The sequence below is a fragment of the Rhodococcus sp. As11 genome (assembly GCF_048957735.1).
GTDB lineage: Bacteria > Actinomycetota > Actinomycetes > Mycobacteriales > Mycobacteriaceae > Rhodococcus > Rhodococcus gordoniae.
Map to the genome: position 1 here is coordinate 55,965 of NZ_JARDJE010000009.1, position 56,235 is coordinate 112,199.

Sequence of the window (56,235 nt, forward strand, 5' to 3'; positions counted from 1 at the left end):
ATTGTGGGCGTGGGGAACTGTGCCTCCTCCCTGGTCCAGGGCGTCGAGTACTACAAGGATGCGGACGCCGAGACCACCGTCCCCGGTCTGATGCACGTCGAATTCGGTCGCTACCACGTGCGCGACGTCAAGTTCGTCGCCGCGTTCGATGTGGACGCCAAGAAGGTCGGCTTCGACCTGTCCGAGGCGATCCTCGCGAGCGAGAACAACACCATCAAGATCGCAGACGTGCCGCCGCTCGGCGTGCCCGTCCAGCGCGGCCACACGCTCGACGGTATCGGCAAGTACTACTCCGAGACCATCGAGCTCTCCGACGCCGAGCCCGTCGACGTGGTCAAGGCACTGAAGGACGCCGAGGTCGACGTTCTCGTCTCCTACCTCCCCGTGGGTTCCGAAGAGGCCGACAAGTTCTACGCGCAGTGCGCCATCGACGCCGGTGTCGCCTTCGTCAACGCCCTCCCCGTGTTCATCGCCTCCGATCCCGAGTGGGCGCAGAAGTTCACCGACGCCGGTGTCCCGATCGTCGGCGACGACATCAAGTCGCAGGTCGGCGCCACCATCACCCACCGCGTGATGGCGAAGCTCTTCGAGGACCGCGGTGTCGTGCTCGACCGCACGTACCAGCTCAACGTCGGCGGCAACATGGACTTCAAGAACATGCTCGAGCGTGAGCGTCTCGAGTCCAAGAAGGTCTCCAAGACCCAGGCCGTCACCTCGAACCTCAACGGCCCGCTGGCCGGCAAGGTCCACGACCGCGACGTGCACATCGGTCCCTCCGACTACGTGCAGTGGCTCGACGACCGCAAGTGGGCGTACGTCCGCCTCGAGGGTCGCGCCTTCGGCGATGCCCCGCTCAACCTCGAGTACAAGCTCGAGGTGTGGGACTCCCCGAACTCCGCCGGCATCATCATCGACGCCATCCGCGCGGCGAAGATCGCCAAGGACCGCGGCATCGGTGGCCCGATCCTCCCGGCTTCGGCCTACCTGATGAAGTCCCCGCCGGTCCAGATGGCCGACGACACGGCACGCGCCGAGCTCGAGGCGTTCATCATCGGAGCCGACGCGTAGAGCCGCTCTCCGGAGCGATTTCCGACGAAGGCCGCATCCTTTCGGGATGCGGCCTTCGTCGTTGTCGCTCTGCGGGTTCCGACCCCGTCTACGCCATCTTCCGGATCACCGACAGCGGCAGCACCTTCATGGCGTAACCGAGCGGAATCCACGGCCATCCCGGCACATACGCCTTGGCAGGCTCCTTTTCGATCGCAGCAGCCAGTGCGCGACAACCTGTTTCGGTGTCGACGATGAACGGGACCTTTTTCACCTTCTCGTTGATCTCCGACCGGATGTATCCGGGGAAGATCGTGCTCACCGAGATATCGGTGTCGGCGAGATCGGCACGCATCCCCTCACCGAGAGAGTCGACGGCGGCCTTCGACGCGGCATAGGTCGTCAGGTTGCGCGGCATGCCGCGGAGCGCACTCATCGACGAGATCAGCACGACGTGGCCGCGCCCGCGGGGGCGCATGAGTTCGAGCGCCGCTTCACTCTGCGCGAGCGCACCGAGGAAGTTGGTGTTCGCAGTCTGGGCATTGGCACGGAAGTAACCGGTGCCCAGGGGCTGCCCCTTGCCGAGACCGGCATTGACGATCACCCGGTCGAGACCGCCGAGCTCGTCGTCGAACTCACGGAAGACGGTGAACACGTCGTCGTGCCGGTTCACGTCGAGGGCGCGCACGCTCACGGTGATGCCCGGGTGCGCGGCGAGCAGTTCGTCCCGCAACTCCTCGAGCCGTTCGACGCGACGGGCGGCGAGCGCGAGATTCCTTCCACGCGCCGCGAACTCACGCGCCATACCGGCACCGAGCCCGGAACTCGCACCGGTGATGAGGATGTTCCGTCGCTGCGGGCGGCTCATCGGTTCTCCTTCTCGTATCGATCGATCAATGCACTGCAACGGGATTCGAGGTAGCCGACCACGATCCAGAAGTCCTCGAAGGCCGGATTGGTGGTGTGGCCGTGGTGGTAGCGGTAGTAGATCTGCTGGGCGATCACGGCGAGGCGGAACAGTCCGAACACCTCGTAGAATCCCCAGCCGTCCACCGGTAATCCGGTTCGCTCGGAATAATATTCGACGATCTCCTGCCGGGTGAGCATGCCGGGCAGGTCGGACGGTTGCCGCTTCGTGAGCAGCAGCATGTCGTCGTCGTCCGCCTGCACCCAGTAGGCGAGCGACGATCCGAGATCCATCAGGGGGTCGCCGATGGTGGCCAGTTCCCAGTCGAGCACCGCGACCGGCTTCAGCGGGTCGTTCTCGTCGAGAACGATGTTGTCGAGGCGGAAGTCGCCGTGGATCACGGTCTGTGCGACGTCCTCGGGTTGCCGCGCCGCCAACCACGCGGTGACACGGGCGAAGTCGGGGACGTTGTCGGTGCGGGCCTTGGTGTAGCGCGACGTCCAGCCCGCGACCTGCCGTGCGACGTAGCCGGAACCGCGACCCAGTTCGGACAGTCCTGCGGACTCCGGATCGATGCCGTGCAGTTCGACGAGCAGGTCGACGATGCGCAGGCACAATGTGCGGGTGTCCGCCTCGGTGAGGTCGAGGTCGGTGGGCGGATTCGTCCGCAGGATGGTGCCGGGAACCCGGTCCATGACGTAGAAGTCGCTGCCGAGCACACCGCGATCGGTGCACAGGCCGACCATGGTGGGAACGTACGGGTAGACCGGTGCGAGCATCGACTGGATGCGGTACTCGCGTGCCATGTCGTGCCCCGACGACGGCTTCGCCCCCGCCGGCGGGCGACGCAGCACGAGATCGCGGTCCGGATACCGCAGCAGATAGGTGAGATTGGATGCGCCGCCGGAGAACTGGCGGACCTCCGGGACCCCTCGGATACCGGCGTTCTCGTCGAGCCAGGCGGCGACCGCGTCGACGTCGAAGGCGTCCTCGTCGCGAACGGTGCGGGCGTTGTCGGGAAGTGCGGTCATCGTCGGAATCTCCCGTCTCACGCGTACTTGCCGAGTTCGAACCGGGCGACGAGCCCCTGGTGCACCTCGTCGGGCCCGTCCGCCAGCCGCAGTGCGCGTGCCGCCGTCCATGCACCGGCGAGGGGGAAGTCGTCGGAGAGCCCACCGCCGCCGTGGATCTGGATGGCGAAGTCGGCGATCTGCTGGGTCACGCGCGGTGCGACCACCTTGATCTCGGAGACCGCCGAGCGTGCCCCGGCGAGTCCCTGTGTGTCGAGCAGCCATGCCGCGTGCAGGACGAGCAGACGCAGCTGGTTGATCGCGATGCGCGCGTCGGCGATCCGTTCCCGGTTGCCGCCGAGATCGATGATCGGCTTGCCGAAGGCGGTGCGTTCGAGACCGCGACGGCACGCGAGCTCGAGAGTGCGCTCGGCGAGCCCGACGAGGCGCATGCAGTGGTGGATGCGTCCCGGTCCGAGGCGTCCCTGCGCGATCTCGAATCCCCTTCCGGGTCCCGCGATGACGGCGTCGAGCGGCAGGCGCACGTCGGAGAAGGACACCTCGCCGTGGCCGCTGGGCTCGTCGAAGAAGCCCATCGTCGGGAGCATGCGCTCGACCTCGACGCCCGGCGTGTCGATGGGCACGAGCACCATCGAATGTCTTTGGTACTTGTGGGCTTCCGGATCGGTCAGGCCCATGAAGATGAGCACCTTGCAGTCGGGGTGGCCGATGCCGGTGCTCCACCATTTGCGGCCGTCGAGGACGATCTCGTCGCCGTCGACCACGGCGGTCGCGGCCATGTTGGTGGCGTCCGACGAGGCGACCCCGGGTTCGGTCATGCAGAAAGCCGAGCGGATCTCGCCGTCGAGCAGGGGCCGCAGCCACTGCTCCTTCTGCGCGGCGCTGCCGTAGTGATAGAGCACCTCCATGTTACCGGTGTCGGGCGCGTCGCAGTTGAACACCGCGGAGACGAACGGCGAGCGGCCCATCTCCTCGGCGAGCGGGGCGTAGTCGACGTTCGACAATCCGGCACCGAGTTCGGCGTCGGGAAGGAAGAGGTTCCACAGCCCCTCGGCGCGGGCCTTGCGCTGCAGCTCGCGGAATTCGGGGGAGACGGCCCACCTCTCGGCGGCGTCGATGTCGCGTCGTCCTTCACCCGCCGTGCGTCGCGCGGCCCGCAGTTGCTGCTCGACAGGCGTGACCTCGCCTGCGATGAACGCCCGCAGACGTTCGAGATAGTCGCGACTGCGCTCGGACTGTGCGAAATCCATCGGGTGCCTTCCGTCGAGTCGACCGGGAACTGCCCGGCCGGGCGGCCTTAACTGAGCGATGCTCAGTTAGGCTATCGGTGTGAGCACCCCGCGACAAGAGGCATCCACAGGCCGGCGTCGTCTGCCGCCGGAGGAACGTCGCCGGCAACTCGTCGCCATCGGACTGCAGGAACTGTCGACCCGGCCCATCCACGCCCTGTCCATCGACCGCGTCGCCGAGATCGCCGGTATCTCCCGCGGCCTGCTGTTCCGTTATTTCCCCACCAAGCAGGACTTCTACGTCGCGGTCGTCGGCGCCGCGTCACGCCGGTTGCTCCGCGCCGCGGATCCCGACCCGGACGAGCAGGATCCGCTCCGGGCCGTAGTGCACCCGTTCGTCTCGTTCATCGACCGCCACGGCGACAACTATCAGGCCTTCTTCCACAGCGGCGTCGGATCCGACCCCCAGATCCGCGATATCCACGACTCTATGCGCGACACCATGGTCGGGCGAGTCGTCGCGGCGCTGGGCTGCGACGACACCCGCGTGACCCGAATGCGGCTGCGGGCCTGGTGGGCACTCGTGGAGTCGCTGGCGATCGACCGGTTCCGCGACGGGACGCCGAGCATCGACGAGGTCGTCGACTATTCGGCCGCCCTGCTGCCGACGGTGCTGACGGGGCCGTAGTCCCCGGCCGGCTCGTCGACGACGAAGGGGTGGAGTACATGTCTACAAGCCGGGGATCTGGATCGTGACGCCGGGGAACACCTCGATCTGCGAGGGCACCGGAACGGGGAGATCGACCGGCGGTGCGGGAATCGTGATCGGCGGCAGGTTCGACAGGTCGGGCAGCCTGAAGGTCGGCGGCGGGGGGGTGCTGGTCTCGATACCGGCGTCCTTGGGGACACCCGCCTGTCCACCGATGGGCGCCGGCCACGGGAAGCTCTCGACCGGCGTGCCCTCGAGGGCGCCGTCCATCGTTCCCTTCCAGATGTCCGAGGGCAGACCGGAGCCGTAGATCGACCCACCCCAGCTGTTGGTGATCGGCCCGGCGTCGGGTGTGCCCATCCACACGGCCGTCGACAGCGACGGGGTGTACCCGACCATCCAGGCATCCTTGTTCAGGCCGGTGTCGCCGAGCTGCGTGGTACCGGTCTTCGCCGCCGACGGCCGGCCACCGGCGAGCGCGTGCCCGCGCGAATACGCGGCGATCGGCATCATGGCCTGGGTCGTGTTGTCGGCGACCGCGGCGTCGAGGCGCTGCTCGCCGGGTGACGCCGGTCGATCGAGGAGCACGACCCCGTCGGCCGTCACGACCTTCTGCACGAAGTACGGCTCGTGGAAGACACCGGACGCGGCGATCGTCGCGTAGGCCGACGCCATGTCGATCACCCGCGCCTGGTACTGACCGAGAACGATGCCGCCCTCCGGGGAACCGCCGTTCTCGCTCAGCGTCTGCCCCTCGACGCCGGGGATCGTCAGGGGGATTCCCGCGGCGTGCGCGGCGTCGGCGATCTTCTGGGGACCGTTCGACATGGACATCATGAGCCGGTAGAAGCTCGTGTTCAGCGACCGCTTGAGCGCCTCGGCGATCGTGCACCGCCCGCACGACTCGCCTTCGACGTTGCCGATGCGGACAGTGCCGACCGTCAGCGGCGAGCTGTCGAAGCGCGCGTTCAGGCCGATCCCGTCGTCGAGCGCGGCGAGCAGGCCGAACACCTTGAACGCCGACCCGGTCTGGACGGGCGCCTGCGCGAAGTCGAAGCCGGCGCCGTCCTCACCGCCGTAGTAGGCGCGCACGGCCCCCGAGCGGGGGTCCACCGAGACCACCGCGGTGCGCAATTCGCCGGGTTCCCCCGACAGCGTGGACCGGGCGGAGTCGATCGCCGCCTGCTGTGCCCTCGGGTCGATCGTGGTGGTGATCCGCAGACCCTCGGTGTTGAGGGTCTGTTCACTGATCCCCGCCGCGGACAGCTCGCGCAACACCTGCGTGCGGATGTGGCCTTCCGGCCCCGTCGCCTCCGTGGCCAGCACGAGGGTGTTCGACGGCACCGTCGGGGGGAACACCTGGGCCGACCTCTCCGACGGGTCGAGGACGTCCATGTCGACCATGCCGTCGAGTACGTAGTTCCAGCGCTCTTCGATCGCCGGCAGGTTGTACTCGGGATCGAGCGAGGACGGTGTCCGGATCACCCCGGCCAGGACGGCACCCTCGGAGACCGACAGCTCCTCGACGGGCTTGCCGAAGTACGCCTGGGACGCCGCGCCGATGCCGTAGGCACCCCGGCCGAAGTAGATGGTGTTGAGGTACGCCTCGAGGATCTCGTCCTTCGACCACTGCCGCGCCATCTTGGTGGAGATGACGAGTTCGCGCATCTTGCGTTCGAGCGTGCGGTCGGCGCCGACGAGCACGTTCTTGACGTACTGCTGGGTGATCGTGGAACCACCACCGGCGGTGTCCTTGCCCATGACGTTGTCGCGGGCCGCACGAGCGAAACCGGTGATCGAGAAGCCGGGGTTGCTGTAGAAGTTGCGGTCCTCCGCCGACAGCACGGCGTTGCGGACGTGCTCGGGGATCTGCGCGATCCCGACCTCGAGACGGTTGCCCTCCGGCGGGACCACCCGGGTGATCTCGGTGGCGTCGTCGGCCGCGTAGACCCGCGCGAGCTGGTTCGTCTTCATGTCCGACGGGGTCGGCACGTCCGCCGAGTAGTACGCGGTGGCGAAGACGCCGAGCGGTACGAGCACGGCGAGAACGAACGCGACGAGTACGGCGTAGCGGACGATGTGTCCCCTGCTCTTCTTCGCTGCGGCCGCAGCGGCACGCGAGGAGGTAGACCTCTTGGGGCTCGTCACTCGTTCCACCTTCTCCGTACCGGACATCCGAGCGGGAGGGTCTCCCGCCCACCGTATGGTACGGAAACGACCGAGGGACACCTCCGGACCACCGTTCCGGTGCTTCTCACGCCACGTGCGTGGTCATCCCGATCGGCGCCACGCGCGGAACGCGAGCCCCCACATCACGACGAATGCGAGCAGCACGAGAGACGGCACGACACCGGGTTGCGGCGACGTCAGCTCGGCGACTGCGGCGATCACGGCCATCGCCGTGAACACCGTGAGGAGGCCGAGGAGCATCTCGAGTCGGTTCCGGCGCGGAACCTTCCTCACGACTTGACGCCACCCGCGGTCAGGCCCGAGATGATGCGCCGCTGGAAGATCAGCACCATCACCACGAGCGGCACCATGACGAGGGTGCCACCGGCCATGATCGATGCATACGGGGTGACGTACGGATCGGTGCCGGTGAATCGTGCCATCGCGACCGTCACCGGGGCCGTGCTCTCGTTCGACAGCTGCGACATCAGCAGATACTCGTTGACGGTCGCGATGAAGGCGAGGATCGCTGTGGTGAACAGGGCGGGGGCGGCGAGCGGCAGCATGACCAGACGGAACGCCTGCCCCCGCGTCGCACCGTCCATGCGGGCGGCCTCCTCGAGTTCCCACGGCAGTTCCGAGAAGAACGAGGTGAGCGTGTAGATGGTCAGCGGCAGCACGAACGAGATGTTCGGGATGATCAGCGCCTGGTACTTGCCGATCCAGCCGATGTCGGTGAACAACTGGAACAGCGGCGTCACGAGCGCGACGACGGGGAACATCGACGCGCCGAGGATGATGCCGGTGACGAAGTACTTGCCGCGGAAATCGAAGCGCGACAGTGCGTAGGCGGTGAACACGCCCAGCAGCAGCGCGACCGCCGTGGTGGCACCGGCGATGATGACGCTGTTGAGCAGCGCCCGCGAGAAGTTGACCTTGGCGTCGGGGTCGAGTGCGTCGGCGAAGTTCTGCAGCGTCGGGTTCGACGGCCACAGGGTCGTGCTGAACGTCTCCGACGGGTCGCGCAGAGCCGTGACGACCATCCAGTAGCAGGGGGCCAGACCCCACACGACGATCAGCGCGACGCCCGCATAGGTGCCGACCGTGCTCAATCGGCGCTTCATCGGCACCTTGCGGACCTGCACCGGATCCGGCTCGGTGCGGGGTGCCTCGGTGGTGGTGACGGTCATACGACTTCCCCCTTACGCTGCTTCTCCTGCGTGCTCACCGCGTTGGCGCCGAGGAACCGCACCAGCACGAAGGCGACGGCGAAGATGAGCAGGAAGGTGATCGTGGACAGGGCGGACGCGGAGTTCGCACCCTGACGCATCTGGTCGACGACGAGCACCGAGATCGTCGACGTCGCGGGATTCGAACCCATCATGATCGCGGGCAGGTCGTACATGCGCAGCGCATCCATGGTGCGGAACAGGATCGCCACCATGAGGGCGGGCTTCACCAGCGGCAGGGTGATCATCTTGAACCGCTGCCAGGCGTTCGCGCCGTCGACCTTCGCCGCCTCGTAGACGTCCTGCGGGATCATCTGCAGTCCGGCGAGGATGAGCAGCGCCATGAACGGCGCCGTCTTCCACACGTCGGCGACGATGATCGCGACCCGGGCGGGCCACGGATCGGCGGTCCACAGGTAGTCGGTGCCGAGCAGCTTGTTGGCGGCACCGTCGTTGGCGAAGATGAAGAACCACAGCTTGGCGGTGACGGCGGTGGGGATCGCCCACGGCACGAGCACCGAGGCACGCAGCAGACCGCGACCCCGGAACGACTTGGCCATCACGACCGCCATGGCGAAACCGATCACCGTCTCGAGCGAGACCGTGACGACGGTGAAGAAGAAAGTGTTGAAGATCGACTGCCAGAACTGCGAGCCGAGGGTGCCCGGAGGGCAGGGGATCGAACCGGTGGCGGTACCGCAGGTCTGGGTGATCCAGCGCGTGTAGTTCTCGATCCCGACGAAGCCTCCGGTGACGAACCGTCCGGTCTCGGGATCGAGCCGCTTCGCGTCACCCTGCAGCGACATCCACATCGCTCGACCGAGCGGATACAGGATGATCACGGCCAGGACGAGCATCGACGGTGCGACGAACATCCATACCGGGACCTTGCGCCGCGTCTTCACCTCCGCGGCGGGAGGCGCGGGCACGCGGTGACGTCCGCCGACACGTCCGCGGTCGGGACCGGACACGGTCCCGACCGCGGAGGCGTGTGACGGATCCGCGGGATTATCGACCTGCGGGTCAGCCATGTACTTGCTCCTGGAGCATCAGTTGCCGGCGGTCTCGATGCCGGCCTCGGTGTCGTCCAGCGCCTGCTGGACGGTCTTCTCGCCACGGATCGCAGCGTAGGCGTTGTCGGCGATCGCCTTCGACACGGCCGAGTAGTACGGCGACGCCGGACGCGGCTTCGCGGCCTCGAGGGCTTCCTTCAACGTCGAGAAGTAGGGGTACTGCTCGAGGATCGACGCGTCGTCGTAGACCTCGGCGAGAACCGGGGCGCCGCCCGCCTCCGCGTAGTGCATCTGCGACTGGCGGGTCTGCATGAACTCGAGGAAGTCGCGCGCGGTGGCGGGAGCATCCGAGAATGCGCTGATGCCGACGTTGTACCCGCCGAGCGTCGAGACGCCGGGACCGTCGACGCCGGGCAGGACGGCGATGCCGTACTTGCCGGCGACCGACGACGTCTCGCCGTCGGTGTAGAAGCCCGGCCACGTGCGCAGGAACAGCGCCTCACCGTTGCCGAAGGCGGTCTGCGACTCACCCTCGGTGTAGGTCTGGGCGGCGGCCGGGATGATGCCGTCCTCGAAATTGTCCACGAGGAACTGCAGGCCTTCGGCCGTCTTGTCGTCGACGGCCGGGGTCAGGCCGTCCTCGGAGACGAAGGAGCCGCCGAAGGCATTGACGATCTCGGTGACGTTGACCGTCAGGCCCTCGTAGTTCTTGAACTGACCGATGTAGCAGGCGATGCCCGCCTCCTCCGCCTTCGGGCACTCGGCCTTCAGGTCGTCCCAGGTCGCGGGCGCCTTGTCGACGAGATCGGTGCGGTAGTACAGGAACGCGCCGTTGGTGTTCTTCGGGGCGGCGTAGAGGGTGCCGTTGTAGGTACCCGACTCGACGGTCGCGGGCAGCACGCCCTCGGTGTCGATCGCCAGGTCGCCCTCGAGGGGAAGCAGCCAGCCGTTCGCGGCGAACTCCGCCGTGTTGGTGACATCGACGGCGATGAGGTCGTACTCGTCGCTCTTGGCCTGCATCCGCTGGGCGATATCGGCGTACTGGTCGTTGGCCTCCTTGGCGAGCGGCTTGAACGTCACCTGCTCGTCGGGATGCTCGGCGTTCCAGTCGGCGATGATGCTCTCGAGCGCCGTGTTCAGGGGATCCTGCCCCTCGACGATCGTGATGGGGCCGCGGCCCTCACCGGAAGCAGCGGTGCCCTCACCGCCGGTCGAGGTGTCGTCGCCCCCGCTGTCCGACGAGCAACCCGCGAGAACGAGCGCGGTCGCGGCCGTTGCGGCGATCGCAGCCCTCCGCATCGCCTTCGTATTCAGAACCATCAACAACTCCCCATTTCGAGGTCGAAGAACACACGTCGGTGACCAGGTGCACCGACACCGGCCACTACTGTGGCACGCACCACCGGTAAAAGTCGGCATTCCGCCCATCCTGAATCGGTCGAGTGTCGACTCCGCGGCCCGATTCCGGAGCGGGGGTCAGCCGATTCGCTTCCCGTCCGACGTTCCGAAGACGTGCACGTGCTCGGGGTCGAAGCGCAGGTACAGCCGGTCGCCCTTCTGCGGAGGGTTGCGCCAGTCGCTGCGCGCGACGATCTGCTGCACGATGCCGCCGACGTCGGCCCGGCCGTAGACGTACGCCTCGGATCCGAGTTCCTCGACCACATCGACGTCCATGGCCAGGCCGTCGTTCGAGATCTCGAGGTGTTCGGGGCGGATGCCGAGCACGACCTCCTTCTCGGTGACCTGGCCGACCACGTCGCGTGGGATCGGGACGTGCGTGTCGCCGAGCAACGCGCCGCGGTCGAACACGGGGAGGCGGAAGAGGTTCATGGCGGGCGAGCCCATGAAGCCGGCGACGAAGACGTTCGCGGGCCTGTTGTAGAGCACGCGCGGCGACGCGCACTGCTGCAGGATGCCCTTCTCGAGCACCGCGACGCGGTCGCCCATCGTCATGGCCTCGACCTGGTCGTGGGTGACGTAGACGGTGGTGGTGGCGAGCCGTCGCTGCAGCTGCGCGATCTGCGTGCGGGTCTGGACGCGGAGCTTGGCGTCGAGGTTCGACAACGGCTCGTCCATGAGGAAGACCTGTGGCTGACGGACGATGGCACGTCCCATCGCCACACGCTGACGCTGACCACCGGACAGCGCCTTGGGCTTGCGGTCGAGGAACTGTTCGAGGTCGAGCATCTTCGCGACCTCGACGACCCGCTCGCGGATCTCGTTCTTGGGTGTCTTGGCGAGCTTGAGCGCGAAGCCCATGTTCTCGGCGACCGACATGTGCGGGTACAGCGCGTAGTTCTGGAACACCATCGCGATGTCGCGTTCCTTCGGATCCTGCCCGGTGACGTCGTCGTCGCCGATGAGGATGCGCCCGCTGTGCACCTCCTCGAGGCCGGCGAGCATGCGCAGCGAGGTCGACTTGCCGCAGCCCGACGGCCCGACCAGGACGAGGAACTCACCGTCCTCGATCTCAAGGTCGAGCGCGTCGACCGCGGGCGTACTCGAGCCGGGGAACAGGCATGTGGCCTTGTCGAAGGTCACCGACGCCATTTCGCAGATCCTTTCCGAAGCGGAACACGCTCGTGCGGTAGGGGAATCTACCGTGTCCTGTCCGCATCACGGTCGACCGGCGCGAGGTCCTCGTCCGTCCACACCTGGATTCCACGCACCCCCGGTACGTCGCCCGCGTGGAAGACCGGGTCGCGTCCCTGCTTGCGCTGCGCGGAGTAATGGTGGAACAACGCGTAGGCGATACCCGACAGCGGGATCAACGCGATGAGGTTCACCGTGGCCATGATTCCCATGGCGAGGTCGGCCAGCGCCCACACGAGGGGGAGGGAGCCGACGGCTCCGAGGAACACGCACACCACGACCGCCGCCCGCAGGTAGGGGAGGATTCGGCGCGAACCGGTGAGGAACTCCATGTTCGATTCGCTGTAGTAGTAGTTGCCGATCACGGAGGTGAACGCGAGGAAGAAGATCAGCACCGCCAGGAAGTGGACCGTCCAGTCGCCGAGTTGCAGGGCGAGCGCATTCTGCGTCAGGGCCGCGCCTTCGAGGCCGCTGCCGAACTCGGGCTCGGACAACAGGATGATGAAGGCCGTGATCGAACACACCAGCAGGGTGTCGAAGTAGACACCGAGGCTCTGAACCAGACCCTGCTTCACCGGATGCGAAACTGCCGCGGTGGCACCGGCGTTCGGCGCCGACCCCATGCCCGCCTCGTTGGAGAACAACCCGCGGCGGATGCCGTTCATGAAGGCTGCGGCGAAGCCTCCACCGACGATCTCCTCGAGGCCGAACGCGTTCTCGACGATCAACCGGAACATCGCGGGAACCTCACCGATGTTGAGGATCACGACGATGACGCCGATCACGAGATAGGCGATCGCCAGGATCGGCACCAGCACCTGCGACACTCCGGAGATGCGGCGGATTCCGCCGAAGATCACCACGGCCACGAGGACGGCGACGACGAGGCCCACACCCACCTGCAACCCCGTGGACTTCTCGCCCACGGAACTCGAGACCGCGTCGACGATGGAATTGGTCTGCACCGCGTTGAACACGAAGCCGTAGGTGATCGTGATGATCACCGCGAAGATCATGCCCATCCACCGTTTTCCGAGTCCGTACTGCATGTAGTAGGCGGGTCCGCCGCGGAAGGAATCCTTGTCGCGCACCTTGTACAACTGGGCGAGGGTGGACTCGAGGAATGCGGTGGCCGCGCCGATCGATGCCATCACCCACATCCAGAACACCGCGCCCGGTCCGCCGAGGCTGATCGCGATCGCGACACCTGCCACGTTGCCGGTGCCCACACGCGAGGCCGCGGATACCGAGAACGCCCGGAAGGGCGAGATCCCCTTCGTGCCGTCGGGCATCGTCGTCGGTTTCTCGACCACGGAACGCAGCATGTCCGGCACGAGCCGGATCTGGATGAATCGCGAGCGCACGGTGTAGTACAGGCCGGAGCCGACGAGCAACGCGATCACCGCGTACCAGAAGGTGTCGTTGATATCGGTGACGAAATCGACCGCAGTGTCCATCTGCACGATCTTGCTGGGTAGTAGGCGGTTCTGCAGGAATTTCGGGACGTGTTCTCGCTCTCGTGGGTGGAGTCGGTGTCGCGTTCTACGCTCGCGGGGTGAGTTCGGACAAGATGTTGAGTCGTATCGGCGGGTTGCTCCGCCAGGCGGAGTCCACCGACAACCCTCACGAGGCCGACGCCTTCCTCGCCGCAGCGCAGCGACTCGCGACGTCCGCCTCGATCGATCTGGCGGTCGCGCGCAGCCACACCGCGGCGAAGGAACGCCGTGCCGCCCCCGTCCAGCGACTGATCACCATCGGTGAGACGGGCAAGAAGGGACTGCGTACCTACGCACAGTTGTTCATCGCGATCGCCGCGGCCAACGACGTGCAGTGCGACATCACCGCGAACTCCACCGTCATCTACGCCTACGGCTTCGCCGACGACATCGACGTCTGCGAGGCCCTGTACTCCTCCCTGCTGGTGCAGATGGTCCGGGCGTCCGATGCGTATCTGCGTGAGGGCACATACCGGGCCGAGACCACGGTGCGTACCGTCGTGGAGGAACGCGGCGACCGGCGTGTGCGCACACGCGTACGCAAACCCGTTGCCCCGGTCACGGCCCGACTGAACTTCCAGTCGGCGTTCGCCGCCCGGATCGGCGCCAGGCTGGCCGAGGCGAAGCAGCAGATCGAACGCGAGGCGGAAACATCCGCGCCGGGCACGGCGTTGGTGTTGCGTGGGAAGAATCTGGAACTCCAGGACTTCTACAGCAGTACGTCGCAGGCGCGGGGCAGTTGGCGGGGCAACCGGGCGCCGTCGGCGCGCTCGGCCGACGCCCAGCGCGCGGGCGATCGCGCCGGCCGGGCGGCACGACTGGGAACGGCACCCGAACTGCCGTCGGCTCCGAGGAGGCTGGAACGGTGACCAAGGTGCGCGACACCCGCAGAACCGCTGTGTACGAAGCGGAGTCGATCGTACGGAAGATGCTCGACCGCGCCGACGAACGAGGTCTGAGAACGGTCGAGGTCGCCGGTTCCCACGTCACGCTTCCGGTCGAGAGACGATTCGCCTCCATCGCCTCCGTCCAGGACTACATCGATGCCGTGCTCGGCCTCGACTGGGTGATCATGCGGTGGGAACGCGCCGCCGTGCCCGTGCGCGTGCGGGCCCGGGCCGGCAACGCGGCCGCGCACTACGAACGCGACTGCGCGACGATCGCCCTTCCCGAGCACCGCGCGAACACCGCATGGGCGTTCCGGGAGATGGTGGTGCTCCACGAACTCGCGCACCATCTCGATCCACAGAATCCGGACGACGCCACCGAGGGTGCCCATGGTCCCGCTTTCGTCGACCGGTTCCTCGTCCTCGTCGGCGAGATCATCGGCCCGGAAGCGGCATTCGCGTTGCAGGCCACGGGGATCACCGCTCCGGCCGGGCCGGGGCGATAGATCCGTTTTCCGAATGCATTGCCGGTACGAGAACTGTTCTTTGGGAACAGCGCGCTGCGCGGACCGAATATGTAGCAACACTCGTATCCTGCTGTAGAACATACTGATTGGTACTCTACCGACTCTCGTCATCTGCCCGGATCCGCAGGGCGGCGAAGCATGCGAATCACGGTCCCGAGTGACGTACTGTGGTTTGCATCACATAAATACACGCGTCGGCTGCGTACCGTACCGAGACCTTCCGGCCACCTTCCGAGCACGCCTACACGACGCGCGGCAGATGAAGGAGAACGGTGATGAAACCCGGAGCACGAGTCGCCCTCGGTGTGGGCATCGGATATTTCCTGGGCCGAACCAAGAAGATGCGGTTGGCCATGATGCTCGCCGGTGCCGGAGTCACCGGCAAACTGCCCAGCAACCCGCAGGAACTCCTGCAGCGAAGCGCCTCGATGCTCGGTTCGTCTCCCGAGGTCAGCAAGATCACCGAATCCGTTCGCGGAGAACTCATGCACGCGGCGCGTGCCGCAGCCGTGACCGCGGCCAGCCACCGCATCGATGCCCTCAACGAGCGTCTGCAGGCGCGGGCCGGGGGCGGAGCGGACGAAGAGCCCGAGGACGCGGAATACGAAGACGAATACGACGAATCACGCGAGGGGGAAGAAAGTCGCGGCGGCAGGAGTCGCGGCAGCAGGACTCGCGACGAGGAACCGGATTACGACGAGACGGACGAAGAGGGTGCCGACGAGGAGGATTCGGGCGACGACGAGGAACCGGAACCCGAGCGCCCCGCACCCCGGCGCCGCGCCGCCCGCGCCACGTCCCGTCCGCGGGCTTCCCGCAGCAAGAAGACATCCGACAGCGACGACTCGGACGATTCGGAAGAGGCATCTCCCAAGCCGCGCAAGCGCGCAGCGCGTAGCAGTGCGTCGTCCTCCGGTCGTGCGCCCGTACGTCGAACGAAGCGGTGAGAGCGATGGCCGGATCGAGTGATGTATCGAGTGGAGTCACCGACGCGGTGGGCAAGGCCGGGAAGACCGCGACCGATACCGCCGGTAAGGCCGGCCGCACCGCCACGGATACGGCGGGGAAGGCCACGGGCGGACTGACCGGTGGTCTGCAGCAATCGTTGCAGGGCCTCGCGGGAACCGTCGCGCAGAATGCGTTGTCGAGCCTGTCGGACAGAGTCACCGGCACGGCGGGACGATTACAGGATTACTCCGAGGGCAAGGGCGGAAATCTGGCCAGCGCGCTGACCGGTGTCGACAAGCTCGCTCAGGGCGAGTCGCCGTTGAAGGCGGCGGCGAGCTCGGGGTTCGAGAACCTGAAGAACACCGCGAAGGACAAGTTCCAGGACGTCAAGGAGGCCGTCACCGGCGGGGGCAAGGGCGGCGGTGGTGGCAACAAGAAGATCAAGCTCACCAACATCGTCGAGAGCATCGACGTAGGAGTGCCGATCGACCTTGCCTACGATCTGTGGACCCAGTTCGCCGACTGGCCGAAGTTCATGAAGAAGGTCGAACAGGTCGAACAGGTCGAGGACGAGAAACTTCACTGGACCGGCAAGGTCTTCTGGTCGCGCCGGAACTGGGAGTCCACGATCCTCGAACAGGTGCCGTTCGAACGGATCGTGTGGCGCTCCACGGGCGGAAAGGGTTACATCGACGGCGCGGTGACCTTCCACGAACTCACACCGGATCTCACCCGGATCCTCCTGGTCCTCGAATATCACCCCCGGGGCCTGTTCGAGCGCACCGCGAACCTGTGGCGGGCAGTGGGTCGCCGGTCCCGCCTGGAACTGAAGCACTTCCGGCGCCACGTCATGACCGAAGCCGTACTGCATCCCGACGACATCATGGGCTGGCACGGAGAGATCCGCGACAGCGAAGTCGTCAAGGACGACGAGACGGCGCGCAGAGAGGAAGAGGAACGGGAACAGGAGGAGGACACCGGCGAGGAGACCGAGGAGGACTCCGCCGGAACAGGTGACGAAGAAGACGCCGACACGTCCGGCGACGAGGACGAGATCCGCGACGAGGACGAAGATTTCGACGAAGGCGAAGGTGAAGACGAGGAAGAGGGCGAGGAGTCGCCGGACGACGAGGACCTCCGGGACGAGGAGGAGGACCTCGAGGACGAGTATCCGGATGAGGAGGACGAGGAACCCGACGAAGAGTCCGGCGAAGAGGAAGACGAAGAAGAGGACGAACCCGAACCGCCTCGGAAACGTGCCCCCGCGAAACGAACCCGGGCGGCGAAGTCCACCGGCACGCGTTCGGCACGCTCGAGAGGATCCCGCTCATGACCATCCAACCTGCAGGGGGCGGTGGCGGCGGTGGCGGTGGGGGCGGCATGGCCCGCCCCAACTCGTCCGGCCTCGCCGACGTCATCGATACGATCCTGGACAAGGGACTCGTCATCGACGCATTCGTGCGAGTCTCACTCGTCGGTATCGAACTGCTCACCATCGACGCCCGCGTCGTCGTCGCCAGCGTCGACACCTATCTGCGGTTCGCGGAAGCGGTCAACCGGCTGGAGATCTCCGACAACGAACCGAAAGGTCTTCCGGATCTGGTCGGCGACATCACCTCCGGTGGATCCAAGCACAAGACGAAAGGAGCTCTCGAGGCCGCTGGGGAGAAGGTCAGCGAGTTTCTCGGGGACGTGCAGGAACAACGGCAGCCTGCTCGACGATCACGCAGGGGTGATGATTGATGTCCACCGAACAGACCGAACGATCCGGTCAGGGTGACAATGACGAAACCGCCACGACCACTGCAGTATACGTGTACGGAATCGTGCCGTCCGATGTGGAACCGGAAGATCATGCGGAGGGCGTGGGTAACCCACCCGCGCAGATCTCCGTCGTCCGCTCCGGAGGTATCGCCGCTCTGGTGAGCGAGATCCCGACCGACCGGGCACTGGGCACACCGGACGATCTCAAGGCACATGCCGCACTGCTCGACGGGACCGTGGCCGTCGCACCGGTCCTGCCTCTCCGGTTCGGCGCTGTTCTCACCGACCGCGACGCGGTGGCCGAGGAGTTGCTCGAGGGGCACGAGGACGAACTCGCCTCGGCGCTGGAGCAACTCGAGGGTCTCGCCCAGTTCGTCGTGAAGGGACGATACGACGAGAGGGCCATCCTGCAGGAGATTCTCGAAGAGAACTCCGACGCAGCACAATTGCGGGAGCAGATCAGAGGACAGTCCGAGGACGCGACCCGTGAGGCCCGGATGGCGCTCGGAGAGATCATCAACGCGACGATCGAAGCCAAACGGAACGAGGACACGCGGCGCACGGTCGAGGCTCTGTCCTCCCTCGATCCGATGGTCAACGAGCGGCAACCCACCCACGAGCAGGATGCCGTGCACATCGCCATCCTCGTCGAGCTCGAGCGGCAGGACGAACTCGAGCAGATTCTCCGCGAGCTGGGCCAGGAATGGGAGGACCGGGTCGACATCTCCTTGCTCGGCCCGATGGCGGCCTACGACTTCGTGGCGAAATCCGATCCGGGGGAGGAGGGTTGACGCATGGGACTGTTGTCCTCCCTGTTCACGTTGCCTCTCGCTCCGGTGAAGGGCGTGATGTGGCTCGGAGAGATCATCCAGGAGCAGGTCGAGCAGCAACTGCACGATCCGGCCAACGTACGACGCGAGCTCGAGCAGATCGAGGAGGCGGCGGAGGCCGGTGAACTGACTCCCGAGGAGAAGGACGAGGCGCAACAGGCCGTGCTCAACCGGATGATCTCCCGCGGTGGTTCCGCTCCCGGCGAGGGAGAGGGGTGATCCCGTGGCAAGAGATACCGGCCCGCCCGCGATCTCGGCGGCCGAGGCCGCATCGGCGGCCCTCACCCACCTGAAGGAGCTGACCTCGAAGGAAGCTCAGGGCGTCACCTCGATCGAACCCACCGAGGACGGATGGGTCGTCGAGGTGGAAGTCGTCGAGGACAGGCGGATACCGTCGTCGGCCGACATGCTCGCGCTCTACGAGGTGGAGATCGATCTGGACGGGGGTCTGCTCGCGTATCGGCGGACCCGGCGCTACGGACGCGGAAGCAGCGATATCGGAGCGAGGGCCGGGACATGACGGTCGTGGGTGGAGGCGGCACGTCGTCGCCGCAACCCTACGGGGGCGGCGGACGATCGACCAATCTCGGCGACATCCTCGAACGGGTCCTCGACAAGGGACTGGTGATCGCCGGCGACATCCAGGTGAATCTGCTCGACATCGAACTCCTCACCATCAAACTCCGCCTCGTCATCGCCTCGCTCGAGACGGCCAAGGCCGTCGGAATCGACTGGTGGGAGAGCGATCCGTGGTTGACGAGCAAGCCGCGTACACCCGAGGTCGATTCGGGCCGGGCGGAACTCGAGCTGGAGAACAGGCAACTGCGCGAGCGGTTGGCCGCACTCGAGGCGGCCACGGAAGCGGAACCGGCGGAGATCGTGGACGAGGAGGACCGTGACTGAGACGACCGGTGTGTGGATGTACGCCGTGACCGACGGGGCGCTCGCCGGTGACGAGACCGAGGCCGCCTCCGGTGTGGCCGGAGAACATGTCCGTGCGGTGCACGAGGGGGGATTGACCGCCGTGGTCGGAACGGTACCTCTGGACGATTTCGGCGAGGCCGCGCTGGCACGCAATCTCGAGGACCTGGACTGGCTGGAAAGGGTGGCGCGTGCCCATGATTCGGTTGTCGCCGGCCTGGCGCGGCACGTATCGGTCGTACCGCTCCGGCTTGCGACCGTCTGCCTCGACGACGCTCGGGTCCGTGCGCTCCTGACCGAACACGAGGAGCAGTTCTCGTCGGCGCTGACCCTCGTCGCGGGACGCACCGAGTGGGGTGTCAAAGCGTTCGCGGACCGGAAGACGCTGACCGCAGCCGTCGCCGAATCCGACTCGGGCGAAGCAGATTCCGGAAGCGGCACGGCCTATCTGCTCCGTCGTCGCGCGCAACTCGCAGCACAGGAGAACGTCGAACGCGACGCGGCGGCACGCGCGAACGAGATCCACGACCGATTGTTGCGCACGTCCGCGGCGGGTCGCCGGGGCGCGCCGACCGATCCGGCACTGAGCGGAAGCCACGAATGGATGGTGCTCAACGGCACGTATCTCGTCGACGACGACCGGACGGACGAATTCCGTTCCGAAGTGGAAGAACTCGGATCGCAATTCTCGGGGATCCGCCTCGAGACGAGTGGGCCGTGGCCGCCCTATTCGTTCGCGGGAGCAGAACGGATATCACCATGAGGTACGCCGACGGGTCGGTGGACGAGGAGCGGCGGATCGCCCTGATCGATCTGCTGGATCGGGTGCTGTCCGGAGGTGTGGTCATCACCGGCGACATCACCCTCTCGATCGCGGAGATCGATCTGGTGCGGATCTCGCTGCGTGCGCTCATCTCGTCGATCAGCACGCTGTCCGTACCGGGGATCGATGCCCCCGTTCCGCGTGGAGCGCGGGAGGGCACGTGAGCGAGTCCGCACACATCCCCTCCCGCATCGACGCCGACCCCGAATCCGTGGAGCGGGGCCTGGTGACGCTGGTGCTCACACTCGTCGAATTGCTCCGGCAACTCATGGAACGTCAGGCACTGCACCGCGTGGACGCAGGCGACCTCAGCGACGAACAGATCGAACGTCTCGGAACGACTCTGATGTTGCTCGAACAGCGCATGGCGGAACTGCGCGACCATTTCGGGCTCACCCCCGAGGATCTCAACATCGATCTCGGTCCGCTGGGGACACTGCTGCCCCGGGAGTGAGCCCGAGCGGTCACATTCCGGCGATCTCCACGAGCTCGTAGTCCTTCAGGCCGCCGGCGAGCACCCGCAGGTGATCGTCCATGGTGCCGAGGGTGTGCTCGATCGCGGTCAGGCGGCTGAGGTAGTGACCGATGGAGTGCTCGGCCGTGACACCGATGCCACCGTGCATCTGTACCGCCTCCTGACCGATCTTGCGTGCGGACCGACCGACCTGCAGCTTGGCACGCGACGCGATCGCCGGATCGACGATGCCGTCGGCGAGTGCCATCGTCGCGTACAGGCTCATGCTCGACGCCAGCTCGTACAGCACGTACATGTCGGCGGCGCGGTGGGTGAGCGCTTGGAACATCGACAGCGGCACACCGAACTGCTTGCGCTGCTTCAGGTAACCCGTCGTCAGCTGCACCGAGGAGTCGAGAGCTCCGACCACCTCGGCGCACAGCGCCGCCTGCGCGTGCACCTGAGCTGCGGTGATCGCTGCCGACGCGTCGACCGCCTCACCGAGCGGGGTGGCCGCGACGTTCTCGAGCACGACCTGCGCGCCGCGACGCCCGTCGTGGGTGCGGTAGGGCGTACGGGTGAGACCGTCGGCTCCGGCGTCGACGACGAACAGGCCGATGCCGCCTTCGGGGAGCTTCGCGGAGACGATCAGCGTGTCGGCGCAATCACCGTGCAGCACAGGGTTCTTACGTCCGGACAACGTCCAGGAGTCGCCGTCGCGCGCTGCGGTGGTGGCCACCTCGGTGTGCGGCCAGCGGCTGCCCGGTTCGTCGTGTGCGAACGCCAGCAGCGCGGTGCCCTCGGACAGTCGCGGAACGATATCCGAGCGCTGCGCGTCGCTGCCGATCTCGGCGACGAGGCGGCCGGGCAGGTAGACGCAGTCGAGCACGGGCTCCGGCGCGAGGGCACGACCGATCTCGGTCATGACGGCCATGACCTCCACCGGTCCGGCCCCCATACCGCCGTGTTCCTCGGCGAAGGGCAGACCGAGCACGCCGAGTTCGGCGAGCTGCTTCCACACGTCGCGGTTCCATCCCAGGTCGCTCTCGGCCACCCGGTTGCGCGACTCGACGTCGTACGCGCCCGAGAGCAGGTCGCGGACGGTCGCGCGAAGCATGTCCTGTTCGGTGTCGAGTTCGAAATTCATGTCCGGGGCCTCACAGTCCGAGAATCGAGGAAGCGATGATCGAACGCTGGACCTCGTTCGATCCACCGTAGATGGTGACCTTGCGGTTGTTGAGGTAGGTCGGCGTCGTGAGCCGGGCCCAGTCGGGCGAGTCGATATCGGCTTCACCGGCGGGTAGCGAATCGGGGCCGGCGATGTCGACGAGCAGCTCGGTCGCGGCCTGCTGCAGCTCGGAACCGCGCATCTTGAGCAGCGACGACGCCGGGTTGGGCTTGCCGTCGGCCGACCCGGCGACGACGCGCAGCTGGGTGAGCTCGAGAGCCAGCAGTTCGTTCTCGAGTTCGGCCAGACGTGCCGCGAAGATCGGATCGTCGAGCAGTGATCCGCCCCCGAGGCGGGTCTCGGCCGCGAGGGACTTCGCACGGGCGAGCTTCACCTTGGTGGCGCCGACGCGGGCGATGCCGGTGCGCTCGTTGCCGAGCAGGAACTTCGCCTGTGTCCAGCCGGTGTTCTCCTCGCCGACGAGGTTCTCTGCGGGAACCCGCACGTCTTCGAAGAAGACCTCGTTGACCTCGTAGCTTCCGTCGATCAACTTGATCGGGCGACGGGTGACACCGGGGGTGTCCATCGGGAAGAGCAGCATCGAGATACCGGCCTGCTTCTTCGCGTTCGGATCGGTGCGCACGAGGCAGAAGATCCAGTCGGCGTGCTGGGCGAGCGTCGTCCACGTCTTCTGCCCGTTGACGATGTAGTCGTCACCGTCGCGGACGGCGCGGGTCTTGAGGGAGGCGAGATCGGAGCCGGCCTCGGGCTCGGAGAAGCCTTGGCACCACCAGATGTCGAGGTTCGCGGTGGCGGGAAGGAAGCGTTCCTTCATCTCCTGCGAACCGAACTGGGCGATGACCGGGCCGATCATCGACGCGTTGAACGGCAGCGGATCGGGCACCGAGGCGAGTTGCAGCTCGCTGAGCCAGATATTGCGCTGCATCGGCGTCCAGTCCTGGCCACCCCATTCGACGGGCCAGTTGGGAACGGCGAGGCCCCGCGAATGCAGGATGCGCTGGACGGCAACGAAGTCGTCCTTGCCCAGCGGGGTGCCGGACGCGGTCTTCGCGCGCACGTCGGCGGGGATCTCGGTGGTGAAGAAGGTGCGCAGCTCGTCGCGGAACGCGCGCTCCTCCTCGGTGAGCTTCAGGTTCATGGAGAGACCTTCCAGGGATGCCGGCGCCGTAGCGCTTCTCGCGATTCCAAACTAACCTTACATCGTTAGTTCGTCCAGGCCTGCCCGTAAGGAGGACCACGGATGGCGCGCCCCCGCACGCCTCTGCTCAGCCGTGAACTCATCCGCGACGTCACGCTGCGACTCGTGGACGAACACGGCCTCGACGCCGTGTCGATGCGCCGGATCGCCACCGAACTCGGTGTGCGCGCCCCGTCGCTCTACAGCCACTACTCCACCAAGGAACAGCTGCTCGACGACATCGCCGATGCCATCGGCGAATCGGTCGACGTCAGCGCGTTCGCCGGGGACGACTGGCAGGAAGCGCTACGCCGGTGGGCCCGTACCTACCGGGACGCGCTCGCCGCGCACCCGAACATGGTTCCCTTCCTCGCCGCGAGCCCCGGCACCCGGCCCGTCTCCCTCCAGGCGTCCGACGCCATCCACGGCGGTCTCACGCGCGCCGGCTGGCCACCACGGTTCGCGACGATGATCGGCGCCTCGATCAAGTACATCGTCATCGGCTCCGCGATCACGTCGTTCGCGGGGGGGTTCGACGATCACATCGACACCTACAACGAGCGGTATCCGCATCTGTCACAGGCGCATCGGCTCCGCGAGTACGCAGCCGAGATCGACGCCGAGAGCTTCGACCTCGTTCTCGAGTCCTTCCTGCGAGAACTCGGGCGACGATACGAGATGTTGCCCTAACGTGGACTCCATGACGCGCCCCATTCGCATCGGACTCCAACTTCAGCCCCAGCAGCAACCCGACTACGGCGTCATCCGCGACACCGTGCTCCGCGCCGAGGACGCCGGCGTCGACATCGTGTTCAACTGGGACCACTTCTACCCGCTCTACGGCGACCCCGACGGCGCCCACTTCGAATGTTGGACGATGCTCGGCGCCTGGGCCGAGCAGACCGAACGCGTGGAGATCGGCGCCCTGGTCACCGGAGGCGGCTACCGCAACCCCGACCTGCTCGCCGACATGGCCCGCACCGTCGACCACATCAGCGGCGGCCGTCTCATCCTCGGCATCGGCTCGGGCTGGTTCGAGAAGGACTACGACGAGTACGGCTACGAATTCGGCACCAAGGGTTCCCGCCTCGACCTGCTCGCCGAGTACATGCCCCGCATCGTGAACCGCCTCGGCAAGCTGAACCCACAGCCCACCCGGCACATTCCCATCCTGATCGGTGGCGGCGGCCCGAAGAAGACACTGCCGATGGTCGCGAAGTACGCCGACATCTGGCACAGCTTCGGCGAGATGGAGACGCACGCCGAGAAGTCCGAGATCCTCGCGCAGCGCTGCGCCGACGCCGGTCGTCGTCCCGAGGAGATCGAACGGTCCACCTCGTGGCCCGGCGCCGAGGCCGCACCGTCCTATGTCGATCTCGGTATCACCCAGTTCACCGTGGGTGTCGGCGGTCCCGACTACGACCTCGACGAATTGCGGGAAGCGATCGCATGGCGCGACGAGAACTCCGCACCGCCGCTGACAGGGCTCAGCTGATCCCGGCCCGTACCGACGGGCCCTGAGCCGAGCACCGTGCGTCGGTAGCATCGGTGGTGCATGTCGAACGCACCATGGCTTCCGCCCTGCACCGCCGACGACTGGGACGACAGTCGCCGGCGGCGCCGTCTCCGCGACACTCGCACCGGACATCACTGGGTCCGGTTCGGCCGGCTCCGGCGAGCTCTCGCACGCACGGCCGTCGCGGCGCTCCCACTCGTCGCCCTGTTCACCCAGTACTGGGCGTGGGACGTCGCGCCGGTCCGTGAGCGGCTCGCCCTCACCCGACCTCAGCTGCATCCGATATACGACGCGGCGGCACGGGAGGATCGCGACACGGCCGTGGTCGATCTCGTGGGTCTCGGCAACCTCGACGCGACCGACACCGCCACGGCGCTGCCCGCACTGAGCGAACTCGGACAGGTGTGGGCGGTCGAGTACGACAACAGTGGTCTCGACACCGCCGTCGTCAGCCGCCTGATCCAGGAGCGTGCGGCGTGGACCGGCATAGAGAAGATCGTGCTCACGGGGCACAGCATGGGCGGGATCATCGCGCTCGAGGTCGCCCAGCATCTGTACCAGGACACCTCGCTGGAGGTGACCGGTGTGATCCTGGACTGCACGCCGCTGGACCTGCACGCCGTCCGGGCCGGCGCACGCGATGCCGGTGAGGATCTGCTGCGCTGGATCGGCTGGTTGCCGGGTGCGCGGGAGAGCCGCAGCATGCGGATGCTCGTCGAGATCGTCGCCCGGAAGGATCGCTTCGTCGTTCCTTCCGAGCGGCGGTACCGCCGGATCGACACCGAGGAATTGAGGAAGGCCGCGACCGAGGTGCTGCACGACAAGATCTTCTCGACGGACGCGGCGAGCAACGGGTTGATCGAGTCGCAGTTCCGGGCGATCGTCGCGTCCGGCGCGGTGGACAACCTGAAGGCACTGGCCGACGAGCGCGGCGACAAGATCCGGCCCGCCGTGGTGTTCCTCCGACCACGGAATGCATCGGCCGACACTGTCGTGGACGTCGAGTACAGTCACCGGATTCTCGTCGACCAGTCGGGTGGTATCGACGGCACCCTTCTGGTGTCGAAACTCGACCGCACCGGGCACGCCGATCCCATCCGGGCACCCGACTCGTACAACGACGCGATCGCCGACCGGGTGGTGCCGTTCGTCGACGCGAGACCCGGCGAGATGCAGGACGAGGACGAGCAACCACCGGACGAGTTCTTCGACGGCGAACGTCCCGGCGTACGGCCGATCATGGACCTGGACCGCATCGCCCCGGGCTGAGTTCGCTCCCCTTCTGTGATTGCCGTCTCACGGCAGCCGAATGCTCATCGGGTGTTCACCTTCTCGTTCCGTCCGACTCGCCTGATGCTCCTACGGTTCCCGCGTCGAACCGATTCCGAGGAGATAGTCGTGGCCCGTAGGATCCTGCCCCTGTTCGTCACGCACGACGGCATATCGTCGCGCTCGAACATCACCTGCAAGTACAAGTGCGGGGACGCCTGTTCGCACGCAGTTCCCAACACCTCGCGCGGTGAGTACTTCGGCGACATCGTTCGAGCCGCCGTCTCGCGTCGCGGGGTACTGCGGGGTGGTGCCATGGCGGTGCTCGCCGTCGGTGCCGGTGGTGTACTGACGGCCTGCGCGGACGATTCCGCCGCGGCTGCCGGCAGCGACGCAGCGGGCGCGGATGATCTCGGTCCGGTGCCGGACGGCACGAACTTCACCGCCGTGGCCCCGAACACCGATGACGCGGTGACGGTTCCGGACGGTTACGAGCAGGAGGTCGTCATCCGCTGGGGCGACCCGGTGTTGCCCGACGCTCCGGCCTTCGACATCGGCAGTCAGACGGCCGCCGCTCAGGAGAAGCAGTTCGGGTTCAACAACGACTTCGCCGGTCTGCTGCCGGTGGACGGCAGGCCCGACACCCATCTGCTCGTCGTCAATCACGAATACACCACCGAGCCTTTCATGTTCGCCGACTACGACGCGGATTCCCCCACCGAGGAACAGGTACGCATCGGCATCGCGGGTCACGGACTGTCGGTGGTCCAAGTGAAGGGTGAGCCAGGGACCGGTCGTCTGACACCGGAATTCGGTGAGTACAACCGTCGAATCACCGGGACCACAACATTTCTCCTCACGGGACCGGCCGCGGGCAGCGACCTGCTGAAGACCTCCGCCGACCCGACCGGCACGCGGGTCGCCGGGACGTTCAACAACTGCGCCGGTGGTCTCACTCCCTGGGGCACCGTGCTGTCCGGCGAGGAGAATTTCGATCAGTACTTCGCCAACGCCGAGAGCGTGACGGACCCGGTCGCCGCCGAACGTCTCGCCCGGTACGGACTCGAGGGCACGGAGACCGAACGGAAGTGGGAACGTTTCGACCCCCGCTTCGACATCGCAGCAGAACCCAACGAGGTCAACCGGTTCGGATGGATCGTCGAGATCGACCCGTGGGATGCGAACTCGGTACCCGTCAAGCACACCGCCCTCGGACGGTTCAAGCACGAAGCGGCCACCGTTCACGTCACCGGTGACGGCACCGTCGTCTCCTACAGCGGCGACGACGAACGCTTCGACTACATGTACAAGTTCGTGTCGTCGCGGAGGATCCAACCCGGAAGATCCCGGGCTGCCATGCGGCACAACATGACCCTACTCGACGCGGGAACACTGTACGTCGCGAAGCTCAGCGGCGACCATCCGGACGCGATCGACGGATCCGGAACTCTGCCGAGCGGCGGCGAGTTCCGCGGTAAGGGCGAGTGGATCGCGTTGCTGCGCACGAACGAGGACGGCAGCGCCGAGTCACTGGTCGACGGCATGAGCGCCGAGGAGGTCGCGGTGTTCACGCGACTCGCGGGCGACAAGGTGGGCGCGACGAAGATGGATCGTCCCGAGGACTTCGAACCGAACCCGGTCACCGGCAAGGTCTACGTCGCGCTCACCAACAACACCAAGCGCGGTGTCGACGGAGCGGCGCCGGCGGACGAGGCGAATCCGCGCGAGAACAACAAGAACGGTCAGGTTCTCGAGATCGACGACGACCACGCGGGTACGTCCTTCACCTGGACCCTGCTGCTCGTGTGCGGCGATCCGAACGAGGCCGACACCTACTTCGGCGGTTTCGACAAGTCGCAGGTCAGCCCGATCTCGTGCCCGGACAACCTGGCCTTCGATTCGTACGGCAACCTGTGGATCTCCACGGACGGCAACGCACTCGGCTCCAACGACGGGTTGTTCAGCGTCGTCCTCGACGGACCGCGCCGCGGGGAGACGAAGCAGTTCCTCACCGTGCCGATCGGCGCGGAGACGTGCGGTCCGATCGTGCAGGACGGCCGTGTCGTGGTGTGCGTCCAGCATCCCGGGGAGACCGACGACGCGTCGTGGGCGTCGCCGGCTTCGCACTGGCCCGACGGAGGCGACTCCCAGCCGCGTCCTTCCGTGGTCGCGGCGTGGAAGTCGGACGGCGGCCGGATCGGAGTCTGATGCCCCTCGTGCGTGGTTTCGGTGGTCGCGGTTGCCGAAACCACGCACGGGCCGCGGAGCGGCCTAACCCAGCCAGTCCAATACCGCTGCGGCGGTCCACGACTGCTGCATACTGCCGAGCGGGTCGCCGGTGAACGGTTCGTAGTACTCGGCGAAGGTGCCGTCGCTCGCCTGCCGGAGTCCTTCCGCGCGAAGCACGTTCGCGCGTTCGGCCCAACCTCGACGAGCAAAGGCCCACGAGAACAGCCAGGTCATCACGGGCCACACCGGTCCGCGCCAGTACTCGCGCGGCCGGAAGTCGCCCGAGACGGGGGAGGTGGACGGCGGTACCGCGTAGCGCAGATCCGGATGCCCGCAGAACTTCGGTCCTTCGAAGGTGCGCAACAGTGCCCGTTCGGCCTGCCGGTCGAGCCCACCGCACAGCAGCGGGGCGAACATCGCGAGAGTGTCGGTGGCGACCCACTTCCCGCTGCGCAGATCGAAGTCCTTCGCCGCTCCCGTCCGGGAGTCGGTCGTGGCGATCACCCCCTTCCGGAATCGGTCCGACCATGAATACAACTCGCGCACATCGGCGTTGGGACGGGCGTGCTCTTCGCCGATGGTCGCGAGCACCTCACACGACAACGAGAACACCGCACTGACGAAGACGTCCTCCACCGCGAAGCTCATGGCCTTCGCGAGCACGCCGTCTTCGTAGCGCGCCGTCTTCATCTCCTCGAGCAACCACAGATAACGCGTGTATTCACGATCGCTGGGTCGCTGGGTGGCGTCGGCGACGTGCTCGAGATCCTCACGGTGGAAGGGTGGTACCGGACCTGCGACGACGTTGGCGTACGCCGCATCCCAGCGTGGCGAGTTGTCCATGCCCGACTCCCATCCGTGGTACAGCGCGATCCGGCCGTTGCCGTCGAGATCGCGCGCGTGGGCGAGCCAGCGGTGCCAGCGCACCAGATCCGCCCACCGGCGGTCCAGGAACTCCTCGGCGACAGCACGCGTCGAGCGACCGTGCCGCCTCGAATGTTCGAGGATGCGCTGCACGGCGACGGCGTGCACGGGAGGCTGGGTGATGCCCGAGGTCTGCACCTGACCCGGTGCGTGCGCGGCCAGCTCGGAGACCGCCCAGCGCGACGGGCCGGGGAAGTAGCCGTCGACGCCGTTGGCGAAGACGATGTGCGGGATCATCCCGTTCTTCCACTGCGCCGACAGCAAGGTGTCGAGTTCGACCACTGCTCGTTCGACACTCAGCGGCGCGAGGCCCACGGCGACGAACGCCGCATCCCAGCTCCACATGTGTGGATAGAGCTTGGGAGCGGCACTCGTCATGGTGCCCAGGTCGTTGCCACGCAGCAAGTACGCCGCGCGGGCGGCGAGCTGCGTGGATGTGAATCCTCGGTCCGGCATGGCCCCATTCTCGGTCGTGCGGACGGATTCGCACGACGAGGGCCGTAGCTGTAACAGCGTCGACACATTCGGCGCGACCCGCGGTCGGTGGCTCGCCTGCGGTGATCTCGCCCTCACGCCCGTCATCAGCGTCGTTGCGACCTCGATGATGCACAAGGAGGAGCTCCACCTCTGCTCGGACACCGGGCGGGTGGTACTAGGCTCGTCCTATGAGCAGGCAACGAGGTGGCCGCGCCGCATCGTCGCCGCGCAAGGAGAAGACGGGTGCCCCGGGCGGCCCGGTCGAGGGGTTGTACGACATCGACACGGGCACGTGCGAGCTCGTCAAGGACCGCTATCTCGCCGACGGATGGGTGCTCGAGATCAACGGGGTGCCCAGCTCGCACATCGACCTGAGCGACCCCGCGCTGCTCGAGTTCGAGTACATGCGGTGGATCGCGATGCTCGTCGAGAGCAGGTTCGACCGCGACTCGAGACTGCGCGTGCTGCATCTGGGCGGAGGCGCGTGCACGATGGCGCGCTACTTCGCCGCGGTCCACCCCGACGCGCGGCAGGTCGTCGTCGAGATAGACGGCCGCCTCGCCGAACTCGTCCGCCACTGGTTCGACCTGCCGCGCGCACCGCTGCTGCGCATCCGGGTGGGGGAGGCCCGCCAGGTACTCACCTCGCTCTCCGATGCGAGCCGTGATGTGATCGTGCGCGATGTCTTCGCCTACAACCGCACTCCCGTCGCGCTCACGACCGTCCAGTTCACGCAGCACGCCCGGCGGGTGCTCGCACCCGGCGGTGTCTACGTCGTCAACTGCGGCGACTTCCGCGATCTGGCCGTCGCGAAACGTGAGGCCGCGACGATCGGCGAGGTCTTCGAGCACACGGTGATCATCGCCGACCCCGCGATGCTCAAGGGACGTCGCTACGGCAACGTCGTCATCGCCGGCAGCGACCTGCCGCTCGGCGAGTCCCCGGCCCTTGCCCGCGACCTGCTCGGCGGGGCCGTACCCGCACAGATACGCCTGGGTGACCAGGTGGTGAAGTTCGCCGCCGGGTCGCGGGTACTCGACGACAGTGAGGCCACCACACCCCCCGGAACAAAGAGCACGGGTACAGAGTTGCACCGGTCATGACCTCAGCAGCCTCCACTCCGGTACTCCAGGTGTTCCGGTTGGGTTCGCCCTGGCAGACGCTCGATCCGTTCCTGTTCGCCGTGCACCACCTCGACGCCTATCCGGCGGGCAACGACGATCTCGGACCCGACGCATCGCTCGACGGCCGCCCGCTCGGCCAGGACTTCGGCAATCCGGCGGGCTGGAGCATGTACCACGGCACCACCGTCCCCGGCTTCCCCGGACATCCGCACCGCGGCTTCGAGACGGTGACCTTCGTCCGCTCGGGTTTCGTCGACCACTCCGATTCGGTGGGTGCGGCGGCGCGTTTCGGTGAGGGCGACACGCAGTGGCTCACCGCCGGCAACGGCATCGTGCACAGCGAGATGTTCCCTCTGCTGAACAAGGATTCGGGAAACCCGCTCGAGTTGTTCCAGATCTGGTTGAACCTGCCGGCCGAATCGAAGACCGCCGACCCGCACTTCTCGATGCTGTGGAACGAGGACACTCCCACGGTGACGGTCGCAGACGAGGACGGACGCACGGTCTCCGTCCGGGTCCTGGCCGGTGAACTCGACGGCTCCACTCCGCCTCCGCCCCCGCCGAATTCGTGGGCGTCCCGACCCGACACCGACGTGGCGATCTGGAACATCGACCTGTCGTCCGGCGCGTGCCGGGAGCTGCCGGCCGCACGCGGCGACCGGACGCAGCGGGTCCTGTACGTGTACAGCGGCTCCCCGGTGCGGATCGGCGACCGGACGATCGAGTCCGGACACGGGATCGTTGTCGACGCGTCGGTGCCGGTACACCTCACCGGCGGCGACGAGGGCACGCAGATCCTGATGCTGCAGGGCCGACCGATCGGCGAACCCGTCGTCTCGTACGGCCCGTTCGTGCTCGACGACGAGGCCGGCATCCGCCAGGCGTTCGAGGACTACCGTCGCACCGGATTCGGTGGATGGCCCTGGGACAGCGACGGTCCCGTGCACGACCGCGACGCCGGGCGGTTCGCCCGGTATCCCGACGAGAAGCTCGAGCAACGCTGACCGCGTGCGCAGATCCTGTCGATCTCCCGCAGGATCTGCGACGAGAACTACTCGTTCGACGGTTGCACATCCGGGACGCGGTATTCGGCCACCGCCATCGACCGGATCCAGCGGGCCTGATCGTCGCCGGGCCCGCTGCCGCGGAAGGTGTCGAGGTGTGCCTGCGACTTCCACCGTTCGTAGATGCAGACGCGGTCGGGTTCGAGCAGGTCCGCGGTGACGGCGAAGTCGAGGCAGCCCGGTGCTCTGCGCGCGGCCTCGACGACGGCCTCACAGGTCGCCAGGTAGGACTCGCGCCGCTCGGCGTCGACGGTGAGATGTCCTGCGACGATGATCATGGATCCCTCCCGCGGTAACCGATTCGTCGTCGGTAGGACCTGTGAACGGGGTCGAACTCATCGCGGCCCGTCGTACCATGCCGGAGTGACCCAGCCCGGATACGACGCTCTCGCGGATCTGTACGTCGAACTGTTCCCCGATCCTTACCTGACGCCGCTCGAACGCCACACGGTCGCCGCCTTCGCCGAGATGGTGCGGCACAGCCCGGTGCAGGGCGTCGTGCTGGACGTGGGGTGCGGACCCGGATACGTGGCCGCGGACCTCGCCGAACGCGGACTCGACGTGGTCGGCCTCGATCCCAGCACGGAGATGCTGCGCATCGCGCGGGGTGCTCATCCCGCCCTGCGATTCGTCCGGGACGATGCACGACTCGGATCCGGCGAGCTGCGCGGAGTGGTTCCGAGCGCGATCATCGCGCGGTACAGCCTCATCCACGTTGCGCCGTCCGAGATCCTCGGGATCCTCGACGGGTGGGCGGAAAGGATCCCGTCCGGGGGCGTGGTGCTCATCGCGGGCCAGACCACCGACACCCCCGGCGAGGTGGTCGAGTTCGATCACGCGGTGGCGCCGGCATGGCGGTGGCACCCGGATCGTCTCGCCGCGGCATTGTCCGATGCCGGTTTCGACGAGGTGTGGCGGACGGTCGGCCGTCCCGACGCCGGCCATCGCTTCCCCGACGTCCATCTGGCGGCGCGCCGGCGCTGACGGTCAGGGTGTGAACACCATCGACTCGTCGATGCGCCCGAACCGCATGGTGGGCAGGTCGAGCAGATAGTTCTGGCGCATGAGCCACGGACTGCGCGAACCTTGCTTGGGGAGAGCACCTTCCGCCCGGTGGATGTAGCCCGAGTCGAGACCGAGAAGCGGACGGGTGCGTCCGTCGCCCGAATATCTCGGAACCGCCGAGCGGTAGCCGTTGCGGCGCATGTGCCGCAGCACCCGACACACGTAGAGGGACGCGAGATCGGCACGCAATGTCCACGACGCATTGGTGTAGCCCAGGCACATCGCGGCATTGGGAACGCCGTCGAGCATCATGCCCCGGTAGATGAACCGGGTGGAGAGGTCGATCTTCTCGCCGTCGACGACGAATTCGATTCCCCCGGCCGGCACCAACCGCAGACCGGTTGCGGGAATCAGGATCTCGGCCTCGAGTTCTCGTCCGGACTCCAGCCGCACACTCTTCTCGGTGACGGTGTCGATCCGGTCGGTGACGATCTCGGCCTTCCCGGCGCGCAGGGTGCGGAACAGGTCGGAATCGGGGACCACGCACAGCCGCTGATCCCACGGGTCGTAGCGCGGCGAGAAGTGCGGATCGACCGGGACGCGGCCACGCAGACGACGCGCGACGAGCGTGCGCAGCACGCGCTTCGCCGCCGAGGGAAATCTCTGGCAGAACTGGTAGAAGCCGAGATTGAGCACCACGTTCTTCGCCCGCACCGCACGGTGGGCCACCGGATCCGGCAGGGCACGCCGTATCCGCGCGGCGATCGGGTCGCGCGCAGGCAGCGACATCACGTAGGTGGGGGAGCGCTGCAGCATCGTCACGTGCTCGGCCTTCTCCGCGAGAGCGGGCACGAGCGTCACAGCCGTGGCGCCGCTGCCGATCACCACGACCTTCCTGCCCTCGTAGTCGAGATCGTCGGGCCAGAACTGCGGGTGCACGATGGTTCCGGCGAAATCCTGCAGACCGGGGATGTCGGGGAGATGACCGGACTCGTAGCTGTAGTAGCCGCTGCAGATGTAGAGGAAGGTACAGGAGATCTCGACGGTACCGCTCCCGGTCGTGGCGCGGACCGTCCAGCGGGCGTCCTCCGAGGACCAGGATGCGTCGATAACCTTGTGGCCGAACCGGATCCGTTTGTCGATGCCGAACTCGGCGGCGGTGTCGCGGATGTACTGCAGGATGTCGGGACCGTCGGCGATGGACTTCTCGCCCCGCCACGGGCGGAACGGGAAACCGAGCGTGTACATGTCGCTGTCCGACCGGATTCCGGGGTACCGGAACAGATCCCACGTACCGCCGATCGCCTCTCGACTCTCGAGGATCGCGTACTCGAGATCCGGGCAGCGTGTCTGCAGCCGGTAACCGGCACCGATGCCGGACAGTCCGGCTCCGACGATCAGTACGTCGATGTGTTCCACGTGCATCCCCTACCTGTCGGTCCACGCCAGCAGGTCGTCGACCCCCCAGGTGTTGATCACCTGTTCGGGTTCGACACCCCGCTCGGCGGCACGTTCGCAACCGTACCCGAGCCAGTCGAGCTGCCCGGGTGCGTGCGCGTCGGTGTCGATGGAGAACAGGCACCCGATCTCGAGTGCCAGATCGACGAGACGCGAGGGCGGGTCGCGTCGTTCGGGCCGGCAGTTGATCTCGACGGCGGTGTCGTGGTCGCGACATGCGGCGAAGACCTTCTCGGCGTCGAACTTCGATTCGGGCCGGCTCCCACGGCCACCGGCGACGAGCCTCCCCGTACAGTGCCCGAGGACGTCGACGTGGGGGTTCGCTGCCGCACGCAGCATGCGTTTCGTCATCACCGACCGGTCGGCCCGCAGGTTCGAGTGCACGCTCGCGACGACGACATCGAGTTCGGCGAGCAGCGCCTCGTCCTGATCGAGCGAACCGTCGTCGAGGATGTCGACCTCGATCCCGGTGAGAATCCTTGCACCGCCGTTCTTCTCATTGATCTGCGCGACGATGCCGAGCTGCTGACGCAATCGCTCCGCGGTCAGGCCGTTCGCCACCTTCAGCCGAGGGGAGTGGTCGGTGAGGGCGAAGTACTCGTGCCCGATCATCGTCGACGCGACACGGTGCATCTCGTCGATCGGGCTGCCACCGTCGGACCAGTTCGAATGGGTGTGCAGATCGCCGCGCAGCGACCCGAGCAGGTCGCGGGCGCCGCACCCGATCGGCTCGGCCTCCTCACGCAACTGCGCGAGATAGGCGGGCACTCCGTCGAACGACTCGCGAACGATCGTCGCGGTCTTCTTCCCGACGCCCGGCAGGTCGGTCCACGAGTCGGTCTTCCGCAAGACCTCGCGCTTGTGTTCGCTCACGTCGGCGAGCACCTCGGCCGCACGGCGGTAGGCCTGCACGCGATAGGTGTCGGCACGGTCGCGTTCGAGCCGGAAAGCGACTTCACGGAGGGCGTCGACGGGGTCCACCCCTCCATTGTGGCCGTGGGGCGTCCGTAATCTGGGACGCATGCTCGAATCCGTCAGGTCGTCGTCTCCTCTCGGTGCGGTCTCCGCACTGGCCGTCGGTGCGGTGTCCGCGCTGACACTCGTCTCCGCGCGTGTGGCGGCCGAGGCGAAGGACCTCGTATACGAGGTGGACGATGCGCCGGCGGCGCCGGTGGTGATCGTGCCGGGTGCGCGGGTGCACCGAGGACGTCCCATGCGGGTGCTCCGCAGCCGCCTCGACGTCGCGGTCTCGCTGATGGAGCGGGGACGGGTGCAGGCCGTGCTCGTCTCGGGTGATGCGGCGGGAAACTCGGGCGACGAGATCGAGGCGATGATCTCGTATCTCGTCGAGCAGGGCGTGAACCGCGAGCGGATCGTCGCCGATCCGTACGGTCTCGACACCTACGACACCGCCCGGCGTGCCGTCGCCACCTACGGAGTGCGACAGGCACTGATCACGACCCAGTCGTTCCACCTGCCGCGCGCGGTGGCGTTGTGCAGGCGGGTGGGGATCGACATCGCCGGGGTTCGCGCTGCGAACGACGTGCGGCCGCGCACGCGGATCAGGAATCTGGCGCGCGAGTACGTGCTGTCGCGGCCCAAGGCATTTCTCGAGCTCCGGTTTCCCCGCGACCCGGCGGTGTCGACGCCGCCGGACGACCGGCTGGCCGAGATCCTGTCCGGTCTCGAGCACGGTGTGGTGGCCACCCCGCCGTCGGATTCCTAGGCTCGTGTCCATGCGCCCCACAGCTCTCGTCACCGGAGGGGGTCGCGGTCTCGGCGCCGCGATCGCCCACGAACTCGCACCCACCCACGATCTGCTCCTCGGCGGCCGACGTCGCGAGTCGCTCGATGCGATCCTCGAGGAACTCCCCGACGCCACGCCGTGGCCGGTGGATCTGCTCGATCACGACGCCGTCGCCGCGGCCGTGGCGGACATCGACCGGCTCGACGTGCTCGTCCACAACGCCGGTGTCGCCGAGCTCGGCACCGTCGCCGACACCGAACCACGGCAGTGGCGCGAGACGTTCGAGGCGAACGTGGTCGCCGTCGTCGCACTGACCCAGCTGCTGCTGCCGGCCCTGCGGGCCGCGAGCGGGCACGTGGTGCTCATCAATTCGGGGGCCGGTCTGCGCGCCCGTCCCGGCTGGGGTGCCTATGCCGCGAGCAAGTTCGCGCTGCGCGCGTTCGGCGATGTGCTCCGTGAGGAGGAGCCCGCTCTGCGGGTCACCTCGATCCACCCGGGCCGGATCGACACCGACATGCAGCGCGCGATCGTCGCGTCGGAGGGTCGCGAGTACGACCCGTCGCAGTTCCTCACCCCCGGATCGGTCGCCCGCGCGGTGCGGCAGGTGGTCGAAGCGCCCGTGGATGCGCATCCCACCGAGATCGTTCTGCGCCCGCGCTGATCCGGTCAGAACGGTAGCGGGATCACCACCGGAGGGCCTCCCGGAATCTGGATCTGGATCTGTGGTGGGGGCGGTGGTGCAGGTGCGGGGGGTGCCGGCGCCGGAGGAGGTGCCGGGGCCGGAGGCGGCGGCGGTTCGGGTGCGGGCGGCGGTGGCGGCGGTGGTTCCGGAGCCGGTGGCGGCGGTGGCGGTGGCGGGGCGACTTCCGGCACGGGGTCGCGCCGCGGCTGGGGAACGTCGGGAACGGGTGCCTGCAACGCCTCGGTCTGTGGCAGCGATTCCTCCGAAGTTTCCGGGGCCGGCGACGTGGTCTTCGGCAGAGCGTCACCGACCGGCACCGGGACCATCGCACCCGTCGTGATGTCGACGACCCTCAGTTCTCGCACGGGCGCCGCGGCGGGTTGGACGACGAACAACCGCTCGGCGTTCAGCCCGGGCCACTTCGGGCCTTCGAGTTCGTCGTTCCCGGTGAGCACCGGCGCGGACAGCGGGTTGCCGCGCACACATCGCACGCGGGGGACGCCGAGTTCGTCGACGAGCACGATCGTGCCGCGCTCGAGCAGCGACTGCACGGGGCGCGCGGCACCGTCGCGGTATTCGTACATGGTGACCCGGGTGTCGGCGCGCAACAGGACCGCGGTGAGGGTGTCGGTGTAGCCGCGGACATCGGCGACGTCCAGGACACCGCGCCACGCTTCGGCCTTGGCCGGATCCTCCTCGAGGTGAACGATGAGCGCTTCGCGGTCGCACAGGGGCCGGTCGAGACTTCCCCCGTAGAGCGCGGTGCGATCACCCGGGACCGCCGGCGTTCCGGAGACAGCGGTGACGGGGTCGCCGCCGGCCTCGACCGCCTCCGGGGGAGGGGGCGGCACCGCGACCGGCACCTGCGGCGGCACGAGCCGCGGCGTCCACGGATCGTCCTGCGCGGTGGCGACCTGCAGGTGTACCGGCGTCGACGTATCGACCGAACCGCCCGACGAGCAGGCACCCGCCACCAGTGCCGTCAGTGCGAGTGCCAGCCCGAGTCCACGAATCGTGTCGCTGGTCACGCCGCCATGCTAGGTCGATGATCGTCGGCAAAAGGGCTGTTCGGCGGTTCTCGTCGGTATCGCGATGCCGGAGACGACGTGTACGAGCAGCTCGTTCACCTCGTCCCGGCGCTCCATCTGCACGAAATGCCGTGACCCTTCGAGCAGGTGCACCCCTCGTGGATCGGGACCGAGGTCGGGGAATCCGGGGCACATCGGCGACCGCGGTTTCTTCGCCGCGCTCGTCGATGTTCCACGTGAAACCGTCGACTTCGACGATGCGGCTTCCCGTCAGGAAGCGGGGACGCTCTGCATGTCCTCCTGGCTCCAGAACGCCCTCATGCTCGTGATCTTCGCGTCGTCGTCGAAGGTCATCACGTCGACGACCTCCATCACGAGATCCTGCTCACCCAGGTGTGTGACCAGGCGGAACACGAAGGCCGCGTTGTTCTCCGCGATCTTGAGGGTGATCACTCCAGCGGTCTGCGTGAGCGGTTCGACCACTTTGTAGAACTCGCGGATCTCGGCCTCGGTGGTGCGAACGGGCGTGCCGACCGGATCCTCGACCGTGGCGCCCGCCGCATACAAGGCGAGCACGTCGTCCACGGTGCCCGTGGCGACAGCCTTGACGTAGTTCTCGACGGTGGTACGGATCGCGTCCCTGCTCGCTGCCATGAGGTCCCCTTCGCTGGGTCGAATCCGGAACACGTTTCAATTCGACGATAGTGACGCGGATCTGCGGATGCACTCGCGATTCCCACTCGGAGGACCCCGCGCCGGAGGACGATGACATCGCCATCAACCGGAACGATCGGAGACCCGATGATCGACGCTGTCGCCTTCACCCTCGACGGACACGCCGGCGCTCTCGCAGCGCGGAACTGGGTCGGCGAGACCCCGCGCTACGTGGCACTGGTGTGCCACGGCTACGGCGAGCACTGCGGACGCTACGAATACGTGGCCACGCGCCTCGTCGCCGACGGAGCCGCCGTCTACGCGATGGACCACGTCGGTCACGGCCTCAGCGACGGCGAACGCGTACTGATCGACGACTTCGAGAAGGTGGTCGACGACTTCCGGCTGCTCGATCTCACGGCGCGACGCGAACATCCCGACGTGCCGGTCGTGCTCATCGGGCACTCGATGGGCGGCATGATCGCCGCCCGATACGCCCAGAGATACGGCTCGGAGCTGGCGGCCGTCGTCCTGTCCGGTCCGGTGCTCGGCAGCTGGGCGGCCGTCGACGCACTGCTCGCGGCAGAGGAGATCCCGGACACCCCCATCGATCCGTCGACCCTCTCCCGCGACCCCGAGGTGGGCCGCGCGTACGTGGCCGACCCACTCGTCTGGCACGGGCCGTTCAAGCGCACCACCGTGCAGGCGCTGAAGAGCTGTCTCGACACCATCGCCGCCGGTGGCGCCGTCGACGACGTGCCCGTGCTGTGGCTGCACGGCGAGGACGACCGGCTCGTTCCCCTGGACGGCAGCGCGACCGGATGGTCGTCGTTCGCAGGCCGCGGGTCGTCGTCGAAGACCTATCCCGAGGCGCGGCACGAGATCTTCAACGAGACCAACCGCGACGAGGTCCTGGGCGATGTCGTCAACTTCGTCGGCACACACATCCACCCTCTCGAGTCTCTCGAGGATTGAAGCCCGGCGCGGCGGGCTACCCCTTCTCACGGGGCCGTCCCCTTCGTGTCCCGTACGGAAGGAGATGATCCATGGCCGAAGACAACGCATCCGACAGGGCTCGCCCCGGTGCATCCGACAAGGCACGCCTCGGGTTGAAGCAGACCGTGGTCGGCAAGGCGAAGGAGGTCGCCGGAGCCCTGACCGGCAACGATTCCCTCACCACCGAAGGCCGTCTCGAGCAGGAGCAGGCGCGGCAGACCAGGAAGGCCGACACCCTCTCCCACATGGCGGAGGCCGAGAGCGACGAGGCCGTGGAACAACTCGACGCCGTGCGCCGAGCCGGACAGCAGGAACGCGAAGCCGTGCAGCACCGGACCGAGGTGGCGCAGTCGCAGGCCGAGCGGGAGGCACAGATCCGCAAGCAGGCCGCCGAACTCGAACACCAGGAGAATGTGGTCCGGGAGCAGTCCGACGCCGCCCGCGAGGCCACGGCTGCGGAAGCGCAGGCACGTCGCGAGGAGAACGCCCAGGCCATGGATGCCGCTGCGGAGGTCTCGGCGGCACAGGACGACCACCGCGCTGCCTCCCACGACGCCGAACGTGCCCGTCTCCAGGCCGAACAGGAACGGCGCAAGGCCGAAGCCCTCGATCACGCCCTGACCGAGCAGGACACCGACGAGCGGGATCGCTGACGAACCCACCACCGACATTCCCTACCGGAGCTGTACCCCCATCGAAGTTGGAGATGCGCCCATGAACCTCACCACCCTGCCCAAGAGTGTTCTGCGATTGCAGTACAAGATCGCCCGTTTCCCGTTGGGATTGATCGAGCAGCAGTTGCGGTTCCTGCCCACCGACGCCCCGCCACGGCTGATGTACGAGCGGGGACTGGGCATGCTGGACGGCATCGTCGGCAGCGTGCTCGACGATCGGGAGATCGCCACGCGCGGGGCGCTCGCCACCGAACGCGCCGACGCGGTGAAGCGCGCGGAGAAACTCGACGCGCAGGCCGCTGCCGAGAAGCGCGCGGCAGACGCCGAACTCCGTCGAACGCGTGAACGTGCCGCTGCCGAGCAGGAAGCCGCGCGACGCGACCGCGAGAACGAAGTCCGGCAGGCCCGGGAGCGTGCGCAGGAACGCGCGAAGCAGGTGGAGAAGGAGGCCGAGCAGAAGAAGGCCGCCGAGACCGCGAAGGCCGACCAGGAGGCCGCCGCGAAGCGCCAGGCCGCCGAGACCGCGAAGAAGAAGGACGAGGAGCGGATCCGCAAGGCCGAGCAGGAGGCCGCCGAGCCCGCCAAGGTCTCCCTCAAGGAGGCCGTCGCCAAGCAGCTCGAGGCGAAGGAAGCGGAGGAGCGCGCACACGATGCGGGCGAGGTCGCCGAGTTCGAGAAGATCGAGCACAAGCACCCCTGATCCCGGCTGTGAATCGACGAGACCCCGGTGCTCCCTGTGCACCGGGGTCTCGTCCGTCGGAAGAATTTGCTACTTCACGACATTGACCATCTTGCCGGGAACCACGATCACCTTGCGCGGTGCGGCACCGCCGAGCAGTTCGGTGATCTTCTCATCGGCGAGCGCGGCCGCCTCGATCGCATCCGGAGCGGCATCGGCCGGGACGGTGATGCGGCTGCGCACCTTGCCGTTGACCTGGATCGGGTACTCGACGCTGTCCTCGACGAGCCACTTCTCGTCGGCGACCGGGAACGGGCCGTGCGCGAGCGATTCCGTGTGTCCGAGTCGCGACCACAACTCCTCGGCGAGGTGCGGGGCGACCGGCGCGAGCATCAGCACGAGCGGTTCGACGGCACCGCGCGGAGCACCCGAGGGGTACTGCTTGGTCAGGTGGTTCGTGTATTCGATCAGCTTGGCGATCGCCGTGTTGTCGCGCAGGTGGGCGTAATCGTCGGACACACCTGCCACCGCTTTGTTGAGCGCCCGCAGAGTGTCGTCGCCCGGGGTCTCGTCGGTGACGCGCAGGTCGCCGCTCTCCTCGTCGACGACCAGACGCCACGCACGCTGCAGGAACCGCTGCGCACCGACGACGTCCTTGGTCGCCCACGGGCGCGACTGGTCGAGCGGACCCATCGACATCTCGTAGACGCGCAGGGTGTCGGCACCGTAGTCGTCGCAGATCCGGTCGGGACCGACCGAGTTCTTGAGCGACTTGCCCATCTTCCCGTACTCGCGGGCGACTTCCTGCTCACCGTCCGGGCCCGTCCAGTAGAACGTGCCGTCGCGTTCGACGACCTCGTCGGCCGGCACGTACACACCGCGCGAGTCGGTGTAGGCGTAGGCCTGGATGTAGCCCTGGTTGAACAGGCGCCGGTAGGGCTCCGAGGAGGTGACGTAGCCGAGGTCGAAGAGCACCTTGTGCCAGAACCGCGCGTACAGCAGGTGCAGCACCGCGTGCTCGACGCCGCCGACGTACAGGTCGACACCGCCCGGATCGTTCGGGCCGTGCACGTCCGGCCGGGGGCCTGTCCAGTAGGCCTCGTTCTCCTTGTCGCAGAAGGCATCCGAGTTGGTGGGGTCGATGTAACGCAGTTGGTACCACGAACTGCCGGCCCACTGCGGCATGACGTTCGTGTCGCGCGTGTAGCGCTGCAGGCCGTCGCCGAGGTCGAGTTCGACGTTCACCCAGTCGGTGGCCTTCGCGAGCGGCGGGGACGGCTCGGAGTCGGCGTCGTCCGGATCGAAGGAGACCGGCGCGTAGTCCTCCACCTCGGGAAGTTCCACCGGCAGAGCGGATTCGGGCAGCGGGTGCGCACGTCCCTGCTCGTCGTAGACGATCGGGAACGGCTCGCCCCAGTACCGCTGCCGCGCGAACAGCCAGTCGCGCAGCTTGTACTGGATGGTGCCGCGACCGGCGCCGTCCGCCTCGAGCTTCGCGACGATCGTCTTCTTCGCCTCGGCGACGTCGAGACCGTCGAGCAGGCCGGAGTTCACCAGCACACCGTCGCCGGTGTAGGCCTCGGCGGTGACGTCGCCCCCGGAGATGACCTCGCGGATCGGCAGACCGAAAGCGGTCGCGAACTCCCAGTCGCGCTGGTCGTGGGCGGGCACGGCCATGATCGCGCCGGTGCCGTAGCCGGTGAGGACGTAGTCGGCGATGAAGATCGGCAGCTTCTCGCCGTTGACCGGGTTCACGGCGTAGGCGCCGAGGAAGACACCGGTCTTCTCCTTCGACTCCTGACGCTCGAGGTCGGACTTCGCGGCGATCGACGCGCGGTAGGCCGCGACGGCGGCGACGGGATCGGCCGCACCGCCGGTCCACCGCTCGTCCACGCCCTCGGGCCACGACGTACCGGCGATCCGGTCGACGAGCTCGTGCTCGGGAGCGAGGGTCACGTAACTGGCCCCGAACAGGGTGTCGGGCCGGGTGGTGAACACCTCGATCGCCGAATCGTGGTCGGCGACAGCGAACTTCACCTGAGCGCCGTGCGAGCGCCCGATCCAGTTGCGCTGCATCGACTTGACCTTCTCGGGCCAGTCGAGGTGCTCGAGATCGTCGATGAGGCGGTCGGAGTAGGCGGTGATCCGCATCATCCACTGCCGCAGGTTCTTCCGGAAGACGGGGAAGTTGCCGCGCTCGGAGCGGCCGTCGGCGGTGACCTCCTCGTTGGCGAGCACCGTGCCCAGACCCGGGCACCAGTTGACGAGCGAATCCGAGCGGTACACCAGACGGTAGGAGTCGATCACGGCGGCGCGCTCGTCCTCCGACAGCGACGCCCAGTCACGGCCGTCGCCGAGGCTGCGGGTGCCGTCCGCGAACTCGGCTTCGAGTTCGGAGATGCGGCGGGCGCGGCCGGCCTCGCGGTCGTACCAGGCGTTGTAGATCGTCAGGAAGATCCACTGCGTCCAGCGGTAGAAGTCGACGTCGGTCGTCGCGACCGAGCGGCGGTCGTCGTGCCCGAGCCCGAGGCGGCCGAGCTGACGCTTCATGTTCGTGATGTTGGCCTCGGTGGTCGTGCGCGGATGCGTGCCCGTCTGCACGGCGTACTGCTCGGCCGGCAGACCGAAGGCGTCGTAGCCGAGGGTGTGCAGCACGTTGCGGCCCTGCATGCGGTGGAACCGGGCGTACACGTCGGTGGCGATGTAGCCGAGCGGATGGCCCACATGCAGACCCGAACCCGACGGATACGGGAACATGTCCTGCACGAACAGCTTGTCGGCGGGCACGTCGCCGGCGAGATCGCCCACCGGATTGGGGGCGTGGAAGGTGCCGCGCTCGCGCCACAGCTCCTGCCAGCGCTGCTCGATCCGCCCCGCGAGTTCGGCGGTGTACCGATGCTGCGGCGTGCTGCCGGGTTCGGGCTGGGAGGTCTGTTCGGGACGGGTCACGGGGATCACTATCTACTCGGCCGGACGTGTGAGGGCTCCCACCAGGGTAGAACGTGCCCCCACCCGCGCAGACCGGTGGCACCGCCCGACGCGTATCCTGGTCGGGTGCTCATCGTCGCTGTCCTGCTCTTCGTGCTCGCTCTCGTCGTCGGCGCGGTGGGTGTCGCGGCACTGACCGGCAAACTGCCGCGCAACCGCTGGGCCGGTGTGCGCACCCCGGAGTCGCTGCGCGACGACGCCGCGTTCGCGCTGGCCAACAAGGTCGCCGCACCCAGCATGCTGGGTTCTGCGGTGCTGCTCGCCGTGGGTGCAGTCGCGTCGCTGACCCTGCCCACCGTTGCCGGGATCATCGCGGTGGTCGTCACCGTGGTGGCCGCCCTGATCACCGCCGGTGCCGGTGGATCCGTCGCAGCGCGGGTCGCCGCAGCGACGAAGCCGGAGGAGACGGCCGGCTGCGGTACCTCGTGCGGCGCGTGCAGCCTGCGCGGGGCGTGCGAGCCGACCGCCTGACCGGGCTGTTCACTCCCAGCGGCGTGCCCGCGCGTAACGCGGGGTCCACCAGAACCGGTTGAGCACCCGCACCGGTACCGGGAGGCTCTTCAGCACGACGGACACGCGGTCCTTCGGTGCCCCCTCGAAGATGTACGGCAGCAGTTCGGAGACCTCGTCCTTGTCCAGCTGCTCGAACGCACGCATCGAGAGGTCGTGCCATTCCTCCTTGGTGAAGGACCGTTCGATCAAGGGGAAGGCGTCACGCTCCTCGTGCGCGAGGTGAGCACCCAGCGACGTCACGAGACCGTCGAGCAGACCGCCGAGCCGCTCGGTCGCCGTCTCCCGGTCGTCGAGCGCGTTCTCGATCTCCGCCAGCGCCGGATCGATCACGGAATGTTCGGCCTCCATCGCATCGAGCACCTCCATCGCCCCCGCATCGTCGGCGAGCCGCGGCCGCATGAACGGCCAGACGTAGACGTCTTCGATGGAATGGTGCGTGTGCAGTTCGGTGCTGAAGCCGTGCCAGCCGAGGAGCAGCGCATCGTGCGTGCCGGGGTCCGCGGTCCGCCACTTCTGTGCGAAGTCGGCGAGACGTTCGGTGTCCCGGCGTAGAGCGGCGTGGATCAGATGCACGACCTCCAGGTCCTCGGCGGACAACGGGGTGGCGTGAGCGGTGGTCATGACGGGCACCTCGACTTTCGGATGAATCTCCCCGTGCTACGAGCCTCGCCACCTCGCGAGGTGTTCTCAATCCCACATTCGAGGGGGATACTTCGAGGCATGCGCTCTGCGCAGCGGTTGAGAGCAGGCATCCATGACGCAGCGTCCGCAGCTGCGGACGGGGCGCAGTTCCGCGAGTTCGTGATGGATGTGCTCGGCGCTTTCGTTCCGTACGACGGTGGTTGTGTCGCGCCCGTGGACCCGGCCGTCGGGGTTCCCACCGGCTTCACCACCCGCGGCCTCGACGACCCCGCCGAGGTACTCCGGTTGTCGATCGAGTTCGAGTACGGTCCGGACCTCGATCCGGACAGTCTCTACGCGCTCATGCAGCACCGGTCCGGAGTACGGCGGATCGGAGAACCCTCCGGCCGCGGACCGGGATACGACAACAGGCGTTATCTCGAACTCGTGTCGCATCTGGGCATGGGACACGAAGTGCAACTGGTCTTCCGGGACGGAGACCGTAGATGCTGGGGTGTCGGTGATCTGCTCCGCGGGCCGGGCCGAGGTTTCTCCGACGCCGAACTCGCGATGCTCGACGACGTTCTCGACGACATCGCGAACGGATTCCGCACCACGTTGATCCGGCACGCATCCGCACGAACACGGAGCACGGACGCCGAGAGCACCGCCTGCGGATGCTCGGGCCCGGCCGTGGTGGTGATCGGGGCGGACGGCGAATTCGATTCCGTCACTGCCGCAGCGACGATCTTCTTCGAACGCCTCGGCTGGGAGAGTCCCGCTCGGGGGCGCCCCGGCCCGGCGCACGTGATCGCCCGCCAGGTCCGCAGAACACGACCCGTGCCCGCGGATGTGCGTGTTCGCACCCTCGACGGCGAATGGCTCGTACTGCGCGCCGCGATCTTCGACGAGACCGGCCGCGTCGTCATGACCTTCGAGCGGGCACGTCTACCCGAGATCGTCGCCCTGGTCACCGCCGCCCACGGCCTCACGCCACGCGAATCGGAAGTACTCGTCGAAGTTCTCGCCGGACGGTCGCGCAACGAGATCGCGAGCCGGTTGTTCATCAGCCCGTACACGGTGCAGGACCATCTGAAGAACATCTTCACCAAGACCGGCGTGAACAGCCGTCGCACCCTCGTCTCGCGACTCGCGTGTACCGAATACATGCCCCGGTTCGGTGGGGACCTGCGCCCCGACGGATGGTTCGACGAGAACGGAACGAAGACGGCAGCGGTGGAGGCCCACCCCTAGGCTGACCCCATGACGACGACGCGTCGGATCGACCCTGTGGGGGTGCTGCTCGGACTGGCCGTTCCGGTGCTGTGCGCCGTGGCCGTGCTCGTATTCACCCGCTCGTGGCTCCCACGATTGCCCGGTGAGATCGCGACGCACTGGTCGGGCACGACCCCCGACTCGTTCGGCTCGCCCATGACCTCGGCGTGGACCGCCGCCCTGCTGATCGTGCTCGTCGGGGGTGGCTGCTGTGCGATCGCCGCGCTCGCGCAGGCGCAGCTGCTCATGCGCCGCTACATGCTCGCGATCGGTCTCGGCGTGACCGGCACGATCACCACGCTGTTCCTCGCCGGTCTCACGGGACAGCTCGACACGACCGACGCCACGCGGGCACCGCTGGAAGGGTGGCCCGCGGTATTCGGAATGTGGGCGGGTATCGCGGTGGGCTGGTTCGGCGGTCGGCACCTGCGCGACGGCCGGGAACGGAAGGTGGCGACCACCGCTCCGGATCCGGCACTGCCGCGCGGCCGGGCCGACCTGCCGATCGTCGAACAGGTGGGTACCGGTGCGGGCACGACGGCGGCACTGTCGCTGCTCGTCCTGATCCCGGCGTTCATCGTGTGTGCCGCTGTGCAGAGCTGGTGGCCCCTGGGCCTGATCGCTCCCGTCGTTCTGCTCGTCCTGGGTCTGCTGCGCTACACCGTGGTGGTCGACGCGGACGGGATCCGGGTGTCGAACCTGGCGACCGACGCGCTCGGCTACGACCTCGACGAGATCGTCGGCGCGAAGGTCACCGAGACCCGGCCCTTCCAGGACTGGGGTGGCTGGGGACTACGCGCCAAGGGTGGCAAGCGGTACGGCCTGGTCACCCGCACCGGACCCGCCGTCGTGGTGACCACGGCCTCGGGATACGAGTTGACCGTGACCGCAGCGAGGGCCGAGGAGATGGCCGGCGCGCTCAACACCTTCGCCGACGCCCGCTGACGGAGCTCAGTTGCGCTCGACCTCGATGGGGTGGGTCGCGAGCAGAGCCATCGGCAGCGGCTGGCGCCGCAACACCCTCGCCCACAGGTCGAGATGCGCGGGCGCGAGCACGTCGCCGGGCAGTGCCGAGACCACCATCCAGTCGTCGTTGCGCAGTTCGCCGTCGAGCTGACCGGCACTCCATCCCGCATAGCCCGCGAAGATCCGCACGCCCTCGACGTAGTGGGCGATGTGCCCGGGATCGGCGTCGAGGTCGATCATCGCGACGCGGCCGTCGACGTGGCGGATACCCGGCACGTCGGTGATGTCGGCCCCCACCCGCAAGGTGCCGAGGCACAGTGCGGAACTGCGGTGGACGGGACCACCGACGAACAGGGACTTCGGTTCGGTGGCGAGCCACGACCACTGCGGCAGCATGGCGTCGACCGAGGTGTCGCTGATGCGGTTCAGGACGACGCCGAAGCTGCCCGCATCGGTGTGCTCGATGATGTAGACGACGGTGCGGCGGAAGGTCGGCTCGGTGAGGTCGGTGGCGGAGACCAGCAGGCTGCCCGCCCGCACCCTGGGTGTCGAGGGTGCGGTGCGATCCTCGGGTTCGTCCTGATGTTGCGCCACGTCAGCCATTCTGTCACCGCCGTCACCGGCGCGTGGGGCGGAACCCGACGGTATGTGCCCACAGGGCGAGATGATGCTCGAACAGGACCCCGCGGTCCGGAGAAGTGTCGGGTCCGTACTGCCCGAAGACCTCGGAACCCACGACTCCGAACAACGACGGTCATGCCCGGATGCCGCGTGCCGGTACGGAATCCGGGCGGTGAGGGACCGCACGGATACCGGGCGCGGTGGTGCACTCGGCGGGGCGGTGCAAACCGGACACCGAATTGCCGAACGAGGCCTGCCCGCGGAGCCGCTAGTGTCGTGCTCGTGCGAGACTCCGGGCAGCCGTCGAGGCAGCGGGCGTGGCGATCGACCGCGATCGCCCTGCGGCACTCGCCGGGCCTCGTCCGTCTGACGGTGGTGCGCTTCGCGAGCCAGTTCGGCGACGGACTGTTCCAGGCCGCACTCGGCGGGGCGATCCTGTTCAACCCGGAACGTCACACCGACCCCGTCGCCATCGCGGCCGGCTTCGCGGTGCTGCTGTTGCCGTACTCGGTGATCGGCCCGTTCGCCGGCGCCCTGCTCGACCGATGGGACCGACGTCTCGTCCTCGTGTGGGCCGCTCTGCTGCGCGGAGTGTTCATCGCGGCGGCCGCGGCCGTCCTGCTCCTCGGAGGGCCGCAGATCCCGCTCATGCTGCTCGCGCTCGCCGCCGTCGGCGTGAGCAGATTCGTCCTGGCCGGTGTATCGGCCTCACTCCCGCATGTGGCGTCCCGATCATGGCTCGTCCCTGTCAATTCCGTTCTGGCCACGGTCGGTTCGGGTGTCTCGGCGGTCGGGGCCGCCGTGGCGGTCGCGACCATCGGATTCGTGGGTGCGGGAGACACCGGCTCGGGCACGGCCGTCCTTCTCGGCGTGAGTGGTTCGATCGTCGGAGCGGTCGCCGCATCCGGATTCGCCGCGAATGTGCTCGGTCCCGAGGGAATACGGCCCCGGACGGTGATCCGCACCGTCCTGTCGGGTCTGCGGACCGGTGCGCGTGCCGTGCTCGACGCGCCGGGTGTCACCGTCGCGATGCTCGGAATCGGCGCGCACCGCATCGTGTTCGGCATCGACACACTCATCATGGTGCTCGTACTGCGCGCCGCGGGCGACAACTCCGGTGCTCCGGCCGGGGACAGAGGCTCCGATCTGCTGACGGGCTTCTCCGGATTCGGTGTCGCGGTCGCCTGCACCGCGGCCGGCATGCTCCTCGCAGCGGTACTCGCACCGATCCTGATCCCCAGGCTGGGCCGTCCACGCACCGTCACGCTCGGCTTGATCGCCGCCGCGATCGTCCAGTTCACGCTCGTCACCACCGTGGCGGCCGGACCACTGCTCGCCGCGGCATTCCTGCTCGGTCTCGCCGGTCAGACCATCAAACTCACCGGCGATGCGGCGATGCAGATCGACATCGACGACGCCCGCAGAGGACGCGTCTTCGCATTGCAGGACACCGTCTTCAACATCGCCTTCCTCGGCGCGATCGTCGTGACGGCCTTCATGATCGATCCCGACGGACGCACGCCCGCACTGGCCGTCGCAGGCGGGGTCGTGTACCTGATCGGACTCGCCGCCGTGCTCGCGGTGCGCCGCGCGCGGTGCTGATCACGCGTGCAGCGTGGTATCGCTCACGAGCGCAGCGCGGCCGGATGGATCCCCACCTCCGTGGCCTTCACGACGAACCACACGACGTCGCCCGGGTGGACGTCCAGGTCGGCGAGTGCCGCCGTCGTGATCTCCGCGGCGATACCCGTACCCGACCGCACGAGCACCGTCGATCCCTGCGCCTCGAGTTCTGCGATCCTCACGCGCAGGGCGTTGCGAGGGCTCCCGTGCGGGGCATCGGTGTAGACGGCCACCGCCGACGGCGCGAAGACGGCGACGGCTGCCGTGCCCGGAACGCAGTCGTCGTGGACGCGACCGTGGACGACACCGTCCGCGGATTCCAGCGCGTCCTGTCGTACGGTTCCGGTCACGAGATTGGTCCCCGCGATGCGGGCGGCGAAGGCGCTGCGCGGTCGCGTCAGCACCCGGCGTACCGGTCCGTCCTCGACGATGCGGCCGGCCTCGATCACGATCACCCGATCGGCGAGTGCGAGCACGTCCAGCGGGTCGTGGGTGACGAGCAGGGCCGTGCGGCCGCTGTCGCGCAGGACGCGCCGCAGCAACGACCGCAGCACCGGCGTCGCGGTGACGTCGAGCGCGGCCATCGGCTCGTCGAGCAACAACAGGTGCGGCTCGGCCGCCAGGGCACGCGCGAGCGCGACCCGCTGTGCCTGTCCACCCGACAGTTCGTGCGGGCGGCGATCGGCGAGATCCGCCGCATCGACCTCCCGGAGCCATCTCTCAGCGCGGGCACGGGCTTCACGCCGGCCCACACCCGCACTGCGTGGCGCGAACTCCACGTTGCCCGCGACGGTCAGGTGCGGGAAGAGCAGGGCCTGCTGGGCGAGCAGCACCACCGACCGGTCGTGCGGAGCCACAGCGACACCGGTCGCGGTGTCGGTGAGGACGCGGCCGTCCAGTTCGACGCGACCGTCATCGGGACGCAGCAGCCCGGACACCACACCCAGGAGGGTCGACTTTCCGGCACCGTTCGGGCCGAGCACCGCGACGATCTCACCCTGCGCGACCTCCAGTTCGACGTCGACATCGCGTGCGGCGACCCGGGCCCGCACCGTGAGGCTCACAGCGGCCGCTCCTTCCGCCGCGAGTACACGGCCACGACGATCACGACGGCCACCAGGATCAGTACCAGCGACAGGGCGACGGCGGCGTCCGGGTCGGTTTCCCGCTGCAGATAGATCTCGAGCGGCAGCGTGCGGGTCACGCCCTGCAGGCTGCCGGCGAAGGTGAGGGTCGCGCCGAATTCACCCAGGGCACGGGCGAATGCGAGCACCGAACCCGAGACGAGACCGGGTAGCACGAGAGGCAGGGTGATGCGCCGGAAGACCGTCGTGGGGCGCGCCCCGAGCGTGGCTGCGACGTCCTCATAGCGTGAACCGGCGCTGCGCAGCGCCCCTTCGAGACTCGTGACGAGGAAGGGCAGCGCGACGAAGGTCTGCGCGAGCACGACCGCCGTGGTGGTGAAGGCGATCTGCACGCCGAGCGCGTGGAGATGCTCACCGATCAGCCCCCGGCGTCCGAAGGTGTAGAGCAGGGCGATGCCACCCACGACCGGTGGCAGCACGAGCGGCAGCAGGACGAACCCGCGGATCACGGATATCCAGCGGAAGGGGCTGCGCGCGAGCACCACCGCGAGAGGCACGCCGAGCACGAGGCACAATGCCGTAGCGGCCGCGGAGGTGCGCAGGCTCAATGCGAGCGCGTCGAGGGACGCCGGAGACGTCACGAGCGACGGGAACGTCGTCCAGTCGACGGTGAGCAGCATCGCCACCAGGGGCACGACGACGAACAGCAACCCGAGCGCGGCGGGGACGAACAACCACCGGGGCAGTCCCGTCGCGGTCACGGTATACCGAAGCCCGCATCGGCGAGGACTGCCCGGCCGTCCGCACCGGTGACGAAGCGCACGAAATCATCGGCGCGAGTGGCGTTGCCGGAATCCGACAGCCTTGCGATGGGATAGACGTTGACGATCTCCGCAGCCTCCGGAACGGAGACGACGGAGACGGTCTCGCCGGCTCTCGTCGCGTCGGTGACGTAGACCAGACCGGCATCGGCTTGACCCGAGGTGACCTTGCCGAGCACGTCGGTCACCGACGACTCCTCGGACACCGGCTCGAGGTCGGTACCGGCAGCCTCCTCGAGTCGCGTGGTGGCCGCACCGCACGGCACCTGAGGCGCACACACGACCACCGAGACACCCTTTCCGGTGAGATCGGCGAACGACGTGATGTTCTCGGGGTTCCCGGGTTCGGTGACGATCGTGAGCGTGTTGGTCGCGAACGGGATCGGTTCACCGGTAACGAGTCCGGCCTCGACGGCGGAATCCATCGTGCGGGTGTCGGCGGAGGCGAAGACGTCTGCCGGTGCGCCCTGCTCGAGTTGGGTCTCGAGATCGGACGAGCCGGCGAAGGAGAACTCCACCGTCACTCCGGGGTTCGTCTGCTCGAATCGTTCTGCGATCTCGGTGAACGGAGCCCGAAGCGAGGCCGCCGCGTAGACCGTGAGGACCTCCGAGTCCCCTCCACCGCTGCCGCACGACGTCAGCGCCGCAGCGGCAGCGAGCACGGCGAGCGCCCGGCGCCTCATTCGGACCCTCCGGGTGTCTCGACGATGACGGTGGTCGCCTTCACGACGGCCACACCGATGCTGCCCGGCTCGAGACCGAGTTCGGTCACGGCCTCGGTGCTCATGAGCGAGACGACCCGGTGCGGACCGCACTGCATCTCCACCTGCGACATGACGGTGTCGGACACGACGCGCGTGACGAGTCCGACGAAGCGGTTGCGGGCGGAGCTGCCCACCCCGAGCAGGTCGGGGCCGGAGGCCGCCTGGGTGCGCGCGAACTCGGCCAGTTCGCCGCCGTCGACGGTCTTGCGTCCGGCGGAGTCCTTGCCGGCCTGCAGCAGCCCTTGGTCGATCCAGCGGCGGACCGTGTCGTCGCTGACTCCCAGCAGCGACGCGGCCTCGCGGATCCGGATCGCAGTCACTCTCGACTCCGCATATACGTCATGAACGACACGTTATATCCGCGTCTGCGGACAAACAAGGGAATCAGTAGACGTCGCGGACGTACCGCTTGTCGGCGGCCATCTGGTCGACGTACGCCGCGGCGGCGTCCCGGTCGAGCCGTCCGTGGGTCTGCACCACCTCGCGCAGGGCCGCGTCGACGTCCTTCGCCATACGTCCGGCATCGCCGCACACGTAGAAGTGAGCGCCGTCCTGCAGCCACTTCCACACCTGCGCGCCGTGCTCGCGCATCCGGTCCTGCACGTAGATCTTCTGCCGCTGGTCGCGGGAGAACGCCAGGGCCAGTTCGGTGAGGAAGCCGCCCTCGTGCATCGACTCGATCTCGTCGCGGTAGAGATAGTCGGTCTCGGCTCGCTGGTCACCGAAGAACAGCCAGTTGCGGCCCGTGTGCCCGGCCTCGCGACGATCGTGGAGGAAACCACGGAACGGCGCGATGCCCGTGCCCGGACCGACCATGATCATGTCGGTCTCCGCCGCCGGCGGCCGGAAGTGTTCGTTACGCTGCACGAAGATCGGAATGTCCATGCCCTTGCTGTGATCGGCGAGAAAGGACGAGCACACGCCCGCCCGGGAGCGACCCTCGAACTCGTAGCGCACCACCGACACCGTCAGCTGCACCTCGCGGGGATTCGTCCTGGGGCTCGACGAGATCGAGTACAGGCGCGGGCGAAGACGACCGAGCAGCTCCTTCCATTCGACCCAGGGTGCCTTGAACGGGTACTCGGCGATGACGTCCATCGCCTGCCGCCCGTACAGCCACTGCTGCAGCTCGATCTTGTTGCCCGGTCGCAGCAGCTTCGCGAGTTCGGCACTGCCGCTCTGCTTCTGCACGAACCGGAGCAGTTCCGGTGTCACCCGGGTGATGTCGAGGTGACGCGTCGCGGCCTCCCGCAGCGGCACGGTGGGACGGTCGCCGAGTTCGACGGCGGTCTCCGCGTCGAGGGCCGTGACCTGGAGCCATTCGTCGACGGCTTCCGGGCCGTTCGTCGGCATCACCCCGAGGGCGTCGCCGGCCTCGTATTCGAATGCGGGATCGAAGATCTCGAATCCGAACTGGCGCACGTCCTTCGCCGAACCCGCGCCGCTGAGTGCGATATTGCGGGTGATCCGCGTGACGAGCGGCGAGTTGCGGGTGTAGACGGGAGAGACCGGAGCCGGCGCGGCCGAGGCAACCGGGGCCGTCGAGCCTCCCAGCATCGGTACGAGCGACTCGAGCCAGTTCTGTGCGCGCTCGTCCTCTCCGGGTTCGCAGTCGACACGCCCGGTCAGGCGGGTCGCGCCGAGAACACTCAGACGGTCGTCGACGCGACGTCCGAATCCGCAGAAATCGTCGTAACTCGAGTCACCGAAAGCCAGTACCGCGTAGCGCATTCCGGACAGAGCGGGTGCGGTGTCGGCGTCGAGTGCCCGCCAGAACGAACCGCCGTTGTCGGGCGGGTCGCCGTCGCCGAAGGTGCTCGTGACGACCACGAATTCCTCGATGTCCGCCAGCGTCGCGATGTCGAGTTCGTTCAGTCCCACCGAGCGCACCGCTCGACCGGCATCGCGGAGCCGCTGTGCGCAACTCGCCGCGAAGGATTCGGCGTTGCCGGTCTGCGACGCCCAGGCCACCACGACGGCCGGCCCGTCCGGCACCGTCTCGCCGGGGGCCGCGCCGGGAACCGGAACCGAGTGCACGTACATTCCGGCGAGCAACCCGTCGACCCAGGCGCGCTTGTCGGCCGGGAACGGCGCGGTCGTGGGAAGTACCGGTGTCGCAGTGACATCCGTAGTTCTGAGTCCGGCGAGCAACCCGGCGAGATAACCGCGTTCGGCGTCGTCGAAGGTCGGCGCGGGAATGCTCTCGAGCCCCAGCACCGTCTCGAGGCGATCGATCACCGAGCCGCCCTCGAGTACCGGTTCGATTCCGCCCGCGCCCTTCCGCACCGATACGGCGCAGACCTTGAACTCGGGTTGCAGCGAGGCCGGGTCGACGGCGTCGTTCGTCACGGCGTTGACGGCGAGCTCGTCGCCGAACAGGTCGTTCCAGTGGAAGGGCGCGAAACAGTTCCCGGGCAGCACCCGATCGGTGACGACGGCCGGCAGCACGGCCCGGCCGCGACGCGACACGATCTCGACGCGATCATCCTCGACGATCGACAGGCGTCGGGCGTCCTCGGGATTGATCTCGACGAACGGCCCGGAATTCAGCTTGGTGAGTTTCTCGACCTTCCCCGTCTTGGTGAGGGTGTGCCACTGGTGCTGGACCCGCCCGGTATTCAGGACGAACGGGTGGTCGTCGTCCGGCATCTCCGCGGCGGGCATGTGCGGGCGCGGGAAGAAACGGGCACGGCCTCCGGGGGTCGCGAACGCCAGGCGCGGTCCGGAACCGTCCTCGCGCACCACCGGCGTCCGGCTTGCCCCGTCGTTGAGATAGCGGACGGGGTGCCGGGTCTCGGTCGACTGCGGCGGGCACGGCCACTGCACCGGCCCTTCCCGCAGGCGGTCGTAGGTCATGCCGCGCAGGTCGTATCCGGTCTGAGGGTTCGCGAATCCGGTGATCTCCTCGAAGATCTCCTCGGCACTCGAATAGTCGAAGGCATCGCCGAAACCCATCTCCTGCGCGACCCGCGCGATGATCTTCCAGTCGGGCAGCGACTCGCCGACGGGTTCGACGGCCTGCTGCAGGAGATTGACGGTGCGGTCGGATCCCACGGTGACGTACTCGGATTCGGCCCACAGAGCAGCGGGGAGGAGAACATCTGCGTACGAAGCCGTTTCGGTCTCACGATAGACGTCCTGCACGATCACCAGGTCGGCCTTCCCGAGCGCCTCGAGAACGGTGGACCGATTCGCTATCGACGCCACGGGATTGGTGCAGATGATCCAGCACGCCTTGATCTCTCCGGCCGCCATCCGTTCGAACATGTCGACGGTGCCGCCGCCGCCCGCGGTGCGCAGCGTGCCGCGCGGCAGCGACCAGCGGTCCTCGACGAACGCGCGGTCGTCGTCGGAGAGGACACTGCGCTGCCCCGGCAGGCCCGGCCCCATGTATCCCATCTCGCGGCCACCCATGGCGTTGGGCTGGCCGGTGAGGGAGAACGGCCCACTGCCGGTGCGGCAGATCGCCCCGGTCGCGAGGTGCAGATTGCAGATCGCGTTGGTGTTCCACGTGCCGTGGGTGCTCTGGTTCAGACCCATCGTCCAGCAACTCATCCACTCGCCGGCCTCGCCGATCCACTGCGCCGCCGTGCGGATGTCGGCCTCGGCCAGACCGGTGACCTCGGCGACGAGGTGCGGTGGGTAGTCGACGAGGAAGGACTCCATGGCGTCCCAGCCGTCGGTGAACTCCTCGACGAAGGCGCGGTCGACGTGCCCGTTCTCGACGATCAGGTGCAGCAGTCCGTTGAGCAACGCCAGGTCGGTGCCCGGCGTGATCTGCAGGAACAGGTCGGCCTTGTCGGCGGTCGCGCTGCGTCGCGGATCGACGACGATCAGTCGCGCTCCCGCCTTGACCCGATCCATCATGCGGAGGAAGAGGATGGGATGGCAGTCGGCCATGTTGGAACCCGACACGAAGAAGACGTCGGCATGGTCGAAGTCCTCGTACGAGCCGGGCGGGCCGTCGGATCCGAGCGACTGCTTGTAGCCGGTCGCGGCGCCGGCCATGCACAGTCTCGAGTTCGACTCCATGTACGAGGTGCGCAGGTATCCCTTCGCGAGCTTGGTCGCGAGGTACTGGGCCTCGAGGGACATCTGTCCCGAGACGTAGAGGGACACCGCATCGGGGCCGTGGGCCGCGACGATGCCGCTCAGGCGCCGCGCGGTTTCGGCGATCGCATCGTCGAGAGGAAACGGTGCGAGGTCGGCTGCGTGCTCGGAAGGTAGGGCGTCGGACCGCTCGCTGCGCAGCCACGCCGTCTCGAGCCGCCCCCCGGCGGCGAGCATCTCGGCGCTCGTCGCGCCCTTCGTGCACAACCGTCCCCTGTTGGCCGGATGATCCTTGTCTCCGTATGCCCTCACCACTCGTCGATCGCCCGTCACCGGATCGACGGCGACGTCGAGGAGCATCCCGCATCCCACACCGCAGTAGGAGCAGGTGGATTTCACCGTGGTGATCTCGTCCTGCATCCCGCAACTCCTCGACACCG

General features: G+C 67.7%; 56 protein-coding genes (1 of these 56 cut by a window edge). 30 read left to right on the forward strand and 26 right to left on the reverse strand.

What is annotated here, in order from left to right:
* Positions 1–1,068, forward strand: partial view of an inositol-3-phosphate synthase gene (locus tag PV766_RS13825; protein WP_016932951.1) — the 3' portion only. It extends 33 nt beyond the left edge of the window; only the last 1,068 of its 1,101 coding nucleotides appear in the window; the start codon falls outside the window, past its left edge; the stop codon is at positions 1,066–1,068.
* Between the two features lie 88 nt (positions 1,069–1,156).
* Here PV766_RS13825 and PV766_RS13830 read toward each other — a convergent pair whose 3' ends face one another.
* The 3 genes from PV766_RS13830 to PV766_RS13840 are packed head-to-tail and all read right to left on the reverse strand — an operon-like array spanning position 1,157 to position 4,235.
* A complete protein-coding gene (locus tag PV766_RS13830; RefSeq protein ID WP_421097239.1) occupies positions 1,157–1,915 on the reverse strand; it encodes an SDR family oxidoreductase in 759 nt (252 codons plus the stop codon).
* On the reverse strand, positions 1,912–2,985 hold the full coding sequence (locus tag PV766_RS13835) for a phosphotransferase family protein (protein ID WP_421097240.1): 1,074 nt from the start codon (positions 2,983–2,985) through the stop codon (positions 1,912–1,914). The genes PV766_RS13830 and PV766_RS13835 overlap by 4 nt, the downstream gene beginning before the upstream one ends.
* Positions 2,986–3,002: 17 nt before the next feature.
* Complete coding sequence (locus PV766_RS13840) at positions 3,003–4,235, reverse strand: acyl-CoA dehydrogenase family protein (RefSeq protein WP_421097241.1); 1,233 nt, start codon at positions 4,233–4,235, stop codon at positions 3,003–3,005.
* Between the two features lie 79 nt (positions 4,236–4,314).
* Between PV766_RS13840 and PV766_RS13845 the strand changes: the two genes are divergently transcribed.
* Positions 4,315–4,902: a TetR/AcrR family transcriptional regulator gene (locus PV766_RS13845; protein WP_371053446.1), complete on the forward strand. Its 588-nt coding sequence runs from the start codon at positions 4,315–4,317 to the stop codon at positions 4,900–4,902.
* A 42-nt stretch (positions 4,903–4,944) separates the two neighbouring features.
* On the opposite strand, the gene PV766_RS13850 is transcribed toward PV766_RS13845, so the two are convergent.
* The 7 genes from PV766_RS13850 to PV766_RS13880 all read right to left on the reverse strand — a co-directional run bounded on the left by PV766_RS13850 (position 4,945) and on the right by PV766_RS13880 (position 13,383).
* Positions 4,945–7,098, reverse strand: a complete 2,154-nt coding sequence (locus PV766_RS13850) for a transglycosylase domain-containing protein (RefSeq protein WP_371053445.1) — start codon at positions 7,096–7,098, stop codon at positions 4,945–4,947.
* A 96-nt stretch (positions 7,099–7,194) separates the two neighbouring features.
* Positions 7,195–7,386, reverse strand: coding sequence for a hypothetical protein (locus PV766_RS13855; RefSeq protein WP_016931804.1), 192 nt, complete (start codon positions 7,384–7,386; stop codon positions 7,195–7,197).
* Positions 7,383–8,282, reverse strand: coding sequence for a carbohydrate ABC transporter permease (locus PV766_RS13860; RefSeq protein ID WP_371053444.1), 900 nt, complete (start codon positions 8,280–8,282; stop codon positions 7,383–7,385). Before PV766_RS13860 ends, PV766_RS13855 begins: the two co-directional genes overlap by 4 nt.
* Positions 8,279–9,352, reverse strand: coding sequence for a carbohydrate ABC transporter permease (locus PV766_RS13865; RefSeq protein WP_064062325.1), 1,074 nt, complete (start codon positions 9,350–9,352; stop codon positions 8,279–8,281). Before PV766_RS13865 ends, PV766_RS13860 begins: the two co-directional genes overlap by 4 nt.
* 18 nt (positions 9,353–9,370) lie before the next feature.
* The gene (locus PV766_RS13870; protein ID WP_064062324.1) at positions 9,371–10,654 is read right to left on the reverse strand and encodes an ABC transporter substrate-binding protein; all 1,284 of its coding nucleotides are present in this window, start codon (positions 10,652–10,654) and stop codon (positions 9,371–9,373) included.
* Between the two features lie 156 nt (positions 10,655–10,810).
* On the reverse strand, positions 10,811–11,884 hold the full coding sequence (locus PV766_RS13875) for an ABC transporter ATP-binding protein (protein ID WP_064062323.1): 1,074 nt from the start codon (positions 11,882–11,884) through the stop codon (positions 10,811–10,813).
* Positions 11,885–11,931: 47 nt separating this feature from the next.
* Positions 11,932–13,383, reverse strand: a complete 1,452-nt coding sequence (locus PV766_RS13880; RefSeq protein ID WP_064062322.1) for an alanine/glycine:cation symporter family protein — start codon at positions 13,381–13,383, stop codon at positions 11,932–11,934.
* Between the two features lie 98 nt (positions 13,384–13,481).
* Between PV766_RS13880 and PV766_RS13885 the strand changes: the two genes are divergently transcribed.
* The 12 genes from PV766_RS13885 (at position 13,482) to PV766_RS13940 (ending at position 20,576) form a co-directional block, all read left to right on the forward strand.
* Positions 13,482–14,291: a DUF2786 domain-containing protein gene (locus tag PV766_RS13885; RefSeq protein WP_064062511.1), complete on the forward strand. Its 810-nt coding sequence runs from the start codon at positions 13,482–13,484 to the stop codon at positions 14,289–14,291.
* Positions 14,288–14,815, forward strand: a complete 528-nt coding sequence (locus PV766_RS13890) for a TIGR04338 family metallohydrolase (protein WP_064062321.1) — start codon at positions 14,288–14,290, stop codon at positions 14,813–14,815. The genes PV766_RS13885 and PV766_RS13890 overlap by 4 nt, the downstream gene beginning before the upstream one ends.
* A gap of 296 nt (positions 14,816–15,111) precedes the next feature.
* Positions 15,112–15,783 carry a hypothetical protein gene (locus PV766_RS13895; RefSeq protein ID WP_129975128.1) on the forward strand — a complete coding sequence of 224 codons (672 nt, stop codon included), beginning with the start codon at positions 15,112–15,114 and terminating at the stop codon, positions 15,781–15,783.
* Between the two features lie 5 nt (positions 15,784–15,788).
* A complete protein-coding gene (locus PV766_RS13900; RefSeq protein ID WP_129975126.1) occupies positions 15,789–17,117 on the forward strand; it encodes an SRPBCC family protein in 1,329 nt (442 codons plus the stop codon).
* Positions 17,114–17,527, forward strand: coding sequence for a gas vesicle protein GvpJ (gvpJ, locus tag PV766_RS13905; RefSeq protein WP_172506068.1), 414 nt, complete (start codon positions 17,114–17,116; stop codon positions 17,525–17,527). The genes PV766_RS13900 and gvpJ (PV766_RS13905) overlap by 4 nt, the downstream gene beginning before the upstream one ends.
* Entirely contained in the window at positions 17,527–18,339 is an 813-nt protein-coding gene (locus PV766_RS13910) for a GvpL/GvpF family gas vesicle protein (protein WP_129975124.1), read from the forward strand. Before gvpJ (PV766_RS13905) ends, PV766_RS13910 begins: the two co-directional genes overlap by 1 nt.
* Positions 18,340–18,342: 3 nt before the next feature.
* Positions 18,343–18,597: a gas vesicle protein GvpG gene (locus PV766_RS13915; RefSeq protein WP_016931792.1), complete on the forward strand. Its 255-nt coding sequence runs from the start codon at positions 18,343–18,345 to the stop codon at positions 18,595–18,597.
* A gap of 4 nt (positions 18,598–18,601) precedes the next feature.
* Positions 18,602–18,898 carry a gas vesicle protein GvpO gene (gvpO, locus tag PV766_RS13920; protein WP_016931791.1) on the forward strand — a complete coding sequence of 99 codons (297 nt, stop codon included), beginning with the start codon at positions 18,602–18,604 and terminating at the stop codon, positions 18,896–18,898.
* A complete protein-coding gene (gene gvpJ / locus PV766_RS13925) occupies positions 18,895–19,281 on the forward strand; it encodes a gas vesicle protein GvpJ (protein ID WP_064062316.1) in 387 nt (128 codons plus the stop codon). The genes gvpO and gvpJ (PV766_RS13925) overlap by 4 nt, the downstream gene beginning before the upstream one ends.
* Complete coding sequence (locus PV766_RS13930) at positions 19,274–20,062, forward strand: GvpL/GvpF family gas vesicle protein (RefSeq protein WP_064062315.1); 789 nt, start codon at positions 19,274–19,276, stop codon at positions 20,060–20,062. Before gvpJ (PV766_RS13925) ends, PV766_RS13930 begins: the two co-directional genes overlap by 8 nt.
* A complete protein-coding gene (locus PV766_RS13935) occupies positions 20,059–20,286 on the forward strand; it encodes a gas vesicle protein (protein ID WP_064062314.1) in 228 nt (75 codons plus the stop codon). Before PV766_RS13930 ends, PV766_RS13935 begins: the two co-directional genes overlap by 4 nt.
* A complete protein-coding gene (locus PV766_RS13940) occupies positions 20,283–20,576 on the forward strand; it encodes a gas vesicle protein K (protein ID WP_016931787.1) in 294 nt (97 codons plus the stop codon). The genes PV766_RS13935 and PV766_RS13940 overlap by 4 nt, the downstream gene beginning before the upstream one ends.
* Positions 20,577–20,586: 10 nt before the next feature.
* On the opposite strand, the gene PV766_RS13945 is transcribed toward PV766_RS13940, so the two are convergent.
* Both PV766_RS13945 and PV766_RS13950 read right to left on the reverse strand, forming a co-directional pair.
* A complete protein-coding gene (locus PV766_RS13945) occupies positions 20,587–21,723 on the reverse strand; it encodes an acyl-CoA dehydrogenase family protein (RefSeq protein ID WP_255161900.1) in 1,137 nt (378 codons plus the stop codon).
* Positions 21,724–21,733: 10 nt separating this feature from the next.
* A complete protein-coding gene (locus PV766_RS13950) occupies positions 21,734–22,903 on the reverse strand; it encodes an acyl-CoA dehydrogenase family protein (protein ID WP_016931785.1) in 1,170 nt (389 codons plus the stop codon).
* 102 nt (positions 22,904–23,005) lie between these two features.
* Here PV766_RS13950 and PV766_RS13955 point away from each other — a divergent pair, with 102 nt between their 5' ends.
* The 4 genes from PV766_RS13955 to PV766_RS13970 all read left to right on the forward strand — a co-directional run bounded on the left by PV766_RS13955 (position 23,006) and on the right by PV766_RS13970 (position 27,935).
* On the forward strand, positions 23,006–23,632 hold the full coding sequence (locus tag PV766_RS13955) for a TetR/AcrR family transcriptional regulator (RefSeq protein WP_064062312.1): 627 nt from the start codon (positions 23,006–23,008) through the stop codon (positions 23,630–23,632).
* Between the two features lie 10 nt (positions 23,633–23,642).
* The gene (locus PV766_RS13960) at positions 23,643–24,437 is read left to right on the forward strand and encodes an LLM class F420-dependent oxidoreductase (protein WP_064062510.1); all 795 of its coding nucleotides are present in this window, start codon (positions 23,643–23,645) and stop codon (positions 24,435–24,437) included.
* A gap of 60 nt (positions 24,438–24,497) precedes the next feature.
* On the forward strand, positions 24,498–25,727 hold the full coding sequence (locus tag PV766_RS13965) for an alpha/beta fold hydrolase (RefSeq protein ID WP_421097242.1): 1,230 nt from the start codon (positions 24,498–24,500) through the stop codon (positions 25,725–25,727).
* Positions 25,728–25,811: 84 nt separating this feature from the next.
* A complete protein-coding gene (locus PV766_RS13970) occupies positions 25,812–27,935 on the forward strand; it encodes a PhoX family protein (protein ID WP_421097243.1) in 2,124 nt (707 codons plus the stop codon).
* A 63-nt stretch (positions 27,936–27,998) separates the two neighbouring features.
* Here PV766_RS13970 and ggh read toward each other — a convergent pair whose 3' ends face one another.
* On the reverse strand, positions 27,999–29,336 hold the full coding sequence (ggh, locus tag PV766_RS13975; RefSeq protein ID WP_064062310.1) for a glucosylglycerate hydrolase: 1,338 nt from the start codon (positions 29,334–29,336) through the stop codon (positions 27,999–28,001).
* Between the two features lie 209 nt (positions 29,337–29,545).
* Between ggh and PV766_RS13980 the strand changes: the two genes are divergently transcribed.
* The gene (locus tag PV766_RS13980) at positions 29,546–30,460 is read left to right on the forward strand and encodes a spermidine synthase (protein WP_115311515.1); all 915 of its coding nucleotides are present in this window, start codon (positions 29,546–29,548) and stop codon (positions 30,458–30,460) included.
* Positions 30,457–31,485 (forward strand): pirin family protein, encoded by a 1,029-nt coding sequence (locus PV766_RS13985; protein ID WP_421097244.1) that lies wholly within the window; start codon positions 30,457–30,459, stop codon positions 31,483–31,485. Before PV766_RS13980 ends, PV766_RS13985 begins: the two co-directional genes overlap by 4 nt.
* Before the next feature lie 47 nt (positions 31,486–31,532).
* Here the strand turns inward: PV766_RS13985 and PV766_RS13990 are convergent, their stop codons facing one another.
* A complete protein-coding gene (locus tag PV766_RS13990; RefSeq protein ID WP_421097245.1) occupies positions 31,533–31,823 on the reverse strand; it encodes a putative quinol monooxygenase in 291 nt (96 codons plus the stop codon).
* An 85-nt stretch (positions 31,824–31,908) separates the two neighbouring features.
* On the opposite strand from PV766_RS13990, the gene PV766_RS13995 reads away from it, so the two are divergent.
* Positions 31,909–32,529, forward strand: a complete 621-nt coding sequence (locus PV766_RS13995) for a class I SAM-dependent methyltransferase (protein WP_064062306.1) — start codon at positions 31,909–31,911, stop codon at positions 32,527–32,529.
* Positions 32,530–32,532: 3 nt separating this feature from the next.
* Here PV766_RS13995 and PV766_RS14000 read toward each other — a convergent pair whose 3' ends face one another.
* Complete coding sequence (locus PV766_RS14000; protein WP_129975108.1) at positions 32,533–33,975, reverse strand: flavin-containing monooxygenase; 1,443 nt, start codon at positions 33,973–33,975, stop codon at positions 32,533–32,535.
* A gap of 3 nt (positions 33,976–33,978) precedes the next feature.
* Complete coding sequence (locus PV766_RS14005; protein ID WP_064062304.1) at positions 33,979–34,989, reverse strand: PHP domain-containing protein; 1,011 nt, start codon at positions 34,987–34,989, stop codon at positions 33,979–33,981.
* A gap of 40 nt (positions 34,990–35,029) precedes the next feature.
* Between PV766_RS14005 and PV766_RS14010 the strand changes: the two genes are divergently transcribed.
* Positions 35,030–35,734, forward strand: a complete 705-nt coding sequence (locus tag PV766_RS14010; protein ID WP_129975106.1) for a SanA/YdcF family protein — start codon at positions 35,030–35,032, stop codon at positions 35,732–35,734.
* Between the two features lie 10 nt (positions 35,735–35,744).
* Positions 35,745–36,416, forward strand: coding sequence for an SDR family oxidoreductase (locus PV766_RS14015; RefSeq protein ID WP_064062302.1), 672 nt, complete (start codon positions 35,745–35,747; stop codon positions 36,414–36,416).
* Positions 36,417–36,421: 5 nt separating this feature from the next.
* On the opposite strand, the gene PV766_RS14020 is transcribed toward PV766_RS14015, so the two are convergent.
* Positions 36,422–37,465 (reverse strand): DUF6777 domain-containing protein, encoded by a 1,044-nt coding sequence (locus PV766_RS14020; RefSeq protein ID WP_255161910.1) that lies wholly within the window; start codon positions 37,463–37,465, stop codon positions 36,422–36,424.
* 270 nt (positions 37,466–37,735) lie between these two features.
* Positions 37,736–38,119: a nuclear transport factor 2 family protein gene (locus PV766_RS14025; protein ID WP_421097246.1), complete on the reverse strand. Its 384-nt coding sequence runs from the start codon at positions 38,117–38,119 to the stop codon at positions 37,736–37,738.
* Between the two features lie 147 nt (positions 38,120–38,266).
* Here PV766_RS14025 and PV766_RS14030 point away from each other — a divergent pair, with 147 nt between their 5' ends.
* From PV766_RS14030 to PV766_RS14040, 3 genes are all read left to right on the forward strand, one after another.
* Positions 38,267–39,094 (forward strand): alpha/beta hydrolase, encoded by an 828-nt coding sequence (locus PV766_RS14030; RefSeq protein ID WP_371053437.1) that lies wholly within the window; start codon positions 38,267–38,269, stop codon positions 39,092–39,094.
* Positions 39,095–39,165: 71 nt separating this feature from the next.
* Entirely contained in the window at positions 39,166–39,768 is a 603-nt protein-coding gene (locus PV766_RS14035) for a hypothetical protein (protein ID WP_064063982.1), read from the forward strand.
* A 61-nt stretch (positions 39,769–39,829) separates the two neighbouring features.
* The gene (locus PV766_RS14040; protein WP_129975102.1) at positions 39,830–40,489 is read left to right on the forward strand and encodes an IF2 family translation initiation factor; all 660 of its coding nucleotides are present in this window, start codon (positions 39,830–39,832) and stop codon (positions 40,487–40,489) included.
* A 69-nt stretch (positions 40,490–40,558) separates the two neighbouring features.
* Here the strand turns inward: PV766_RS14040 and leuS are convergent, their stop codons facing one another.
* Positions 40,559–43,426 carry a leucine--tRNA ligase gene (leuS, locus tag PV766_RS14045; protein ID WP_064063980.1) on the reverse strand — a complete coding sequence of 956 codons (2,868 nt, stop codon included), beginning with the start codon at positions 43,424–43,426 and terminating at the stop codon, positions 40,559–40,561.
* A gap of 96 nt (positions 43,427–43,522) precedes the next feature.
* On the opposite strand from leuS, the gene PV766_RS14050 reads away from it, so the two are divergent.
* Positions 43,523–43,927 carry an SdpI family protein gene (locus tag PV766_RS14050; RefSeq protein ID WP_421097247.1) on the forward strand — a complete coding sequence of 135 codons (405 nt, stop codon included), beginning with the start codon at positions 43,523–43,525 and terminating at the stop codon, positions 43,925–43,927.
* Between the two features lie 9 nt (positions 43,928–43,936).
* Here the strand turns inward: PV766_RS14050 and PV766_RS14055 are convergent, their stop codons facing one another.
* Entirely contained in the window at positions 43,937–44,590 is a 654-nt protein-coding gene (locus PV766_RS14055) for a hemerythrin domain-containing protein (RefSeq protein ID WP_129975096.1), read from the reverse strand.
* Between the two features lie 99 nt (positions 44,591–44,689).
* Between PV766_RS14055 and PV766_RS14060 the strand changes: the two genes are divergently transcribed.
* Positions 44,690–45,844: a helix-turn-helix transcriptional regulator gene (locus PV766_RS14060; protein ID WP_255161918.1), complete on the forward strand. Its 1,155-nt coding sequence runs from the start codon at positions 44,690–44,692 to the stop codon at positions 45,842–45,844.
* 9 nt (positions 45,845–45,853) lie between these two features.
* Entirely contained in the window at positions 45,854–46,810 is a 957-nt protein-coding gene (locus tag PV766_RS14065) for a DUF1648 domain-containing protein (RefSeq protein ID WP_371053433.1), read from the forward strand.
* Positions 46,811–46,816: 6 nt separating this feature from the next.
* Here the strand turns inward: PV766_RS14065 and PV766_RS14070 are convergent, their stop codons facing one another.
* Positions 46,817–47,434, reverse strand: coding sequence for a YqgE/AlgH family protein (locus tag PV766_RS14070; RefSeq protein WP_051017507.1), 618 nt, complete (start codon positions 47,432–47,434; stop codon positions 46,817–46,819).
* 300 nt (positions 47,435–47,734) lie between these two features.
* Between PV766_RS14070 and PV766_RS14075 the strand changes: the two genes are divergently transcribed.
* A complete protein-coding gene (locus PV766_RS14075; RefSeq protein WP_421097248.1) occupies positions 47,735–49,054 on the forward strand; it encodes a hypothetical protein in 1,320 nt (439 codons plus the stop codon).
* Positions 49,055–49,077: 23 nt separating this feature from the next.
* Here the strand turns inward: PV766_RS14075 and PV766_RS14080 are convergent, their stop codons facing one another.
* From PV766_RS14080 to PV766_RS14100, 5 genes are all read right to left on the reverse strand, one after another.
* Positions 49,078–50,139 carry a sulfate/molybdate ABC transporter ATP-binding protein gene (locus PV766_RS14080; protein WP_255161920.1) on the reverse strand — a complete coding sequence of 354 codons (1,062 nt, stop codon included), beginning with the start codon at positions 50,137–50,139 and terminating at the stop codon, positions 49,078–49,080.
* Positions 50,136–50,921 (reverse strand): ABC transporter permease, encoded by a 786-nt coding sequence (locus tag PV766_RS14085; RefSeq protein WP_064064233.1) that lies wholly within the window; start codon positions 50,919–50,921, stop codon positions 50,136–50,138. Before PV766_RS14085 ends, PV766_RS14080 begins: the two co-directional genes overlap by 4 nt.
* Entirely contained in the window at positions 50,918–51,664 is a 747-nt protein-coding gene (gene modA, locus PV766_RS14090) for a molybdate ABC transporter substrate-binding protein (RefSeq protein ID WP_255161922.1), read from the reverse strand. The genes PV766_RS14085 and modA overlap by 4 nt, the downstream gene beginning before the upstream one ends.
* A complete protein-coding gene (locus tag PV766_RS14095; protein WP_064064235.1) occupies positions 51,661–52,065 on the reverse strand; it encodes a TOBE domain-containing protein in 405 nt (134 codons plus the stop codon). The genes modA and PV766_RS14095 overlap by 4 nt, the downstream gene beginning before the upstream one ends.
* 64 nt (positions 52,066–52,129) lie before the next feature.
* Entirely contained in the window at positions 52,130–56,215 is a 4,086-nt protein-coding gene (locus tag PV766_RS14100; RefSeq protein WP_421097249.1) for a molybdopterin-dependent oxidoreductase, read from the reverse strand.
* Between the last annotated feature and the right edge of the window lie 20 nt (positions 56,216–56,235).

What these genes read in the sequence shown, in the direction of transcription:
- PV766_RS13830 (WP_421097239.1), bottom strand. Translation starts at nt 1,915, where the DNA reads ATGAGCCGCCCGCAGCGACGGAACATCCTCATCACCGGTGCGAGTTCC.
- PV766_RS13835 (WP_421097240.1), bottom strand. Translation starts at nt 2,985, where the DNA reads ATGACCGCACTTCCCGACAACGCCCGCACCGTTCGCGACGAGGACGCC.
- PV766_RS13840 (WP_421097241.1), bottom strand. Translation starts at nt 4,235, where the DNA reads ATGGATTTCGCACAGTCCGAGCGCAGTCGCGACTATCTCGAACGTCTG.
- PV766_RS13850 (WP_371053445.1), bottom strand. Translation starts at nt 7,098, where the DNA reads ATGTCCGGTACGGAGAAGGTGGAACGAGTGACGAGCCCCAAGAGGTCT.
- PV766_RS13860 (WP_371053444.1), bottom strand. Translation starts at nt 8,282, where the DNA reads ATGACCGTCACCACCACCGAGGCACCCCGCACCGAGCCGGATCCGGTG.
- PV766_RS13865 (WP_064062325.1), bottom strand. Translation starts at nt 9,352, where the DNA reads ATGGCTGACCCGCAGGTCGATAATCCCGCGGATCCGTCACACGCCTCC.
- PV766_RS13870 (WP_064062324.1), bottom strand. Translation starts at nt 10,654, where the DNA reads ATGGTTCTGAATACGAAGGCGATGCGGAGGGCTGCGATCGCCGCAACG.
- PV766_RS13875 (WP_064062323.1), bottom strand. Translation starts at nt 11,884, where the DNA reads ATGGCGTCGGTGACCTTCGACAAGGCCACATGCCTGTTCCCCGGCTCG.
- PV766_RS13880 (WP_064062322.1), bottom strand. Translation starts at nt 13,383, where the DNA reads ATGGACACTGCGGTCGATTTCGTCACCGATATCAACGACACCTTCTGG.
- PV766_RS13895 (WP_129975128.1), top strand. Translation starts at nt 15,112, where the DNA reads ATGAAACCCGGAGCACGAGTCGCCCTCGGTGTGGGCATCGGATATTTC.
- PV766_RS13900 (WP_129975126.1), top strand. Translation starts at nt 15,789, where the DNA reads ATGGCCGGATCGAGTGATGTATCGAGTGGAGTCACCGACGCGGTGGGC.
- gvpJ (WP_172506068.1), top strand. Translation starts at nt 17,114, where the DNA reads ATGACCATCCAACCTGCAGGGGGCGGTGGCGGCGGTGGCGGTGGGGGC.
- PV766_RS13910 (WP_129975124.1), top strand. Translation starts at nt 17,527, where the DNA reads ATGTCCACCGAACAGACCGAACGATCCGGTCAGGGTGACAATGACGAA.
- PV766_RS13915 (WP_016931792.1), top strand. Translation starts at nt 18,343, where the DNA reads ATGGGACTGTTGTCCTCCCTGTTCACGTTGCCTCTCGCTCCGGTGAAG.
- gvpJ (WP_064062316.1), top strand. Translation starts at nt 18,895, where the DNA reads ATGACGGTCGTGGGTGGAGGCGGCACGTCGTCGCCGCAACCCTACGGG.
- PV766_RS13935 (WP_064062314.1), top strand. Translation starts at nt 20,059, where the DNA reads ATGAGGTACGCCGACGGGTCGGTGGACGAGGAGCGGCGGATCGCCCTG.
- PV766_RS13945 (WP_255161900.1), bottom strand. Translation starts at nt 21,723, where the DNA reads ATGAATTTCGAACTCGACACCGAACAGGACATGCTTCGCGCGACCGTC.
- PV766_RS13950 (WP_016931785.1), bottom strand. Translation starts at nt 22,903, where the DNA reads ATGAACCTGAAGCTCACCGAGGAGGAGCGCGCGTTCCGCGACGAGCTG.
- PV766_RS13955 (WP_064062312.1), top strand. Translation starts at nt 23,006, where the DNA reads ATGGCGCGCCCCCGCACGCCTCTGCTCAGCCGTGAACTCATCCGCGAC.
- PV766_RS13960 (WP_064062510.1), top strand. Translation starts at nt 23,643, where the DNA reads ATGACGCGCCCCATTCGCATCGGACTCCAACTTCAGCCCCAGCAGCAA.
- PV766_RS13965 (WP_421097242.1), top strand. Translation starts at nt 24,498, where the DNA reads ATGTCGAACGCACCATGGCTTCCGCCCTGCACCGCCGACGACTGGGAC.
- PV766_RS13970 (WP_421097243.1), top strand. Translation starts at nt 25,812, where the DNA reads ATGCTCCTACGGTTCCCGCGTCGAACCGATTCCGAGGAGATAGTCGTG.
- ggh (WP_064062310.1), bottom strand. Translation starts at nt 29,336, where the DNA reads ATGCCGGACCGAGGATTCACATCCACGCAGCTCGCCGCCCGCGCGGCG.
- PV766_RS13980 (WP_115311515.1), top strand. Translation starts at nt 29,546, where the DNA reads ATGAGCAGGCAACGAGGTGGCCGCGCCGCATCGTCGCCGCGCAAGGAG.
- PV766_RS13985 (WP_421097244.1), top strand. Translation starts at nt 30,457, where the DNA reads ATGACCTCAGCAGCCTCCACTCCGGTACTCCAGGTGTTCCGGTTGGGT.
- PV766_RS13990 (WP_421097245.1), bottom strand. Translation starts at nt 31,823, where the DNA reads ATGATCATCGTCGCAGGACATCTCACCGTCGACGCCGAGCGGCGCGAG.
- PV766_RS14000 (WP_129975108.1), bottom strand. Translation starts at nt 33,975, where the DNA reads ATGCACGTGGAACACATCGACGTACTGATCGTCGGAGCCGGACTGTCC.
- PV766_RS14010 (WP_129975106.1), top strand. Translation starts at nt 35,030, where the DNA reads ATGCTCGAATCCGTCAGGTCGTCGTCTCCTCTCGGTGCGGTCTCCGCA.
- PV766_RS14015 (WP_064062302.1), top strand. Translation starts at nt 35,745, where the DNA reads ATGCGCCCCACAGCTCTCGTCACCGGAGGGGGTCGCGGTCTCGGCGCC.
- PV766_RS14025 (WP_421097246.1), bottom strand. Translation starts at nt 38,119, where the DNA reads ATGGCAGCGAGCAGGGACGCGATCCGTACCACCGTCGAGAACTACGTC.
- PV766_RS14030 (WP_371053437.1), top strand. Translation starts at nt 38,267, where the DNA reads ATGATCGACGCTGTCGCCTTCACCCTCGACGGACACGCCGGCGCTCTC.
- PV766_RS14035 (WP_064063982.1), top strand. Translation starts at nt 39,166, where the DNA reads ATGGCCGAAGACAACGCATCCGACAGGGCTCGCCCCGGTGCATCCGAC.
- PV766_RS14040 (WP_129975102.1), top strand. Translation starts at nt 39,830, where the DNA reads ATGAACCTCACCACCCTGCCCAAGAGTGTTCTGCGATTGCAGTACAAG.
- PV766_RS14055 (WP_129975096.1), bottom strand. Translation starts at nt 44,590, where the DNA reads ATGACCACCGCTCACGCCACCCCGTTGTCCGCCGAGGACCTGGAGGTC.
- PV766_RS14060 (WP_255161918.1), top strand. Translation starts at nt 44,690, where the DNA reads ATGCGCTCTGCGCAGCGGTTGAGAGCAGGCATCCATGACGCAGCGTCC.
- PV766_RS14065 (WP_371053433.1), top strand. Translation starts at nt 45,854, where the DNA reads ATGACGACGACGCGTCGGATCGACCCTGTGGGGGTGCTGCTCGGACTG.
- PV766_RS14070 (WP_051017507.1), bottom strand. Translation starts at nt 47,434, where the DNA reads ATGGCTGACGTGGCGCAACATCAGGACGAACCCGAGGATCGCACCGCA.
- modA (WP_255161922.1), bottom strand. Translation starts at nt 51,664, where the DNA reads ATGAGGCGCCGGGCGCTCGCCGTGCTCGCTGCCGCTGCGGCGCTGACG.
- PV766_RS14100 (WP_421097249.1), bottom strand. Translation starts at nt 56,215, where the DNA reads ATGCAGGACGAGATCACCACGGTGAAATCCACCTGCTCCTACTGCGGT.